We start from the raw sequence: 55,732 nt of genomic DNA on the forward strand, positions 1-55,732 counted from the left end.
ATGCAGACGTTGCGGTTGTTCGGGGTGATTCTGACTGGGGCGTTCTGTGCTCGGCAGATCATTCGCTTGAGCAGGGTTTGAGGCGCTTGGCTTGAGCCTTTGGGTGTTCATGAGATCGAGCGCCGCCCGCGCGGCGCATCGCGGATAAATCCGCTCCTACATTTGTTGCAACGTACCTATGTCTGATAGGCCATGGTTGTCAGCCTTGTTTGTACGACGCGGTTTCTCGGCGGGCACCAAGAGCGGACAACCATGGCCTGACAGGCCATGGCACGTTGCAACAAATGTAGGAGCGGATTTATCCGCGATGCGCCGCGCGGGCGGCGCTCGATCTCAAGGCCCCCACCAAACCCCAGACGAGCCGCAAAAATCCCCACTCACCCACGCAACGCCGCCTCGATCGCCGCCACATCGATCTTGCCCATGTTCATCATCGCCTCGAACGCGCGCTTGGCTGCGGCCCGGTCCGGGTTGCCCAGCGCCTCGATGAGAATCCGTGGGCAGATCTGCCAGGAAATCCCCCACTTGTCCTTGCACCAGCCGCACACGCTGGCTTCGCCACCATTACCGATGATGGCGTCCCACAAGCGGTCGGTTTCGGCCTGGTCCTCGGTGCTGACCTGAAACGAAAACGCCTCGCTGTGCTTGAACGTCGGGCCGCCATTGAGCCCCACGCAGGGGATGCCCATGACCGTGAACTCGACGGTGATCACATCGCCGGCCTTGCCCGAGGGGTAGTCGCTGGGCGCGGGGTGCGCGGCGATCACCCGGCTGTCGGGGAAGGTTTTGGCATAGAAGTTTGCCGCCTCTTCAGCGTCCTGGTTGAACCACAGGCAGATCGTGTTCTTGGCAGTCATGATCAAAGGCTCCAGGGATGAACAGTGAGCCTTTGAGTCTAGTGCCTGTGCCCGGGCAGGCGACGCCGAGGGCCTGCCCTTCGTCGCGTTCGCGGCGGCACATATTTCACGTTCGGAGAAGTACTACGATTTTCAGCGATTTATCCTACAGCCTAGCCACTTCACAGCATGCTTTGGCAGCCAGCATGATCCCTGACGTACTCAACAGGCGACTTTACGCAGGGAGAATCAGGTTTGTCCGAATTCGAAGCGAAGCTGCAACACCTTACCGCTGACCAGGTCGAGGCGTTGTACAGCGAATACATCAGCGGTGAAAAAATTGCCCTCTTGATCAAGCGTTACGACATCGACGTGGCGCCCAGCAGCCTGATCAAGACCTTCCCTCCCGTGCCCTGCCCCGCGCTGGCCTGCCCGTACTGCGAGGCCAGCCTGTTCGAACGGCGCAAGAGCAGGACGACCCACAGCTGGAACGAGAACCTGGCGTTCTGCAAGACCTGCGCGCACCGCCACTACTTCCCCGACCGCTCGCGCTGGCGCCGTGACTGCACCTGCCGGCCGTGCCTGGATGCGCGCGAAGCGGCGAGGCAGGCGCAGGCCGTCGACCAGCGCAAGCGGGTCAAGGCGCACTGGTCGCTGGCAAAACGCAAACCGCTGCTGCTGCACACCCTCTCGTTCACCCGCAAGCTGCAGTTGCTGGCCATGCTCGAAGTGCGCATGGACACCCAGCGCAATTGCCTGATGCCCGCAGATCAGGCTGGCCATGAGGCCCGGGTCAGCCCTTCGAAGGCCATGGACACCGAGATACTGCAGGTGCTGCACGAAGAATCGGTGCTGCTGGTCGACCCCGACTCGCCCCTGGATGCCTTCAGCAACGACCTGGCGCCCAAGGCGTGGCAGAAAAAGGTGCACTGGGTCGCCAATGTCAGCCTGGACGGCTATCAGCGCACGAACCTGGCGCAGCTGTACCGGGTGATGCACAAGGAGCTGTCGGCGGGCCCGCTGCCGCAGTGGCGGGTGCAGATCATCGCGCTGATCGAGGCGCTCTCGGCCGAGGAGGTCTACGCCCACCTCGCCACCCGCTGCACGGAACACGGGCTGCCCTTCGACACCCGGACAAAGGCCCTGGAGATGGCCGCCCAGTTGCTCATGGCGCACCCGGTGCGCCATGCGTGGCTGCTGGCCGACAGCGCCATACGCGGTGCGCTGACGTACATCACCCGCACCCACGTGACCAAGCGCCACGCCAGCAGCACGCTGGCCGCCAGCATGTTGTCGATGGGCGAACGGGCGCTGAGGCAGCAGTGGCAGTTCAACCTGCCGAACGAGGAAACGCTGGCGCCGCGCTCCAGCCTCAGCCAGCTGCTGTTCGACGTGCTGCTGCAGCAGGACGACCACGGCCTGGGGCGCAAGCTGGGTGACTACATCGCCGATCTGCCCCTTCACGCCGGCGCTTCGCGGCAGTGACGTTGCCCCGGGCAAGCCCACCGCGCCGAGCCGGGTGGGCGCTCGCCAAGCGAGGCGCTCTAGATCGCCACTTGCAACATTCTGCAGACAATTCCTGCCTCCGTCAGTGAACCTGCCTACAAAAATACGGTCTTTCGCTGACGGTCAATTCACCGACCAGTTCGCCGGCCCGTGCCATCACCGGGCCTATATTTCCTGTTGCAGCGAAGACCCAACATGCCTGAATCCCGCCCAGCCTCCCTCGCCCTCCCAGCCCTGCGCGGCACCTTGCTCGCCGCCCTGGTGGCCCTCGCCGCCCCCGTGCATGCCGAAGAGCCGGCCAGCGATGCGCGCTGGGTCAGTGACAGCCTGAGCACCTACGTGCGCAGTGGCCCGACCGACGGCCACCGCATCGTCGGCACGCTCAAGTCCGGGCAGAAACTCACCCTGGTCGGCAGCCAGGGCAACTACAGCCAGGTGCGTGGGCAGAACGGCGACCTGGTGTGGATCCTCACCAGCGACCTGCAGTCGGTGCCGGGCCAGGGCGATCGTCTGCCGCAGCTGGACGCTCAGGTGGCCGACCTTTCCGGGCAGTTGAAGAGCATCGATGACAGTTGGAAGAACCGCGTGCAGGGCATGCAGGAAACCCTGGATTCGCGCAAGCAGCTGATCGATGAGCTGCAAGCGCGCAACAAGGCGCTCAACGAGCAGCTCGACCAGAGCCAGTCGAGCCTGCGCGATACCCAGGCGCGGCTGGGCGATGAGAACAAGCAGGTGATGATGCGCTACATGGTGTATGGCGGCAGCATTGCCGGGGCGGGGTTGCTGGCCGGGTTGATCTTGCCGGCGCTGACCCGGGGGCGCAAGAAAAGCGATCGGTGGTTCTGAGGCGCGCAAAACCCGATAACTTGCGCGCCCCACTGTGGGAGCGGGCTTGCCCGCTCCACAGCCTCGCCTACTTGTTGCGCGCCTTGTTGTAGATGGTCAAGGCCTGGTCAGCCGAGGCCTGGCACTGGGCCATGTCGCCTTTTTCGCGAGCCGCCTTGGCCGTTTTCAGGTGCTCTTTGAAGTCATGGGCCATGCCGCCATGCAGCGCTTGGCCACTGGCCTTGTGGATGTCTTCCAGGTTCTTGATCTTCGCGTCGCAATTGCTGGCAGGGTCAGCATGGGCGGCAACACTCAGCACAGAAGCAATCACCAGCAGTGTCATGGATTTCATGAAGCGTCCTCCTGGGAAATCGGAAAGTTCATCGAGAAACAGGGGCTCGATGCAGCAAAAAGCATAGCTGCGCTTAGCCCGAATGCCCCTCATCAACCAGAAAGTCGATGAACACCCGCACCCGCAACGGCATATGCCGCGCCTGCGGGTAGATCAGCATGAACGGCCGTGAAGTCCCGCCATACTCGGCAAGCACCTCCACCAACTCGCCACTGTCCAGCGCATCCTGCACGGTGAAGCGGTACGCCTGCATCAACCCGCCGCCATAGCGCACCAGGGTCGCCGTGGCGAGGAAGTCGCCCTGGCAGGTGAATCCGCCCTGGGTCTCGATTTCCCACTCGCGCCCTTCGCGGCGAAAACTCCACGGCGGGCGACGGCCCGTGCTGGCCAGCTCGAACTGGATGCATTCGTGCTGGGAAAGGTCTTCGGGCACCTGCGGCGTGCCCATGCGGGCCAGGTAGCCGGGGGTTGCCACCACCACCAGTTCGGCATCCTCCAGGCGCCGTGCCACCAAGCGCGAGTCGGCCGGCTCGCGGCCGCGGATGGCCAGGTCGAAGTGTTCTTCGGCGAAGTCCACGTTGCGGTTGCTGACATGTACGTCCACCTGCACCTGCGGGTAGCGCGCTCGAAAACGCGGCAGCAGCGGCAGCAGGCGATGGTGGGCGTAGGGCGTCGGCGCGCTGATGCGCAAGCGCCCGCTGGGCGCGGCCTGGCCCCCGGTGACCTGGCGTTCCGCCTCCACCAGCTGCCCGAGCGCCTGGCGGCACTGCTGGTAGTACGCCTGCCCCGCGTCGGACAGGCGCATCTGCCGGGTGGTGCGCACGAACAAGCGCACCCCCAGGCGCTCCTCCAGGCGCGCCACGCTGCGGCTCACCGCCGCCGGGGTGACACCCGCCTCGCTGGCGGCGGCGGTGAAGCTGCCGTGGTCGGCGGCAAGGCAGAACAGCTCCAGGCTGCCCAGTTGAAGGTCATCGAAATGGCGGGTCATGGTGGCTCGATTGATTACACGGTGTATCGATTGAAATGCCATCCACCTCATTTTTCAAGCGCTGGTTGCGACCTAAAGTGGTCACCACACCGAGCCGACCGGCTCATCTACCGGAGTACGCCAGCATGACCCAGCCAAGAACCGTCATCATCACCGGGGCCTCGAGCGGCCTTGGCTTCGCCCTCGCCGAGGCGTTTCTCGAGCGTGGCGACAACGTGGTCGGCAACGCCCGCAGCCAGGCACGCCTGGACCAGGCAGCCGCCCGCCTCGGCCAGCCTCAACGTTTCATCGGCGTGGCCGGTGACATCGCCCAGGCCGACACCGCACAGCGGTTGTTTGCCGCAGCGCTGGAACGCTTCGGCGGCGTCGACATCCTGATCAACAACGCCGGGATCTTCATTCCCAAGCCCTTTACCGAGTACAGCGAGGAGGACGTCGACGCCTTGGTCGGCACCAACCTCAAAGGCTTCTTCTACCCATCCCAGGCGGCGGCACGGATCATGGCCGCGCAAGGGCACGGGCATATCATCGCCATCACCGCCTCGGTTGCCCTGCAGCCGGACACCCGCGTGCCGGCGCTGCTGCCGGTGCTGGTCAAGGGCGGCCTGAACCAGGCGGTCAAGGGCCTGGCCCTGGAGCTGGCGGCCAGCGGCGTGCAGGTCAACGCGGTGGCGCCCGGCATCATCGATACGCCGCTGCATGGCAGCAATGTCCAGGGCCTGGGCGCCTTGTCGCCCAGCGGCCGCACCGGCGCACCGCAGGATGTGGTGGACGCCGTGCTGTACCTGACCGACGCACGCTTCGTCAGCGGCGTCATCCTGCCGGTGGACGGCGGCAGCACCGCCGGTACCTGGCACTGAACAGAGGAGATTGCAGCCATGCCATATGTTCATATCCGCGTGACTGAAGAAGGTGTCAGCGCCGAGCACAAGCGCCAGTTGATCGAAGGCACGACGCGTCTGCTGCAGGAGGTGCTGGGCAAGCCGCCGGCGAGCACCTTCGTGGTGATCGAAGAAGTGCCGACCGATAACTGGGGGGTTGGCGGCGAGACCGTGACGGCCGTGAGGCTGCGAGAGCGGGGTTGAGAACTGGGGCCGCTTGCGGCCCAATCGCCGGCAAGCCGGCTCCCACAGGGGATCGCGCCAGCTTTCAGTCCTTGTGGGAGCCGGCTTGCCGGCGATGGGCTGCGCAGCAGCCCCCTTACTGGCGCAAGCGCTCCAGCGCCTCCAGCACATGCCCGGTGGCCTTCTCCACCTCCCCTTCCCTGCAAGCAATGCCCAGCTGCCGCCACAACCCCGGCCGCAACGGCCGGCGCAGCACCCGCCGGTCCAGCTCCGCCGCCTCGCCTTCCTGAGGCAGCAAGGTGGCGCCGTAACCGGCGCCCACCAGGCTCTTGATCGCATCGTTGTAGTTCAGCTCGATCCGCGCCTCGGGGTACAAGCCGGCGGCGGCGAACCATTCACCGATCACCCGCGACAGCTGGGTGCTGCCGTCATTGAGAATCAGCGCCCGCTGCCCCAGCCAGGCCGGGGTGACCTTGGCCGGCGGCTGCCAGTCGGCAGGCACGTAGGCCAGGATCGGGTCGCGCCGCCAGGGGGTGAGCCGCACGCCCTTGCCTGCCACTTGCGGCAAGGCCACCAGGCCGATGTCCAGGGCGCCTTCGCGCAGGCGCGCCAGCGACGCCTGGGAGGTCAGTACCTGCACTTGCACGTCGATGCCCGGGTGCGCCACCCGCAAGTGCTCCAGCGCCTTGGGCAGCAGGTGGGCAATGGCACCGGTCGAGGCGCCCAGGCGCACCCGGCCGGTAAGGCCCTGCACTTGCCGGCGCACTTCGTCCAGCGCCTGGTCGGCATCGGCCAGCAGGCGCCGGGCGCGGGCCAGCAGGGTGTCGCCGGTGGGCGTCGGGCGCACCTGGTTGCGGTTGCGGGTCAGCAACGGCGCCCCTACCCGCGCCTCGAGCTCGGCCACGTGCAGGCTGATGGTCGGGGGCGCCAGGTTGAGCTGGCGGGCGGCCTCGGCGAACGAGCCGAGGTCAGCGATGACGACCAGCGTGCGAAGGCGGTCGAGGCTGATTTCGCGCATGGGGGCAGGGTCCTGTTGGTTCAGAAAAGATGAACGTCAGCGTCATGATATTCAAATTTCCATTATCTGGGCGACAAGCGAGCATAGGCCATCTTCTTCGCACCGGACCCCGACCATGCACACCCCTGTAGTTTTCATCGATGGCGACCAAGGCACCACCGGCCTGCAGATCCACGCACGCCTGCACGGGCGTGACGACCTGCAGCTGCTGACCCTGCCCGAAGCCGAGCGCAAGGACCCGCAGCGGCGCAGCGACGCCATCAACAGCGCCGACATCGCCCTGCTCTGCCTGCCCGACGACGCTGCCCGCGACGCCGTGGCCGCGATCCGCAACCCTGCGGTGCGGGTGATCGATGCAAGCTCTGCGCACCGCACCACCCCAGGCTGGGTGTATGGCCTGCCGGAGCTCGATGCACAGCAAGCCGAGCGCATCGCCCAGGCCACCCGCGTCAGCAACCCCGGCTGCTACCCCACCGGCGCCATCGCCCTGTTGCGCCCGCTGGTCAACGCCGGCCTGCTGCCGGCCGACTACCCGCTGAGCATCCACGCCATCTCGGGTTACTCCGGCGGCGGCCGGGCGGCGGTCGAGCGCCATGAGCAGGGGGGCGGCGAAACGGCGCCGACCCTGCAGATGTATGGCCTGGAACTGGCCCACAAGCATGTGCCGGAAATCGAGCTGCACGCCGGGCTGTCGGCGCGCCCGGTGTTCCTGCCAGGGTATGCCGCCTACCGCCAGGGCATCGTGCTGAGCATCCCGCTGCAATTGCGCCTGCTGCCGGGCGTCAGCGCCGAGCAGCTGCAGGCCTGCCTGCAGCGTCACTACCAGGGTGCCCGCCATGTGCAGGTCATGCCCCTGCACCAGCACGGCGCGGCCACCGCCCTGGACCCCGAGGCCCTGAACGACAGCAACGACCTGCGCCTGGCGCTGTACGCCAACCCCGAGCACGGCCAGGTGCTGCTGACGGCGGTGTTCGACAACCTCGGCAAAGGCGCCTCGGGCGCGGCGGTGCAGAACCTCGACCTGATGCTCGCGGGCCTGCAGGCAAGAGGCTGACCCGGCAAAAAGGGTTTAGACTGTGCACCCCGCGCCACCCCGGCGCGGGGTGATCCACCTGCAGCCGGAGCCCGCCCCCCGATGTTCATCCTGAGCCGCCTCGACAGCGTGCCGCCCGAATCTTTCCAGAACCAGATCCGTGAGCTGGTGATCCACCACGTCGGCGACCTGAGCAGCGTCGCCATTCGTGCCGATAACCCGCTGTATCCGCTGTACCAGTACGGCGTCGGCATGGAGGTGCATCAGTACCTGCAGGCCATGGACGGCACCCGCGGGCTGGCCGTGCAGCTGACCCTGGCGCTGGATGCCGAAGCGCCGGACCAGCTGCTCGGCTTCGCCCTCACCCTGCCCGCCCAGGACAACCCCCAAGCCTGTGCCCTGGCCTTCCTTGCCGTGGTGCCCGAGCGCCGCCGCGAGGGTGTCGCCCGCGCCCTGCTGGGCGATGTGCAGGCACGCTTTGCCAGCGTCGAGCTGAATGCCTTTGCGCACCAGGTGCCGTGGTTCGAGGCCATGGGCATGCAGGTGGTGGCGGCCAGCGGGCCGCAGGTATTGATGAGCAGTACCGGGGTGGCCAGCGGGGCGTTGATCGGGCGCTTGGACATTGCGCCGATCTACCAGGCCCAGGAGGTGCATCAGATTCACACCTACCTGCTCAATCAGCAGGGTGAAGAGGCGATGATCGAGGCCGAGCAGCAGCGCGATGAGCGCCTGGATGAGTTGGCCGTGCAGGCGCGCGAGTGTGTGAGGCAGCGCAAGACCGTGCATTGAGCCGAGCGCCCTATCGCCGGCAAGCCGGCTCCCACAGGATGCTCACCGCCCTCGATGTGGGAGCCGGCTTGCCGGCGATAGGGCCACACTGGCCCGTCAGGCATGCACCCAGCGCCGATGCAGCCCACGCGCCAGGGCATCGAGCATGAACCCCAGCACGCCGATCAGCAGCACCATGGCCATCAGCTCCGAGTACGCCAGCCGGTCGCGGGTATCCAGGATGAAATACCCCAGCCCCGCACTCACCCCCAGCATCTCGCACGGCACCAGCACGATCCACAAGATGCCGATCGCCAGGCGCACCCCGGTCAGCACATGCCCGATCACCCCGGGCACGATCACCTTGCACAAGGTTTCCCAGCGCGTGGCGCTGAGGCTGCGGCTCAGTTGCAGCCAGCGCGGGTCGAGCTGGCGCACGCCAGCGGCGGTGTTGAGCAGGATCGGCCACAACGCCGCGAAGGCCAGCAGGAAGTAGATCGGCTGGTCGCCCACCCCCATCAGCATCACCACCACCGGCATCCACGACAGCGGCGAAATCATCCGCAGGAACTGGAATGCCGGGGTGGTCGCCGCTTCCAGGTGCCGGTAGCTGCCCACCAGCAAACCCAGTGGCACGCCGATCAGCAAGGCCAGCAGCAAGCCGATGAGGATGCGCTTGAGGCTGACCCAGACGTGCCCGTAGACCTCGCCCTGCCCCAGCAACTCGACCAGGCTGGCCAGGGTGGCCTGGGGCGAGAAGCGCGCCGACAGCCCGTCGGCCTCGCCGAATACCGCCACCCCAGCCCACCACAGCAGCAACAAACCCAGCAGGCCGGCCAAACCCAGGCCGGCATGTACGACGTGCTTGCGCATCAGACCACGAACTCCTCGCTGCGCTCGAAGTTGTCGGCAATGCCGAACACCGACGGCCCGCCGACGGCGGCGATGGCGTTGCGCACGAAGCGGTCATCGACCAGGTCGCGTGCGGTCTGCGCAGGGTCCAGTGCGGCCAGGAAGCCGTTGTCGCCTTCGATCAGGGTGTGCTTCAGGCGCTTGACCAGCTCCTCGGTGTAGCTGGGGAACGGGTACGGCTGGAAGTCGATGCGCTTCTCGTCCCATTGCTGGTGGCGGATGGCGCCGCTGGCGATGTAGCCGGCGCGGTCCTCGGCAGCCGGCGCCAGCACCTTGGCCAGCACCGCCGGGTCGTGCGGGGTGTACTTGTTGGGGCCGGCCTTGGACAGCAGCGCGGCGGCTTCGGCGCGGTGATCGCGCGTCCAGTGCTGGGCCTTGACGATGGCGTTGACCACTTTTTGCGACCACTCGGGGCGGTTGTTCAGGTCATGCTCGTGCATGAACACCACGCAGCAGGCATGGTTGCGCCACACATCGCCAGTAAAGCGCTGCACGCGGCCGACCTTGAGGTTCTCGGCCAGGGCGTTGAACGGCTCGGCGACGATGTAGCCGGCAATGCGCTTGCTGGCCAGGGCCGGCGGCATGTCCGAGGGCGGCAGCACCAGCAGGTTGACCTCGTTGGCCGCCAACTGCGCGTTGGCGGGCTTGGACACCGGCGTCAGGCCGTTGTCGTTGAGCATCTGCTGCAGCACCACGTTGTGGATCGAATACCAGAACGGGATGGCCACGGTCTTGCCGCCCAGCTGCTTCATGTCGGTTATGTCCGGCGCCACGGTCAGCCCTGAGCCGCCGACGTGGTTCCACGCCACCACCTTGGCCGGCACCTTGCTGCCATAACGCGCCCACACGGTCATCGGCGACAGCAGGTGAATGACGTTGACCTGCCCGGAGATGAACGCCTCGATCACCTGCGCCCAGCTGCGCAGCAGTACCGGGCGCTCGGCCTTGATGCCTTCTGCCTCGAACAGGCCATTGTTGTGCGCCACCAGCAATGGCGTTGCATCGGTGATCGGCAGGTAGCCGATGCGCACCGGCGCGTCAGGCTCGGCGGCGGCGCGCGCCTGCAGGCTCGACAGCAGCGGCACGGCACCGGCGGCGGTGAGCATGGCGCTGAGCTTGAGAAAATCACGACGCGAGGTGGTGGAACAGCAGTCATCCATGCACATGGACAGGCTCCGAAGGCAACGAGGTAGGGGAAGGTTCGGCTGTGCGGCTGGCCCGCCGTAGGGTTTTCAGAATCTCGATGCGCAGCGCGCCCAGCTCCTCGACCCGCTGCGCACGCGGCTGCGGCAGGTCGATGGGCCATTGGCCGAGGATGTGCGCTGGGTGGTCACCCAGTAGCAGCACCCGGTCGGACAACAGCAGGGCTTCGTCGATATCGTGGGTGATCAGCACCGCGGCCGTGTTGTGCGTGGCGATCAGTTGCAGCAGCAGTTGCTGCATGTCGGCGCGGGTCACTTCGTCCAGCGCGCCGAACGGCTCGTCGAGCAGCAGCACTTCAGGCTGGCGCGCCAGGCAGCGGGCCAGCGCGGTGCGCTGGGCCATGCCGCCGGACAGCTGCGCCGGGTACTGGTTGCGCGCATGGGCCAGGCCCACGGCGCTGATCGCATGGTCGATGCGCGCGCGGCGCTCGGCCGCGGCGAGCTTGGGCTGGCGGGCGAAGTCCAGGCCGAAGGCGACGTTCTTTTCCAGGTTCAGCCAGGGCAGCAGGCTGGGGTCCTGGAAGGCCACCGCCAGGCGCGGGTGCGGGCCTTGCAGGGCTTCACCGTGCAGGGTCACGCTGCCGCTGCGCGGCTGCTGCAAACCTGCCAGCACCCGCAGCAGGCTGGACTTGCCGACCCCGCTGGGGCCAAGGATGGTGACCACCTCCCCGGGCGCCAGTTGCAGGTCGAAGCGCGCCAGCACCTCCTGCCAGCCGCCCTCGCGCGGGTAGCCCAGGCTGATGTCGCGGGCTTGGAGTAACGCGTGGCTCATGCGGCAGTCGCCTGGCGGTGCAGTTCGGCGCGCAGTTGCACCAGGCTCGGGGTGACGATCGGCACGAACGCCGACTCGCGCCAGCGGCGCGCAAAGCCTGCGCCGAATTCATCGAGGTAGGCCTTGCCGCCACTGGCCTGCAGCTCCAGTTGCACCGCGTCGGCGGCGCTTTCGGCGAGGGTGATGCGCAGCTTGAACAGCGCCGCCGGCTGGCTTTGGAAGCGCCCGTCGAGCAGGCCCTGCTTGAGCTCGGCCACGGTGTTTTCCAGGCGCTCTTTCAGGACCTGGCGGTGCTCTTCGAGGAACGACAGGCGCCCGTGCAGGTGCGCGTGCACTTCGTCCAGCGAACGGCGCGCCAGGCCGATGGCCATGCCGCACTGCAGTGCGAGGAACGCCGGGCGCACCTTGGGCAGGAATTCGCGGGCGTTTTCATGCAGCAGCCAGTCGCGGCTCAAGGCCACCTGATGGAACGCCAGGGCTGCGGTGTTGCTCGACTGCAGGCCCATCAGTTGCAGGTCGTCGGAGCGCTCAAGGCCTGCGCTTTGCGAGGGGATCGCCAGCACGAACGGCGCACCGCCGGCGTCATCCTCGATGGCCGCGGCCACCACGAAGCCGCTCTTGCGCAGGTTGGTCACCCAGTGCAGGCGGCCTTCCAGGGCCCAGCCGTCGGCCTCGGGGCGTGCGCGCACTTGCAGCGCCTCGATGCCGGAGAGGAACTTCATGGCATTGGACAACCCGGTTGCACCGGCCAGCTCGCCGGTCAGCAGGCCCGGCAGCAAGCGCTCGCGCAGGGCCTGGTTGGGGCTTTGCAGCAGGTACTCGATAAAGGCGCGCTGGCCCCAGCAGACGAAGGCGCTGGCCAGCGAGCGGCTGGCGATGGCCGCGATGGCTTCGACGGCGTCGGTCACCGCACCGCCACTGCCACCCAGCGCCGGGTCGACGCCGACGCGCAGCAACTGCGACTCGGCAATCTGCGCCAGCACCTGCTGGGGGTCGCACTGGCCCTGGTCGATGGCCTCGGCATTGGCATCCAGCCACTTGGCAAATGCAGCATCAAGCATATCCCTACTCCTTTTGGTAACGCAGGCGCCACGGCGCCTTGCGCGGTTTATGCAGAAGGCTGCCAGCGGTACTTGCTCAGCTCGTCGTTGAGCGGCGTCTGGGCGAACACATTAGCAAAGTTGCACAAGGTTGCGAGGCTCACGCCGAGAATCACTTCCAGGGCGTTGCCCTCGGTGAAACCGGCCTCGCGGAAGGCGTTATAGGTGGCTTCGCTGACGTTGCCGCGGGTGGCGATGACTTCGCGGGCGAACTCGGCCAGGGTCTCGTAGCGCGCATCGGGCAGCTCGCCACGGGCGCGCAGGGCATCGACCACGTCCTGTGGCAGCTTGGCCTTGTTCAGCGCCACGGCGGTGTGGCCGGCCACGCAGAAGTCGCAACCGTGCTGGGTGGCGGCAATCAGCTGGACCACTTCGCGCTCGGCCAGCGTCAGCTCGGCCTTGCCATTCAACGCCGACACGGTGACGTAGGTTTCCAGCGCAGCCGGAGCGTTGGCCAGCACGCCCAGCAGGTTGGGGATGAAGCCGGAATTCTTCTGGGCGTTCTCGAGGAACGGGCGGGCCGCTTCCGGGGCGCTCTGCAGAGTGTGTAGAGTAATGCGCGAGGACATGGAGTGGTCTCCTTCGGTGTGTGTGCATACAGTCTGTTGGTTATAAGAAATACCCTCCATATTCGTCAGTCGCCTTTCCTTGCTCCTGAGTCTTTACATTAGATGATTTCGTCCAGCCCACTTGTCGATTGGTTATTAGAGGGCCTAGAGCTCGATGCCAGCCTGTTCCACGTCGGCCGCTACTGCGGCGGCTGGCATGCCAGCACCCAGGGCATGGGCCGGGCCAGTTTTCACCTGGTGGTGCAGGGGCATTGCTGGCTGCATGTCGATGGCCAGGCCGAGGCCGAGCGGCTGGAGGCCGGGGACGCGGTGTTTCTGCTGCGCGACATGGGCTATCGGCTGTCCAGCGACCAGGACCCGCTGAGCGCCTGCGCCCAGCCGCGCCAGGTGATGCAGGCGCTCGATAGCCAGGCGGCGGACGGCGTGGGGCTGGTGTGCGGGTTCTTTCACTTTCGCCCGGGGTTGTCGTCGTTGATCGTCGAGGGGCTGGCCGACCGCATTCTGTTGCGCGCCGATGAGCCTGCCGGGCACGCGGCGCGGGCGCTGTTCCAGTTGATCCTGGACGAATGCCAGCGCCTGCCGGCGCCTTCGCAGACCTTGCTGGAGCGGCTGACGCACTTGTTGTTCCTGTATGTGCTGCGCCAGCAGGTGCATGCCGGGCGTTCCCTGGGCGGTTTGGTGGCGCTGGCCCGGCAGCCGGCATTTGCCGGGTTGCTGGAGCGGCTGATCGAGGAGCCCGGGCAGGCCTGGACGCTGGAGAGCATGGCGGCGGTCACGGGGTTGTCGCGCTCGGCGTTTTTCAAGCGCTTCAACGAACTGGCCGGGCAGTCGCCGGGGCAGGTGCTGCTGGCGCTGCGCATGCGCCATGCCTGCCAGTTGCTGCAGGCGGGCAACACCGTGGAGCAGGTGGGCGCGCAGGTGGGGTATCAGTCGGTGGCGGCGTTTACCCGGGCGTTTGCCAAGGCGGTGGGGGTGCAACCGGGGGCGTATCGGCGCCAGCACGAGGGGCGCTGAAGGTCTGCTGCCTGTGAGGGCCCTATCGCCGGCAAGCCGGCTCCCACAGGTACTTCGCAGATTTGCGGGGCTGCGCAGGTCAAGCCTGGCTCGCCGGGATACGCCGCTCGCCCATCCACTCACCGACCTGCCGGCCAAACTCCGCCGGGGCCTTGCGCCCAACGCGGCGGGCCAGGTCGAGGATGGTCTGCTGGGCCAGGGCGTCTTCCATGCGCTTCTGCGCGCCCTGCATCACCGCGTGGATCGCGCAGGTGCCCTCGGTTGCCCAGCCCGGCGCCGAACCCTCGAACAGCGAGCAGCGTTCGCGAATCTCGCGGCAGTCGAAGATTTTCTTCGGCCCGTCGATGGCGTTGACGATGTCCAGCACGGTGATTTCGTCCGACGGCCGGGCCAGGCGAAAGCCGCCGCGCACGCCTTCGGTGGCCACCACCAGCTTGGCGCGCGCCAGCTTGGTGAACACCTTGGCCAGGTATTCCTGGGGCACGCCTTGCAGCTCGGCAAGATCACGCACGCTGGACTCGCGCGTGTCACCGCGCTCGTCCACGAGGTAGAGCAGGCAATGGATGCCGTATTCGACGCCAGCACTGTAAAGCGACATTTCAATCTCCGACCAACTTTGTCGCAAATCATACGCCGCTCGCGCCGGGTCGCCAACCTCGCCGTGCTGCAACCGCGGGCGGTTACCGGCGCAGCGCCTTGACCTGGGCTTGCTTGCCGTCCGTTTCGCGCAGGTATTCCTGCAGCGAGTCGTCCATCGCCTGCAGCCAGCGGGTGTGGTGGGGCACCGCCTGGGTGCCGGTGATCACCGAGCGGTAGGACTTGTCGCGATAACCCATGATGTCGTGCTTCTTGTCCTGCTTCCATTGCAGGAAGATGCGATTGACCGCGTCGATGTCGAAGCTTGGGTAGTCGGTCTGCTCGATCAGGTGGCGGATGTAGCGGCCCTGGAATTCATACATCGAGGCCGTGGTCTGCAGGCCCTCCTCGTCCTCGCGCCAGCGCTCGCTGTCGGCTTGCATGGCCGCCTTGGCCGGTAGCTCGATGCGCCCGAGCATGTAGTCGCGGGCGAACCAGGCCTGGGCGTCGAACAGGTTGAAGCTGTACCACAGGTCCTGCATGCCCAGGTACAGCAACTGCGGGTTGCGCTCCCAGACCACGCCCTGGTACAGGCCCGCAGGCCACAGGCGGTTGTTGGTCTTGAGGGTCAGCTCATCGGGCAGGAACGGGAAGTGATGCTGGTACCCGGTGCACAGGATGATGGCGTCCACGCGCTTGTGCGAGCCATCGGCGAAGTACGCCAGGTCATTCTCCACCCGCACCAGCTGCGGGCGCTCTTCCCAGCCTTTGGGCCATTTGTAGCCCATCGGCTGGGTGCGAAACGCCGTGGTGATCGAGCGCGCACCGTACTTGTAGCACTGCGAGCCGATGTCTTCGGCCGAGTAGCTGCTGCCAACGATGAGCAGGTCCTGGCCCTTGAATTCCACCGCTTCGCGAAAATCGTGGGCGTGCAGGATGCGCCCGGTGAAGCGCTCGAAGCCTGCGAACTCCGGCACGTGCGGCGTAGAGAAGTGGCCGCTGGCGACCACCACGTAATCGAACACCTGCTCGATGCTGGCCCCTGTGCCGTAGTCGTGGGCGCTGACGGTGAACGTGCGCGTCGGCTCATCGAAGCTGACGTGCTTGACCACGGTGTTGAAGCGGATGAAATCGCGCACCCCAGCTTTCTGCACACGGCCTTGGATGTAGTCCCACAGCACCTCGCGCGGCGGATACGAGGAAATCGGCCGGCCGAAATGTTCATCGAAGCTGTAGTCGGCGAACTCCAGGCACTCCTTGGGGCCGTTGGACCACAAGTAGCGGTACATGCTGCCGTGCACCGGCTCGCCATGCTGGTCGAGCCCGGTGCGCCAGGTGTAGTTCCACATGCCGCCCCAGTCGGCCTGCTTTTCGAAGCAGACGATGTGCGGCATGGGGGCGCCCTGGGCATGGGCGGACTGGAAGGCACGCAGTTGCGCAAGGCCGGACGGGCCGGCACCGATGATAGCTACACGAAGAGTCATAAAGATTCCTGAACAGTTGAACGCTGAAAAAGATGCAAAGGCTCCCCAACCCCAAACGGCAAATGGCCGGGGGTGGTGGAATTCAGGCGTTACGGCGCAGGTGGAGGGACGGGGCGTTTGCGCATCTGGCTGAGCAGGATGTTGGCGGGCGGAATCGACAACACGTGGAACAGGCTGGAAAGCGGAGAGAGGGGCATGGGGGTGGGCCCGTATCCATCAGCACAGGGTGCGTAATGGGGGCCTGATGGGCGCAAGATACGTGTGATCTCGTACATGGGGGCTGAAATGGCCTCTTTTCTTTGTGGTTTCCTTTTTATCTATAACGGATGGGGGGGGGTGAGATCAAGGCTTGCGCCCCGCCGCCCTGCCCGCCTGCGAAGCAGAAATTGCCTACAGCCCACCGATCAGTTGCCTGCACGGTACGAAGAAAAAACTTGCAAAGAGAAACTGCGACCAATAGAGTCGTAGTTATTCGAGAGACACCTGCCGTGTGATCGAAGCCTTCTTCATTCCCTGTACGACATCTGCGGAGCAGCTGCATGAAATCCAACATCCTGATCATCGGTGCCGGTTTCGCCGGCGTATGGAGCGCCCTGAGTGCCGCGCGCCTGCTCGACCAGGCCCAGCGCGACGACCTGAGCATCAGCGTGCTCGCGCCACAGCCGGAGCTGCACATTCGCCCCCGCCTCTACGAAGCCAACGCGCACACCTTGAAGGCCCCCGTGGGCGAGCTGTTCGAGGCCGTTGGCGTGCGTTTCATCAGCGGCAGCGCCGAGGCCATCGACGCCGACGCCCGCAGCGTGCGCTACACCGACAGCCACGGCCAGCCACAGCAAATCAGCTATGACCGGCTGATCCTGGCCGCCGGCAGCCAGGTTGCACGCCCGGCTGTCCCGGGGCTTGCCGAGCACACCTTCGATGTCGACCAGATGGCCTCGGCCGTGCGCCTTGAGCGGCACCTGGCGAGCCTGGCCGCCCTGCCCGACTCGCCTGCACGCAACACCGTGGTGGTGTGTGGCGGTGGCTTCACCGGCATCGAAACCGCCACTGAAATGCCTGCACGCCTGCGCGCCGTGTTTGGGAACAGCGCTGTGCGGGTGTTGCTGGTCGACCGTGGCGCCAGTGTTGGCGCGGCCTTGGGCGCAGGGATCAAGCCATCGATCGTCGCCGCCTCCAAGCATGCAGGCGTCGAGTGGCTGACCGGCAGGTCGGTGGTTGCGGTCGATGCCGGTGGCGTCACCCTGGACAATGGCGACTACATCGCCAGCAAGACCGTGATCTGGACCGTCGGCGTCAAAGCCAGCCCGCTGACTGCGCAGGTTGCCGGCGAGCGCGACGCGTTCGGCCGGCTCAAGGTCGATGACCACCTCAAGGTGGTGGGCCAGCCGCATATCTACGCCACCGGCGATACCGCCTGGGCGGCCGTGGACGAGGTCGGCAACCACGCCCTGATGACCTGCCAGCACGCCATCCCCATGGGCCGCCACAGTGGCAACAACGCCATGGCCGACCTGCTTGGCGTGCAGCCGGTGGTGTACCGCCAGCCCAAGTACGTCACCTGCCTGGACCTCGGTGACTGGGGCGCGGCCTACAGTGAAGGCTGGGAGCGCGAGCTGAAACTGCATGGCCAGGAAGGCAAGGACCTCAAGCGCCAGATCAACACCGTCTGGATTTACCCGCCAGCCGCCGACCGCGCCGTGGCGCTGGCAGCGGCAGACCCGCAGATCGCCATCGTTTAAGCGCAATATCCTGGCATATCCGTCAAGTAATGACGGATATGCCTTTTTTTGTCCTTTTATTGAATAACTGGTCAATCATGATGGCCATATGGCATCATCTAAATCAAAAAGCATGCACGAGGGTGAGACACACACTTAAATCCGCAGCGCATCGAGAGCCCGGCATCCCCCGCTGACCCGGCCTCCCGCCCATGCTCTTGACGCCCTGCACGCCAACGTCAAGGAGCAATTCCATGCAACTCCGGAATATGAAGATCGGCATTCGCGCTGCCAGCGTATTCGCCCTGTTGGGCGTACTGGTCCTGTCCATGGGCCTTATCGCACTGTATGAAACCCGCCAGATGGACAAGGCCACCGACGAAATCCGCATCACCTGGATCCCGGCCGTGGTCGCCCTCAGTGAAATCGGCAGCAACCTCGGCCGCGCCCGTGCGGTCACCCTGCGCGCCGCGCTGGATGACAACGCCAGCGAACGGGCACGCAGCATCGAGATGCTCAACGGCATCAAGGCCCAGCTCGAAGAGGGCCTTAAAGCCTACGAAGACACCATCATCGCCGCCGATGACCGCGCCCTGTTCGACGCCTTCAACAGCGCCCGGCAGCAGTACTTCGGCCTGCAGGCCAAGGTGCTGCAGGACCTTGCCGCCGGCCGCGAGGCCGAGGCCAGGCACCAGATCACCGGCCCGCTGTCGCAGCACGCCGACAGCATGATGAAGGCCATGAGCGCACTGATCGCCTACAACGGCAAAGGCGCCGAAGGGGCGTCCGAGCGCAGCAGCCATGTGGCCGAACAGGCCTTTGTCGCCGTCATCGGCTCGCTGCTGGTGATCATGCTCGCCCTGGCCAGCATCGCCATCCTGCTCACCCGCAGCATCGTGGTGCCGCTGGCCGACGCGGTGGCCGTGGCCGAACGGGTGGCCACCGGCGACCTGACCCAGGACATCCAGGTCAGCGGCCGCGACGAACCGGCCATGCTGTTGCGCGCGCTGAGCCGCATGCAGGCCAGCCTGCGTGACACCATCCGCAAGATCGCCGCCTCCTCCGACCAGCTGGCCTCGGCCTCCGAAGAGCTGCACACGGTCACCGAAGACACCAGCCGCGGCCTGCACCAGCAAAGCGCGGAAATCGACCAGGCAGCCACTGCCGTCAACCAGATGACCGCTGCCGTGGAAGAGGTGGCGAACAACGCGGTCAGCACCGCCGACGCCTCCCAGGGCGCCGACCGCACCACCCGTGACGGGCGTGACCAGGTCAACCAGGCACTGGCTTCGCTGCAGCACCTGGTCACGGATGTGACCGGCACCTCTGCCGAAATCGAACAGCTGGCCAGCAACGCCAACGAGATCAGCCGCGTGCTCGATGTGATCGGCGCCATTGCCGGGCAGACCAACCTGCTGGCCTTGAACGCCGCCATCGAGGCGGCGCGGGCCGGCGAAGCGGGCCGTGGCTTTGCCGTGGTGGCCGATGAAGTGCGCGCCCTCGCCCACCGTACCCAACAGTCGACGGCGGAGATCGAGCAGATGATCGCCGGGATCCAGAACGGTACCGAGCGGGCGGTGACGGCCATGCACAGCAGCCAGGGGCGCGCCACCGGCACGCTGGAAGTGGCCGAGGGTGCCGGGCAGGCGCTGGAGGTGATTGCCGAGGCGATCGCCTCGATCAACCAGCGCAACCTGGTGATTGCCAGTGCCTCGGAGCAGCAGGCGCAGGTGGCGCGGGAGGTGGATCGCAACCTGGTCAACATTCGCGACCTGGCGATGCAGACGTCGGCGGGGGCCAATCAGACCAGTGCGGCGGCGCAGGACTTGTCGCGCCTGGCGGTGGACCTGAATGGGATGGTGGCGCAGTTCAAGGTCTGAGCTGAAACAGCTGGGGCCGCCTTGCGGCCCCCTTTCACGCATCACTCGTTGACACTGACCGCCCGCACCAGCTTCTCGGCAGCCTTGCCCCGGGTAGCCAGGCAGTAGTACAGCGGCACCGTCACCACCAAGCCGAACAGCCACGACAGGTCAGCCCCTTCGACGATGTTCGAATACGGCCCCACGTACAGCGACGTATTGGCAAACGGCAGCTGCACCAGGATCCCGCAGGCATAGGCGATGATCGCGTGATGGTTGAAGCGCCCATAAATGCCGCCATCGGCGCTGAAGATCGAAGCGATGTCGTACTGCCCCTTCTTGATCAGGTAGAAGTCGATCAGGTTGATCGACGCCCATGGCACCAGCACCAGCAGCAGCGCCAGGATCAGCCCGATGAACTGGCCGATGAAGCCCGCCGAGGCATTCAGCGCGACCATGCCGCACGCCAGCAGAATCACCGATGCCAGGATCACCCGCACCTTGATGCTCGGCGTCCACTGGGCGACGAAGGTCTGGATGGCGGTGACGATCGACAGCACCGCGCCATACAGGTTGAGGGCGTTGTGGCTGATGATGTTGAGCAGGAACAGCACCATCAAAATCGGCCCCAGCCAGCCGGTGGCCTGCTTGACCGCATCCATCGCGTCGGTGCCCTGCGGCACGCACAGCACCGCCACGGCACCGAAGCTGAAGCACAGGATGGTGCCCAGGGTGGCGCCAAAGTAAGTCGCCCAGAACGGCCTGGCGATGCCCACTTCCTTGGGCAGGTAGCGCGAATAGTCGGAGGTGTAGGGCGAGAAGCTGATCTGCCAGATGGTGCCCAGCGACACCGTGGCGATGAAGCCCGACAGGTTGAACGCGCCGCGGCTGAAGAAGTCGGCCGGCAGTGGCTGCACGAACATCATGATGAAGCCGGCCAGCAATGCCGAGCCCATCACCCAGGTGCCGATGCGGTTGAGGATATGAATGAAGCGGTAGCCGATCACGCCGATGGCCGTGGCGCTCAGGGCACCGATGACGATGGCGCCCGGCATCGGCACGCTGGGCGCGATGCCATGGATGGTCTTGCCCGCCAGAACGATGTTGGAAATGAAGAAGCCGACATAGATCAGCGCGGTGAAGAACACGATCAGCAGCGCGCCATACCGGCCGAACTGGCCCCGGCTCTGCACCATCTGCGGAATGCCCAGCTGCGGTCCCTGCGCAGAGGCCAGGGCGATGACCACGCCCCCCAGAAGGTGACCCAGCACGATGGCGATCAGGCCCCACAACAGGTTCAGGTGGAACACCTGCACCACCATGGCGCCGGTGACGATGGGCAGTGGCGCGATGTTGGTACTGAACCAGAGGGTGAACAGGTCGCGCGCCTTCCCATGGCGCTCGGCAGGTGGAACGTAATCGACCGTGTGATTCTCGACAAACTGGTGTTGCGATGACGGTTGGGACATGGTTTTCAGCTCGAAAGGTCGTTTTTATCTTTGTAAGGAAACCGCATCTAGGCGGCCTCTCAGCTGCGGACCATATTATGGTATTCCAAACTTTTGACAACACTGCTGCGGTCTATAAATCGCCAACTGATCCGGTTCAGCAACCACGGCCAAGGCCCTTCGCTTTGGTCAAAGCCCCTGTTCATGCGGCTTTGCGCCATTCATCGTGAATTTTCGCGTTGGCGAAATTCCGCTTGCAAATCGAGTATTACGGTATACCATCAGACACATCAACGATAAAAACCGCGGACCACCGCAGCCCTTTCGAGGTACTCGCCATGATCGACGCAACCGTCTACAAGAACGTCCTGGGCTCCTTCCCGTCCGGCGTCACCGTCATCACTACCCTGGACGACGACGGCTCGATCGTCGGCCTCACTGCCAGCGCCTTCTCTTCCCTGTCGATGGACCCGCCGCTGGTACTGTTCTGCCCCAACTACAGCTCCGACTCCTACCCGGTGCTGATCAAGCACAAGCGTTTCGCCATCCACCTGCTCTCTGGCGAACAGCAGGCCGAAGCCTATGCCTTCGCGAAAAAGGGCAAGGACAAGGCCAGCGGCATCGCCTGGACCTTGAGCGCACTGGGCAACCCCATCCTGGCCGGCGCCACCGCCGTGATCGAATGCGAGCTGTGGCGCGAATACGAAGGTGGCGACCACGCCATCATGGTCGGCAAGGTGCACAACCTGATCGTCCCCGAGCAGGCGCCACGGCCGATGGTGTACTGCCGCGGCAAGATGGCCAGCCTGCCCGCCTTTGCCTGATACGCCCAGCTTTATTACTGACGCCTGGCGCGCCAGGCGAGACTTCCAAGCTTTGAGGAAAGCCCCATGAAATTTTCGTTGTTCGTGCACATGGAACGTTGGGATGAACAGGTCAGCCACAGCCAGCTGTTCGAAGACCTGACCGAACTGACCCTGATGGCCGAGAACGGCGGTTTCAGCACCGTGTGGATTGGCGAACACCACGCCATGGAATACACCATTTCGCCAAGCCCGATGCCCCTGCTGGCCTACCTGGCCGCGCGCACCGAGACCATCCGCCTGGGCGCCGGCACCATCATCGCGCCGTTCTGGAACCCGATCCGGGTGGCCGGCGAATGCGCCCTGCTCGACGTCATCAGCAACGGCCGCATGGAAGTGGGCCTGGCCCGCGGCGCCTACCAGTTCGAGTTCGACCGCATGGCCAATGGCATGCCGGCCACCGACGGCGGCAAGGCCCTGCGCGAGATGGTCCCGGCGGTGCGCCAGCTGTGGCAAGGCGACTACGCCCACGAAGGCGAAGTCTACAACTTCCCGACCTCCACCAGCGTGCCCAAGCCGGTGCAAAAAGGCATGCCGCCGATGTGGATCGCCGCCCGCGACCCGGATTCGCACAACTTCGCGGTGAAGAACGGCTGCAACGTGATGGTCACCCCGCTGATGAAAGGCGACGAAGAAGTGCTGGACCTGAAGAACAAGTTCCAGGCCGCGCTGGACAACAACCCCGAGGTGCCGCGCCCGCAACTGATGGTGCTGCGCCACACCCACGTGCACAGCCCGGCCGACCCGGACGGCTGGAAGATCGGTGCCCAGGCCATTTCGCGCTTCTACCGCACCTTCGATGCCTGGTTCGGCAACAAGACCACCCCGGTCAACGGCTTCCTGGAGCCGAGCCCGGAGTCGAAGTTCGCCGAGGTGCCGGCCTTCGCCCTGGAGAACATCCGCAAGAACACCATGATCGGCACCCCCGAAGAGATCATCGCGCGCATCAAGTACTACCAGGAACTGGGCGTCGATGAGTTCAGCTTCTGGTGCGACAACAGCCTGCCCCACGCCGAGAAGAAGAAGTCGCTGGAGCTGTTCATCAAGGAAGTGGTGCCGGCGTTCGCCTGAATTCCCATTGCCTGAACCTGTTGCGGGACAAGCCCGCTCCCGGCGGCCCGCGTGGCCCTCGCGAGCGGGCGTTTTTTTGGGGCTCGTCGGGGTGGATTCGGCGCCAAGCAGATCGAGCGCCGCCCGCGCGGCGCTGGATCTCAAGAGCGACACATCTCTCAAGCCCTGCACTCCCCACCTTTCGTCCCCCTCCCAAGAGAAATTTCAGCCCCCCTCTTGCACAACAAATATTATGGTATACCATCAGACAACAAGAGCTGATAACCCTCACCAGGAGCCCTCCATGAGTTTCGAAATCCGCAAGATCGTCACCTACTCCGAAGAGACCCGCATCGAAGGCGGCAAGGCCACCGACAAGCCGGTGACCATGGTCGGCCTGGCCGTCGTGATCAAGAATCCATGGGCCGGTCGCGGTTTCGTTGAAGATCTGAAGCCGGAAATCCGCGCCAACTGCTCCGAGCTCGGTGCCCTGATGGTCGAGCGCCTGACCGCCGCCATCGGCGGTGCCGACAAGATCGAAGCCTATGGCAAGGCAGCCGTGGTCGGCGCCGATGGCGAAATCGAGCACGCCTCCGCCGTGATCCACACCCTGCGTTTCGGCAACCACTACCGCGAAGCCGTGCAGGCCAAGAGCTACCTGAGCTTCACCAACAAGCGCGGCGGCCCGGGCACCTCGATCCAGATCCCGATGATGCAGAAGGACGACGAAGGCCTGCGCTCGCACTACATCACCCTGGAAATGCAGATCGAAGACGCCCCGCGTGCCGACGAAATCGTCGTGGTACTGGGCGCTGCCGACGGCGGCCGCCTGCACCCGCGCATCGGCAACCGCTACATCGACCTGGAAGAACTGGCGGCCGAAAAGGCCAACGCTCAATAACAACAACCAAGACGGGCCGGGGCGTTGCGTGCAAGCGCCACGCCCGACCTTCAAGGAGCGCCCTCCATGATTCAGCCTGTCGCTGAACATACACCGGCCGGCACCAGTTACCTGGTCCAGGGCCAGGGCCAACCCGTGGTGCTGATCCACGGCGTGGGCCTGAACAAGGAAATGTGGGGCGGGCAGTTCGTGGGCCTGGCCAACGACTACCGCGTCATCGCCTACGACATGCTCGGCCACGGCCACAGCGCCTTGCCAGCAGCCGACATCGGCCTGGAAGGCTACGCCGCGCAACTGGCCGAACTGCTCGACCACCTGCAGATCGCCCAGGCCACCGTGATCGGCTTCTCCATGGGCGGCCTGGTGGCACGCGCCTTTGCCCTGCACTACCCACAGCGCCTGGCTGCGCTGGTGGTGCTCAACAGCGTGTTCAACCGCACGCCAGAGCAGAGCGCCGGGGTGATCGCCCGCGCCGCGCAAGCGGCCGAACAGGGCCCCGACGCCAACGTCGACGCCGCCCTGGACCGCTGGTTCAGCCGTGAATACAAGGCGGCCAACCCCGCGCAGGTCGCCGCGATCCGCCAGGTGCTGGCAAGCAACGACCCGCAGGGCTACCACACCACCTATTCGCTGTTCGCCACCCAGGACATGTACCGCGCAGGCGACCTGGGCAGCATCCAAGTGCCGACGCTGATCGCCACCGGCGAACTCGACGCCGGCTCCACCCCGGCCATGACCCGCCAGCTTGCCGCCAGCATTCCCGGCGCGCAGAGCGTGGTGCTGGCCGAGCAACGGCATATGATGCCGGTAGAGGCACCACGGGAAGTCAACAAGATGCTGCTGGACTTCCTCAGCCAAGCCCGCACCCTCACCGAATCCGCCAAGGGGATTGTTGCATGACCCTCGTTCGTTTCCAGATGTGCATCGACGGCCAATGGCTCGATGCCCACAGCGGCAAGACCTTCGACAGCCTCAACCCGGCTACCGCCCAGGCCTGGGCGCAACTGCCCGACGCCGACGAAACCGACGTCGAGCTGGCCGTGCAGGCCGCCCAGCGCGCCTTCGACAGCCCGGCCTGGCGCAGCATCACCGCCACCGCGCGCGGCAAGCTGCTGCGCCGCCTGGGTGACCTGATCGCCGAGAACAAGGAACACCTGGCCCAGCTCGAAAGCCGGGACAACGGCAAGCTGATCCGCGAAACCCGCGGCCAGGTCGGCTACCTGCCGGAGTTCTTCCACTACACCGCAGGCCTTGCCGACAAGCTCGAAGGCGGCACCCTGCCGCTGGACAAGCCCGACCTGTTCGCCTACACGGTGCACGAACCGATCGGCGTGGTGGCCGGGATCATCCCCTGGAACAGCCCGCTGTACCTGACCGCGATCAAGCTGGCCCCGGCCCTGGCGGCGGGCAATACCATCGTGCTCAAGCCGTCCGAGCATGCCTCGGCGACCATCCTCGAGCTGGCGCGCCTGGCCCATGAAGCCGGTTTCCCGCCGGGTGTGGTCAACGTGGTCACCGGCTACGGCCCAAGCACCGGCGCGGCCCTGACCCGCCACCCGCTGGTGCGCAAGATCGCCTTCACCGGCGGCGCCGCCACCGCCCGCCACGTGGTGCGCAGCAGCGCCGAGAACTTCGCCAAGCTGTCGCTGGAGCTGGGCGGCAAGTCGCCGAACATCATCTTCGCCGACGCCGACCTTGACAGCGCCATCAACGGCGCCGTGGCCGGCATCTATGCCGCCTCCGGGCAGAGCTGCGTGGCCGGCTCGCGCCTGCTGGTGCAAGACGAGATCTTCGACGAGTTCGTCGCCCGCCTGATCGAGCGCGCCAAGCGCATCCGCATCGGCAACCCGCAGGACGACGCCAGCGAAATGGGGCCGATGGCCACCGCCCAGCAACTGGCCGTGGTCGAAGGCCTGGTGGCGGCGGCCAAGGCCGAAGGCGCCAAGCTGCACCTGGGCGGCAAACGTGCCGAGGTCGAAGGGGATGGCTGGTTCTACGAGCCGACCCTGTTCGAGTGCGACAGCAACTCGATGACCATCATGCAGGAAGAAGTGTTCGGCCCGGTCGCGGCGGTGATCCGCTTCAAGACCGAGGAGCAGGCCCTGGCCATGGCCAACGATTCGCAGTTCGGCCTGGCGGCCGGCATCTGGACCCGCGACCTGGGCCGTGCCCACCGCCTGGCCCGTGATGTGCGTTCGGGGATCATCTGGGTCAACACCTACCGCGCAGTGTCGGCCATGGCGCCGATCGGCGGCTTCAAGAACAGCGGCTACGGCCGTGAAAGCGGCATCGATTCGGTGCTGGCCTATACCGAGCTGAAGACCGTGTGGATCAACCTGTCCACCGCGCCGATGCCCGACCCGTTCGTGATGCGTTGAGAGGTAGCACAAGATGATCGAACCCGGCATCTACAAAGACGTGATGGGCTCCTTCCCGTCCGGCGTCACGGTGGTCACCACCCTGGACGCCGACGGCGGCATCGTCGGCATCACCGCCAGCGCCTTCAGCGCGCTGTCGATCGAGCCGGCGCTGGTGCTGTTCTGCCCCAACTACGCCTCCGACACCTACCCGATCCTGCGTGACAGCAAACAGTTCGCCATCCACTTGCTGTCCGCCGACCAGACCGCCGAGGCCTATGCCTTCGCCGGCAAGGGCAAGGACAAGGCCAAGGGCATCGACTGGCACCTGAGCGAGCTGGGCAACCCGCTGCTGGCCAAGGCCACGGCGATCATCGAGTGCGAACTGTGGCGCGAGTACGACGGCGGTGACCACGCGATCATTGTCGGCGCGGTGAAAAACCTGGTGCTGCCGGCCGACCCGGCGACGCCGATGGTCTACCACAAGGGCAAGCTGGGCGCCCTGCCGCCCTTGGGCTGATGCTGAGAGGGGCTGCTTTGCAGCCCAATCGCCGGCAAGCCGGCTCCTACAGTTTTTTTGTGGGAGCCGGCTTGCCGGCGATTGGGCCGCGCAGCGGCCCCGTGCCACCCCCTTTCCAGGGGCCGCGCTACCCCTCACCACTCGGTTGCGGCCCCTGTTTTTATTCGGAGCGATGCCATGAGCAACGAAAAGTACGAAAAAGGCCTGAAGATCCGCACCCAGGTGCTGGGCGAGGACTACGTCAACCGCTCCATGCAGAACGCCGACGACTTCACCAAGCCCTTGCAGGAGCTGGTCACCGAGTACTGCTGGGGCCACGTCTGGGGCCGCGAAGGCTTGTCGCTCAAAGAGCGCAGCATGATAAACTTGGCAATGATTTCCGCGCTCAACAGGCCCCACGAGCTCAAATTGCACATTCGCGGCGCATTGCGTAATGGCCTGAGCCGTGAACAGATTCGCGAGATCCTGCTCCAGGTCGGTATTTATTGCGGCGTGCCCGCGGCGGTGGACAGTTTCCGCCTGGCCCGCGAAGCGTTCGCCGAAGCCGATACGGAGTCAACCCGTTAACAACGGGCTGTTCGAACCACTGCAAGGAGTGCCCAGGTTCGGGGTGCTCCGTGATGTTGGCGCAACAGCCTCATAAAGAGCGCACCTGATGAAACGCCAGCCACTCGACGACAGCTTCAAGGTCAACCGCAACCCCGTTACCCTGCGTGAAATCGTGCTCGACAAGCTGCGGGGCGCGATCATGAACTTCCACCTGCTGCCGGGCGACCGCCTGGTCGAGCGCGACCTCTGCGACCGCCTCGGCGTCAGCCGCACCTCGGTGCGCGAAGCCCTGCGCCACCTGGAGTCCGAAGGGCTGGTGGAGTTCGCCGACGCCAAGGGCCCGCGCGTGGCCATCATCACCCTGGAAGATGCCCGCGACATCTACGAGCTGCGCTGCGTGCTCGAAGGTTTGATCGTGCAGCTGTTCACCCTCAACGCCAAGGCCAAGGACATCCGCGCCCTGGAGCGGGCGCTTGAGGTCAACCGCGAGGCGCTCGAGGAAGGCGAGCTGCAACAGGTGCTGGACTCGGTGCAGGGCTTCTACGACGTGCTTCTGGAAGGCTCCGGCAACCAGGTGGCGGCGCAGCAGCTGCGCCAGTTGCAGGCACGCATCAGCTACCTGCGCGCCACCTCGGTGTCGCAGGAAAACCGCCGCGGCGCCAGCAACCGTGAAATGGAAAAGATCGTCGAGGCGATCAAGAGCGGCGACCCGCTGGCCGCCCACCAGGCCTCGGTCGATCACGTGCGCGCCGCCGCCAAGGTGGCCCTGGACTACCTGCGCCAGAAGCAGGACGACAACGCCAAGGTGCGCGAAATCGTCGAGCCCCTGGTCCTCAAAGAACCACGCATAGGCCGCTGAACATGCCCACCGCCCCGCGCTACTGTCCGCACTGCACCACGGAACTGGCCCGGGGCGTTCCCACTGGCGACACCCACGAGCGCCTGCACTGCCCCGGCTGCGGCTACATCCACTACATCAACCCGAAGATCATCGCCGGCTGCATCATCGAGCGCGAGGGCAAGTACCTGCTGTGCCAGCGCGCCATCCCGCCGCGCCCCGGCACCTGGACCTTGCCGGCTGGGTTCATGGAAGCGGGTGAAACCACCGAACAGGCGGCCCTGCGCGAGGTGTGGGAAGAAAGCGGCGTGCGCGGCGAAATCGTCTCGCCGTATTCGATCTTCAGCGTGCCGACCATCTCCGAGGTGTACATCATCTTCCGCGCCATCGCCACCGAAGAGACCGGGCAGTACGGGCCGGAAACCCTGGCCTACAAGTTCTTCGCGCCCGATGAGATCCCTTGGGACGAGATCTACTACCCGGCGATCCGGCAGATCCTCGAGCGCTACATTCTCGAGCGCCAGGCGGGGGTGTATGGCATCTACATGGGCAACGACGATACCGGCAAGGTGCATTTCATCCGCTGAGCCTGGGATGGCCCTATCGCCGGCAAGCCGGCTCCCACAGGTAACCCACTGCCCTCAGGCCTGTGCATCACCTGTGGGAGCCGGCTTGCCGGCGATAAGGCCAGGCACAATCCCCTCGCCAATTCGCCATTCTCAGTGCACCCTTGTCATCCCGGTCTAAAGGAATGGCAAAACACATGGCGAAATGGCTAGAGGGCGGCGGGCAGATGGCCGAGCGCATCCGCCAGCACGATTGGAGCAGCACCCCCCTTGGCCCCCTGGAGGCCTGGCCCGACGCACTGAAACTTTCGGTCGCCCTGTGCCTGGGCTCGCGCTTCCCCCAGGCGGTGCTCTGGGGCCCCGAGCTGATTACCCTGTACAACGACGCCTTCACCCCGATCCTGGGCCGCAAGCCGCTGGCCCTGGGCCGCCCGTTCAGCGACGTGTGGCAGGAAGCCTGGGGCGAAATCGCCGAGATGGCCGCGCGCGCCATGGCCGGCGAAGCGGTGTACATCGAAGACTTCCCGCTGGTCATCGACCGCAACGGCGGCCCCGAACGCGCCTACTTCACCTTCTGCTACAGCCCGATACGGGGCGTCGACGGCCGCGTGCTGGGCATGCTCGACACGGTTACCGAAACCACCACCAACGTGGTCAACAGCCAGCGCCTGAGCTTTCTCGACAGCCTGAGCCGCGAAGTGGCCAACGCCACCGACCCCGAGCGGATCATGGCCATTACCACGGCCATGCTGGTGGAGCACCTGCAGCTGTCCAGCTGCGCCTATGCGGTGATGGACGCCGACCAGGATGGCTTCAACATCTGCGGCGATGCGGTGGCGCCTGGCTCGCCCCGGCTGATCGGGCAGTACCGCCTGGCCGATTTCGGCCGCCTGGCCGTCAGCCGCCTGCGCGCGGGCGAGGCGCTGGTGATCAACGACAACCTCAGCGAGCTGCCCCACGAAGAAGCCGCGACCTTCCAGGCCATCGGCATTACCGCGACCATCTGCATGCCGCTGATCAAGGATGGGCGCCTGACCGCGCTGATGGCCATCCACGACAAGGCGCCGCGGGTGTGGACTGGCTACGAGCTGCGCATGATCCGCGAAGTGACCGAGCGCTGCTGGTCGCATATCCAGCGGGTGCAGGCCCATGCCGAGGTGCGCGAGGCGATGGCGGCCCTGGAAGTGCTCAATGCCACCCTGGAGCAGCGCGTCGAAGAGCGCACGACCCAGCTGCTGCACACCGAAGCCGTGCTGCGCCAGGCGCAGAAGCTCGAAGCCATCGGCCAGTTGACCGGCGGCGTGGCCCATGACTTCAACAACCTGCTGACCATCATCCGTTCGTCGCTGCACTTTCTGCAGCGCCCCGGCCTCGACGAAGGCCGCCGCGAGCGTTACCTCAAGACCATGGCCGACAGCGTCGACCGCGGCGCCAAGCTGACCGGCCAGTTGCTCGCCTTCGCCCGCAAGCAGGCCTTGAGCCCGCAAGTGTTCGAGGCCGGGCCGCGCCTGCAGGCCATGGCCGACATGCTCGACACCGCCACCGGTGCGAGGATCCAGGTAGAGCTGCAGCTGCCCACGCAGCCTTGCCATATCCGCGCCGACCTCGGCCAGCTCGAAACCTCGGTGATCAACCTGATGCTCAATGGCCGCGATGCCATGGCCGGCGAAGGCACCTTGCGCCTGCGCCTGCAGGCCGGCCAGCGCATGCCTGGCCTGCGCGGGCAGCCCGCGCCAGGCGGGGTATTTGCCGCCATTTCGGTGACCGACACCGGCGTCGGTATCGCCGCCGGGCTGCTGGAACGCATCTTCGATCCGTTCTTCACCACCAAGGCGCCTGGTGAGGGCACCGGCCTGGGCCTGTCCCAGGTGTTCGGCTTCGCCAAGCAGTCCGGCGGCGACATCGAGGTGGCCAGCGTCGAGGGCCAGGGCACCACCTTCACCCTGTACCTGCCGCAAGAGGCGCCGCCTGCCGCAGCCGAGGCTACCGCTGCGCTACCCGCCGCGCCCCATGCGGCGGGTGCACGGCGGCGGATACTGGTGGTGGAGGACAACCCCGACCTGGGCACCTTCACCACGCACATCCTGCAAGATCACGGCTACCAGGTCAGCTGGGCGCACTCGGCCGAAGACGCCCTGGCCCAGTTGGCCGGCCCGGCGGGCGAATTCGATGCGGTGTTTTCCGACGTGGTGATGCCGGGCATGGGCGGCCTGGCACTGGCCCGCGAACTGCGCCGCCAGCGGCCGCAGCTGCCGGTGATCCTGACCTCGGGTTACAGCGAGGCGATCGCCGAGGGCGGCCACGACGGCTTTGCCTTCCTGGCCAAACCCTATTCGGCGGAGCAGGTGTGCCAGATGCTGGCCAAGGTGCTGGGTAGGTGAACGATTGCCGTGGCTTCAGCGCATTTGCCCGATGATCAACCCCGTGGCCACCAGTATCATCGCCAACCCCGACACCCTGCCCACCAGCTTCGCCGCCCCCGGCCGGGTGCTGAGCACCGCCTTGGCGCCATAGCCCACCAGCGAATAGATCACCAGCGAGCTGCACAGGTGCACCAGCCCCAGCAACAGGATCTGCACCGGCACCGGCCAGCTGGATTGCGGGTCGGTGAACTGCGGCAGCAAGGCCAGGAACAGCAAGAACACCTTGGGGTTGAGCCCGCTGACGCAAAAGCCCTTGAAGGCCCAGCGCGACCCCGTTTCCCCGGCACCGCCCTGCCCCGCCTCGGGCAATGCCGGGCTCAGCAGCAGGTTGCCGCCCAGCCACAGCAGGTAGGTGCTGCCGGCCAGGGTCAGCAAGGTCAACGCCAGCGGGTGCCCGGCCAGCAGGCTGCCGACCCCCGCCGCCACCACCAGGGTGGCCAGAAAATGCCCCGACAGCATCCCCGCCACCGCCGGCATCACCCAGCGCCCGCGCATGCCCGCCGAGATGGCATAGGCCCAGTCGGCGCCGGGGGTAATCACGAACAACAAGGACACGGCCCAGAACGCCGTCAGCACACTGATCGCCACTTCACGTCTTCCTTCACAAGGTTTGCGGTTGCTGGAAAGCGTAAAGATTTCGCCTGAGGATTTTCTTCCGTATATTTCCCCGAAACCTCTATTTACTGGAAGATTCTCCCCAATGGACCGCACAGACCGGAAGATCCTTGCCGAGCTGCAAAAAGATGGTCGCCTGTCGGTGACCGAGTTGGCCGACCGCGTGGGCCTGAGCCTGTCGCCGTGCCACCGGCGGCTCAAGGCGCTGGAAGAGAGCGGCGCCATCCTCGGCTACCACGCCCGCCTGGCGCCGAGCGCGCTGGGGCTCAATTTCGCCGCGTTAGTGTTCGTCACCCTGCGCGAAGTGACCCGCCAGCCGGTGGCGGACTTCGAAGCGGCCGTCAGCGCAGTACCGCAGATCGTCGAGGCGCAGCGGCTGTTTGGCGACCCGGATTACCTGCTGCATGTGGTGGCCAAGGACTTGCCGGCGTTTCAGAAGCTGTATGACGAGCAGTTGACCAGCATTCCCAATGTGAAGCGGCTGAGTTCGACGCTGGTGATGAAAGAGGTAATTCAGGACCGCATGCTGCCGATGTAGGCTTTTCGACCGGTCCCAACAGTTGTGAGGAGCGAGCTGTCATTTGGGGCAAGACCGTGGCTCCGGCATCTCTAGTGGGGCCTTGATCGGGTACTCAGGGCTGCCATAGGCGTAACAGGAGGTAGTGACTTGTACTTCATCACAGGGCAGGAAGTGAACTGTGAGGCCGCAAACTTTTTGGCCGTTATAATCTGGCACTGGAACTAGTTTGCTGTGCTGACGTTTTTGGGCTCTCGCAGCATCTCGCCAAGCAAAGTATTTTTCGCGATCCGCAAACCCCGGAAAACCTGCAGAACTCCACACTCCTGTTTCCCATTCTATCTGCACATTCATGCCTGGATACCACTGCTCAGGGGCGATGAAACAACAGCCCCCACCGCCCCCTTGGTATGCCCCGATGATGTCGATACCCGAGCGCCCATCCACACTGAACCTATTGATCGCCCAATGGGTGTGGTTAATCGCTTCGATAGTGCTGGCCTGCACATGCGAAACAGTCCAAACGATAGAGGCGAGCAACAGCGCTGCACGCCCAGTGAGCGTCATCACTGCATCGGCTTCGCACATCGTTTGATCTGAGGCAGGTACTGTGGAGCAAGCGTGCCTCTTGTTCATTTCTGGCATGACTTCGACTCCGGCATCTCTAGTGGGGCCTTGATCGGGTACTCAGGGCTGCCATAGGCGTAACAGGAGGTAGTGACTTGTACTTCATCACAGGGCAGGAAGTGAACTGTGAGGCCGCAAACTTTTTGGCCTTTATAATCTGGCACTGGAACTAGTTTGCTGTGCTGACGGCTTTGGGCTTCACCTGCATCTCTCCAAGCAAAGTATTTTTGCTCGTCTGCAAAACCAGGGAAGCCTTCCCAGCCCCATACCCCGGTTTCCCAATCGATTTGCACTGCCATATCGGGCTGCCAAATCTCAGGGCAATGTAGCAACAGCCCCCACCGCCCCCTTGGTATGCCCCAATGATGTCGATACCCGAACGCCCATCCACACTGAACCTATTGATCGCCCAATGGGTGTGGTTTATCGCTTCGATTGTGCTGGCCTGCAGATACGAAACAGTCAAAACATTGGTGGTCAAAAGCAGTGCTGTCAGCCAGGTTAGCCTCACGCTTGCATTAGCTTTGACCATCGTGGCCTCCCCTTGCCTCGGCATAGTGCGCGGCCCACATATCGGCGATATCCCGTTGGATTCGTGCAGCGCGTTCCGCGTCCAGCGGATTCAGGTTGATATCGACACGGGCTATGGATGCATCGCTATCAATCGCTTCGACCGGCACTGTCATCAGTGCCAAATCCCTGCGATTGGCATCACCGAAAAACACCATGCGCTCAGTGAAATAGCTGCCAAGTGGTTCGCGACCGCCCGCAATGGCCATGTTCAAGTAGGTGTCGTTGAGCGATGCATGGAGGAACCAGGCGCGCGAATCGTGAACATGGTCGTCGAACAATGCCCGCAGCAGCCCTGCAGGCTGATCACGGTTGCGCGCTTCGTCCACCTCGCCTCGCAGAGATTCCGTGGTGTGGTTCTGCTGGCCTGCGGGTGGTGGGAACAATTGGCTGACCTTGGCTCTGCCACCCGCTTTCATCCGCTTGTGCTCGGCAAGGCATTGCTCAAGTGACGAGCTGCTCAGCCAATAGATGATCAAGGCCGGTCGATAAACCTTGTTTGCGCGCCTGAAAAAGAGCAGGTAGGGGTCACTCTCCAGGTTGCGGTAGATTCGGCCGAACTCCTGGGCGGCTTCACGGAGTTGAGTCTTGGACTTGTCGGGGTCGTAGGGCGGGATGCCCGGCTCCAAGGGTAACTTCGGAGCCCCACGGCGTTCGCGGTCTTGCTGGAGGGCACGGCGATTCATGACTTGTGCTTGTTTATTGTCACGGTCGACTTTGCCACGTGCACGCGCCTCCGGGGTCGCGTGCTCATCCGTTGCGCGGAGATAGAAATCAGTGTCTTTCAGGCTTTCGAAGGCGTAACGGTCGATACGCCAGGCGGTTAGCCAATCCATCTGGGTGCGCAAGGCATCTTCAAGGGATATATTCGCGGGCGCTGGTTGGTAACCCTCACTTCGCTCGGACGATGAAGACTCCGACTGCGACATCAATCCAAAAGTTAATCGACGCCATGCATTGAATCGGTTAATTAGCCCACCTGAAACGGCGAACTCATCTACTGTTTCCTGGGCCATTTCTTTCCACTTCTCAGAATAAGAGCCTCTGGGCAGTGAGTCTTTGGGGACTTTTAGCGGTGCTCCTGATATGTAGGCGTCTCCATACATGTCTTGTAAGGCGACCTGCGATAACAGCAAACCGTCTCCTCTAAAATTGTCTTTACTCCATGACTTCCCTTGATCCCCAGGTACATACCCTCCTCCCTGATCACTATGCACCCCCGGGTAAATCACCTCGACACTATTATCCGGATAAGTCCCATCCTCCCGTCGAATCGACTCCAGCGGAAAACTCAGCCGCTGCTCATGGCTGGCGACGATATGCAGACACCGCTTGACCAATGCCCCACGGGGCAGCTCCTGGCTACCATCCCCCCACCCCATATGCCCATTGGCGACCGGTACCAGATCGGCCAGGCCAACCGATACAACGGTATCCAGCAAGCCCAGGTAATCCACACTGACCGGCAGCCTGGAACCTTCGATCGACAGTGCCGGCGCCGCCTCATCGGCCACCAACAGCTCGTTCAACCAGCTGACGAAAGCCCGAGCCGCCGCGGCGCCCCGGGAGAAGCCGTAGACATACAGCTTGATGCCCACCAGCTTGGGATGTCCCGGCGATGGCTGCGCCAGCGCAAGGCGTAAGGGCTGCTCTATCGCCTTGAGCTGCTCGCGGAACACCTTGCGCCGGTAGCTGCGCCCCAGGATCCATTCGGTCCCGCGCCAGGTCCCCATGGCTTCGACCGCTGCCATCAGCTGGGCATTGTCCAGCCTGGGCAGATTCAACGAGCGGCGCAGGGCATCGATGACCATCAGCAGCGCCCAGTTGATCCGACGCTCCCCGCCCCGCGCAAACGCCAAGCCAGCCGTGTTGTAGTCCAGATCGCCAACTTCTGGGAATGGCGTCCCCACTCCAGGCATGTAGTACTTGTAGTACTGGCCATAGCCAATACCCGAGGCATCGGTCAGCCCACTTGCCAGGGGATTGTGCGCGGTGCCCCCAGCGTGACCGGCGCCAATGGTGGCGCGAAACAGTCGAGCGATATTGGTGGGATGCGCCACTGTCGACTCGTACAGATCATGATTGAGGTTGTTGCCGGTGCCGTCGAAGAACAAGCTGATATGCAAGGTCTTGCAACATGGGGGCATGACTCGAAAGCCCGCAGCCAGCGACAAGTCATCCTGCAGCTTACGCTCCAGTTCGGTTTGCTGGCGCAGGTTCTGATTCACCTGCCGAGCACTTGGAGATAGGCGCCCTTCAAGCGGGAACGAGGGTGGGAAACAGACGGGGGACTTGCTTATTTTGGGCATGACGGTGGCTCCGGCAGTTGGAGAGGTGCTTTGACCGGGTAGTCAGGGCTGCCATAGGCATGGCAGGAAGTAGTGAGCTGTACTTCATCGCAGGGCAGGAAATGCACTGTAATGCCGCAAACTTCTTGGCCGCTGTAATCTGGGACTGGAACCCGTTTGCTATGTCGTCGTTTTTGCGCTCGAGCAGCGTCTCGCCAAGCCAAATACTTTTCTTCGTCCGCAAAACCTGGGAAACCTGCTGAACTCCAAACACCAGTCTCCCAGTCGACACGCACCGTCATACCTGGGTACCAGTGCTCAGGGACGATATAGCAACACCCTCCGCCCCCTCCTTGATAAGCCCCAATGATGTCGATACCCGAACGCCCATCCACACTGAAGCGGTTGATCGCCCAGTGGGTGTGATTTATGGCTTCGATGGTGCTGGCGTGACTCGTTTGACCTAACAATGTGCCGGCGAAACTGGTCAGGAAAAGGATTGAGCAGGCGACAGGCCGGCAATCATGAAATAGCGGCAAGTTGAACATCGTGGCGCTCCACACCGGGAAGTCAGGCACCATGACGCACGTTGCCGATGTGAGCTAGACGCTGGGAAAAATAGAGAACCGTCCTACATTGACGGTGCTGTAGGCCTACAAAAAGATCGTACAAACAGCAGCTCTGACATGACTTTCAATAGCGCTACGAGATCAACTAAGACTGTATTGAGGGCAGTTTCTATTCGATAGAACACTTTACCGATCAAGCGCCGACAAGCCGTTTTCTCATGGCAGGGCCTCAACAGACACCCATTTCCCCTGCCCCGCAATCGCGCACCTCGCACCATCCCGGCACATTCGTTTGGATCCATTCCCACCCCAACCGCCCAACCCCGGGCCTTGCCGCCCGATGGCCCGCTCCTTGCAACCACTCGTCCCTTAAGCTTTTGTCAGCCTTAGCTTTTTTAACGTTTATGGGCACATATTTACTTATTTCTCCTAACCCCCGCACCCCGCATCATCGCTCCAACAAGAACGCGTCGCCCATCGCCGGCACGTACCCGGGCAGCCCTCGTTGCCCAACCTTGCCTTGGAGTCAGTCATGACCAGTGCAGCCAACTCGGCACCCCTCATAGAAAAACACACGATCGGCTACGTGCCCCCGCAAGACCGCCATGGAAAGGTAAGGGATCTGTTCACACTGTGGTTCGGCGGCAATATCGCGCCGCTACCCATCGTCACCGGCGCGCTGGGCGTGCAGCTGTTTCACCTGAACCTGGTGTGGGGCATCGTCGCCATCCTGGTCGGCCACCTGGTCGGCGGGGTGCTGATGGCCTTGCACTCGGCCCAGGGCCCGCAGATGGGCATCCCGCAGATGATCCAGAGCCGCGCCCAGTTCGGCTCGCTCGGCGCGCTGCTGGTGGTGGTGATCGCCGGGGTGATGTACATCGGCTTCTTCGCCTCCAACATCGTGCTGGCCGGCAAGTCGCTGCATGGCGTGGTCGATTCGGTGCCGGTACCGGTCGGTATCGTCGTCGGCGCGCTGGGCTCGGGGATCATCGGCATCATCGGCTACCGCTTCATCCACGTGCTCAACCGCATCGGCACCTGGGTGCTGGGCATCGGGATCGTGGTCGGCTTCGGCTACATCTTCAGCCACGTGCAAAGTGACGACTTCCTCACCCGCGGCGGCTTCAACCTGGCCGGCTGGCTGGCCACCGTGTCGCTGGCGGCGCTGTGGCAGATCGCCTTCGCCCCCTATGTGTCGGACTACTCGCGCTACCTGCCGGCCGACGTGAAGGTCTCCTCGACCTTCTGGACCACCTACCTGGGCTCGGCCCTGGGTTCGAGCCTGTCGTTCATCTTCGGCGCCGTGGCGGTGCTGGCGATCCCGGCCGGCATGGACACCATGGACGCGGTCAAGCTGGCCACTGGCACCCTCGGCCCGATCATGCTGGTGCTGTTCCTGCTCAGCGTGATCAGCCACAACGCCCTCAACCTGTATGGCGCGGTGCTGTCGATCATCACCCTGATCCAGACCTTCGCCTACCGCTGGATCCCCACCGCCAAGAGCCGTGCGGTGCTGTCGCTGGTGGTGCTGGCGGGCTGCTGCGTGGTGGCGGTGTGCGCCTCGGCGGACTTCATCGGCCACTTCGTCGACATGGTGCTGGTGCTGCTGGTGGTGCTGGTGCCGTGGACGGCGATCAACCTGATCGACTTCTACGTGATCCACAAGGGCGACTACGACATCCAGTCGATCTTCAAGGTCGACGGCGGTATCTACGGCCGCTACAACCCGCAGGCGCTGATCGCCTACGCGGTGGGCATCGTGGTGCAGATCCCGTTCATGAACACGCCGCTGTACGTAGGGCCGATTTCCGCGCACATCAACGGCGCCGACCTGTCCTGGTTGGTGGGCCTGGTGATCACCTCGCCGCTGTACTGGTGGCTGGCCAGCCGCGACAGTGCCTATCGTCGCCGGCAGATGAGTGCCAAGATGGCGGCAGCCTAAGCCGTTGGGCCGCCAGGTGCATGCCTCGAGCATCGGGCCGTGGTCGAGACCCTCGGCATGCACCTGACAACCCTGCGAGGTATGCCCCATGAAGATCGCCAGTTTCGATGTCGACGCGCAAAACGGTTTCACCGCCAACGCCCCACAGGAACTGCCGGTACCAGAAGGCAACGAAATCGCGCCCGATCTCAATGCCATGGCCCAGCGCGCCGAACTGCGCCTGGGCAGCAAGGACGCCCACCCGGCCAACGCCGCGTGGGTGGTCGCGCAAGCGGGGCAGATGCTGCAACCGTTGGGCCTGGCCAACGCCGACCTGACCTGGGTCAGCCACTGCGTGCCCGGCACGCCCGGCTTCGAACTGCTGCCCGGCCTGCCCGCCCCCATCGACTATGACTTCTTCGTGTGGAAAGGCGTCGAGCCCGACCTGCACCCCTATGGCGCCTGCTACCACGACCTCGCCGAGCGCCGCTCGACGGGCGTGATCGAGTTTCTCAAGGTGCAGCAGGTGGGCGCGGTGATCGTCGGCGGCCTGGCCCTGGACTACTGCGTCAAGACCACCGCCCGCCAATTGCGCCAGGCCGGTTTCCAGGTGCTGCTGTACCTGCCGGCCTGCCGCGCCCTGACCCAGGAAGGCGCCATCGCCGCGTGCGGCGCCCTGGCCGCCGAGGGCGTGATCCTGTGTGGCGACGAGGCCGCGCTCGATCACCAGGTCGCGCAATTCAGGCAAGCCCACCCCTGAGCCCCACCTGTTAGCCAAGCGGCATTTACGACGCAACACGTCCAGCTGCCAATACTTTCGTGCACCCCGTCCGGTAATACCAAAGTACTGGGAGCAACCCGAATGCCACCAGCGTCGGAAGTGAACACAGCCTTTCTGTGTGCATTTCACGAGGTGCAAGATCATGGCTAACGACCAAGGCAAAGGCGGACAACAAGGCACCAGCAATCCTCAGCAGACCCCGGAGCACGTCACCAACGACCCAGGCCAGAAAGGTGGCCAGATGCCGGACGATCAATGGAAAAACGATCAGCAGCGCTCCGGTGGCGGCGCGCAACGTGGCGCAACGGGAGGCCATGGCGCCGGCAGCAAGTCGGAGGGTGAACGTGAGCAAGGCATGGACACGCCGGAGCTCGATGAGGACGACGACAGCGGCAAAAGCGACGAAAACCGTTGATTGCAGCTGGCCAGGGCAAGGGACTGCCCTGCTACACCTGGCACAGTTCGACGAACCGCGCCGCGGCCCGCGAAGGGGTCGCGGCATGCGGCAAGAGGATCGAGAAGTGCCTGACCAACGGCTCGGGCGCAATGTGCAACATCCGCAGCGCACCATCCTCGTGCCTGATCGACATCGCCGACACGAAGCCGATGCCCATCCCCGCCCTTACCGCTTCTTTCACCCCTTCCACCCCGGCGATCTCCAGCGCCACGCGCATCGCCACGCCGTGGCGGGCGAACGCCCGCTCGATGATCTGCCTCACCCCCGAACCGCTCTCGCGCAGCACCAGCGGGTAGCTGCCGAGTGCCTCAAGGGTCTGTTGCTCGTTCACCAGCAGCGGATGGCCGCTGGGCACGATGGCGACGATCTCATCCTCGCGCCAGGGCGTCACCCCCGTACCTAAAGGCAACTCCTGCCCGGGCGGGCCTTCGATCAGGGCGATATCGACGCTGCCCAGGTTGGCGACGATCTCCGCCGTGTTGCCGTGGGTGGTGCTGACCAGGATGTCCGGGTAGCGGGCATGGAAGTCGGCGATCAGGTACGGCAGCAGGTAACTGGCCGGGGTGGTGCTGGCACCGATGCGCAAGGTGCCGCGCTCCAGGCCGCGCATGGCCTCGCGCAGGGCCTGAGCCTGGCGGAAGGTGTCGCGCAGGCGCTCGGCATGGGCCAGCAACTGCTCACCGGCCGCCGTCAGGCGCACGCCGCGGCCGGCGCGCTGGTACAGCGGCTCGCCGAAGGCTTCCTGCAGCAGCTTGAGCTGGCCCGACACAGCCGGCTGCGACAGATGCAGGGCCTGGGCCGCATGGCTGATGTTGCCGTGCTCGGCAACGGTAGCGAAGGTTATCAGCTGTTCCGGGGTCATGTTTTAAAAGTATCAGCTAAACGGATATTTCACATCCTAAATTACGATTTTTTATAAGCTTATAACCGGATTAACGTAGGCCATATCGAAACATGTCCCGGAGGACTCACATGGCCACGGTTCCGTCCAACCCCGCGTTTGCGCCCACCCTCTCCACCCGAGGGCAGCTCAACGGCATCCTGTTCGTCGCGTTGTTCGCCATCGCCGTCACCCAGCTGGCGTCGTTGCCGGCCATCGCCAACCTGGGCATCAGCCCGCTGATCGTCGGCATCGTCGCCGGCGCCTTCTACGGCAACGTGCTGCGTGATGGCGTGCCGGCCAGCTGGGCGGCGGGCATCAACTTCTCGGCGCGCAAACTGCTGCGCATCGCCGTGGCCTTCTTCGGCCTGCGGGTGAGCCTGCAGGAAATCGCCGAAGTGGGCTGGTCGGGCCTGACGGTGTCGCTTCTGGTGGTCGCCAGCACCCTTCTGATCGGCCTGTGGGTCGGCATGAAACTGTTCAAGCTGGACCGCGACACCGCCCTGCTGACCGCTGCCGGCAGCGCCATCTGCGGCGCCGCCGCGGTGCTGGCCTTCGAATCGGCGCTGCGCAGCGCGCCGCACAAGAGCGCCATGGCGGTGGGCAGCGTGGTGCTGTTCGGCACCCTGTCGATGTTCATCTTCCCACTGGCGATCAACGCCGGCTGGCTGCCGCTGGACACCGTCAGCGCCGGCCTGTTCCTCGGCGGCACCGTGCACGAAGTGGCCCAGGTGGTGGGCGCGGCCAGCAACATCAGCCCCGAAGCCACGCACATCGCCACCATCGTCAAGATGACCCGGGTAATGCTGCTGGTGCCGGTGCTGCTGGTGGTGGGGGTGTGGATCAGCCGTGCGCGCCAGCCAGGCCAAGGCCAGGGCAAAGGCCGCATCGCCCTGCCCTGGTTCGCCTTCGGCTTCCTCGGCCTGGTGCTGGTGAACTCGCTGCAGATCCTGCCGGGCAACGTCACCGGGGTGATCAACAGCCTCGACACCTTCGCCCTGACCATGGCCATGACCGCCCTGGGCATGGAGACGCGCTACAGCCAGATCCGCCAGGCAGGGCCGCGTGCACTGGCCACCGGGGCGATCCTCAACCTCTGGCTGCTGGGCGGCGGGCTGGCGATTACGCTGGGTGTGCAAAAGCTCTTCGCATGACTTATGGTGGTGACAGAGAAGGATGTTTTACCTGCACAGGAAAGACTTAGATGCCCCAACGCCATGTCATCAATGCATCCGTCAGCCCCAAAGGCAGCCTGGAGACGCTGTCGCAACGTGAAGTCCAGCAACTGAGCGAAGTCGGTACCGGTAGCCTCTACACCCTGTTCCGCCAATGCGCCCTGGCCATCCTCAACACCGGCGCGCATGTCGACAATGCCAAGACCATCCTCGAAGCCTACAAGGACTTCGAGGTGCGCATCCACCAACAAGACCGCGGCGTGCGCCTGGAGCTGCTGAATGCTCCGGCGGACGCCTTCGTCGATGGCGAAATGATCGCCAGCACCCGCGAAATGCTGTTCAGCGCCCTGCGCGACATCGTCTACACCGAAAGCGAGCTGGCCAGCCAGCGCATCGACCTGGAAAGCTCCCAGGGCATCACCGACTACGTCTTCCACCTGCTGCGCAACGCCCGCACCCTGCGCCCGGGCGTTGAGCCGAAGATGGTGGTGTGCTGGGGCGGCCACTCGATCAGCACCGAGGAATACCAGTACACCAAGAAGGTCGGCCACGAACTGGGCCTGCGCAAGCTGGACATCTGCACCGGCTGCGGCCCGGGCGTGATGAAGGGCCCGATGAAGGGCGCAACCATCGCCCACGCCAAGCAGCGCATGCACGGCAGCCGCTACCTGGGCCTGACCGAACCGGGCATCATCGCCGCCGAGGCGCCCAACCCGATCGTCAACGAACTGGTGATCCTGCCGGACATCGAGAAGCGCCTGGAAGCCTTCGTGCGTGTCGGCCACGGCATCATCATCTTCCCCGGCGGCGCCGGCACCGCCGAGGAATTCCTCTACCTGCTGGGCATCCTCATGCACCCGGACAACCGTGACCTGCCCTTCCCGGTGGTGCTCACCGGGCCGCGCAGCGCCGAGCCGTTCCTGCTGCAGCTGCATGCCTTCGTCGGCGCCACCCTGGGCGAGGCTGCCCAGCGCCACTACCAGATCATCATCGACGACCCGGCCGAAGTGGCCCGGCAGATGGTCGAGGGGCTCAAGGAGGTCAAGCAGTTCCGCCGCGAGCGCAACGACGCCTTCCACTTCAACTGGCTGCTGAAGATCGACGAGGGCTTCCAGCACCCGTTCGACCCGACCCACGCCAACATGGCCGAACTGGCATTGCGCCGCGAACTGCCGCCGCATGAACTGGCGGCCAACCTGCGCCGGGCGTTTTCCGGGATTGTCGCGGGCAATGTCAAGGACAAGGGTATCCGCCTGATCGAGGAACACGGGCCGTACCAGATCCGCGGTGACAGTGCGGTGCTGGAGCCGCTTGGGCGCCTGTTGCAGGCGTTTGTCGACCAGCACCGGATGAAGTTGCCCGGTGGCGCTGCGTATGTGCCTTGCTATCAGGTCGTGACCTGAGTCTTGAGGGCTGCCTTGCAGCCCTATCGCCGGCAAGCCGGCTCCCACATTGAAAGCTGCGCTGTACCTGTGGGAGCCGGCTTGCCGGCGATGAGGCCAACCCGCTAGCGGCCCGAACTCACCATCGTGCGGTCCACCAGCCGAATGCTGTCACGCCCCCCGCGCTTGGACTGATACAGCGCCACATCCCCCTGCTCGATCAACGCCGCCAGGCTCGCCGGCGGCTGGTCGAACACATTGGCACCGATACTCAAGGTAACCGCCTGCGGCGTCGGCACGGCCTGCTCGGCAAAGGCCTGGAACGCCTGGCGCAACTGCCCGCCCAGCGCCACCACCTGCTCGGTGCTGGCATCGCTGAGCAAGATGACGAACTCATCCCCGCCCAGCCGCGCCGCCAGCGAGCGTTCCGGCAGCACCGCGCGGATCATCTCGGCCAGCGCCACCAGCAGCCGGTCGCCGGCGGCATGGCCATGCAGGTCGTTGACCAGCTTGAAGTTGTCGATATCGATCAGCAGCAGCGCCCCAGGCCGGGCCGCGCTGACTTCCTTGCACAGGTGCGTGGCCCGTACTTCCAGGGCGCGGCGGTTGTACAGCGCGGTCAAGGGGTCGCGTGCAGCCAGGCGAGCGATACGTTCCTCGCGCCGGTAACGCACGGTACCGGTCATCGACAAGGCGATCAGCATGATCGCCATCGCCCCTTCGACCAGGGAAATCTGGATGATCAAGCCGCCAAAGGTCGCCAGGTCGATCAGGGTGCCGGGGGTGATCGCGATGACCGCCTTGGCCACATAGAACAGGCCATGGATCAGCAGCACATAGCGCAACTGCACCGCGCCCACGCTCAACGACTTGCCGTGCGGGCGCAGCAGGAAGCTGGCCTGGAGCGTCAGCAGCGCCACCAGGAGCGAGTTGACCATCAGCATGACCTTGGACCACTGCGGCCCCGCCGGCAGCAGCAGCAAGGCGAACCACACCGGCACGATCAGCAGCCAGGCCCGTGACAAGCGCGCCTGGGTAAAGCGCAACACGCCCATCAGGAAAAACCCGTGTGCCACCACCAGCAAGCCGTTGGCGAACCAGATGCCGATCAGCAACAGGCCGATGCCGCGCAGCAGGGCCAGGGTCGAACCGACGGTAATGGTGGCGAACCCTGCGCTCCAGAACAGCAGCGAGGGTTCGCGGACACTGCGCCATTCGATCGCCAGGTACAGGGCAGCGGCGGCTGCCAGGGCGATGGTGATGGTCAGCATCGTGGGTGGGTCGAGCGCCATGAAGGGTTTGGCCTATCTGGTTAACGTGGAAAACGCCAGATTGTATTCCTTTGCCATGACTTTTCAGAGAGGTGAAACGCTTCAAAGTACCCGTTTGATCAATGGCTCCAGGCGGCTGTAGCGCAAGCGTCGAAGGAACTTGCGCACTTCCTTGGGATGCTCGGCCTTCACCCCCAGGTCGTGGGCCGAGGCGATCTGCGGTGCATGCCGGCGGATGCCCTCGAGCTCCTCGGCGCGCGGCGCCAGCCACTGGCCCTCTGGGTCATCGATCAGCAGGCCGTTTTCCAGGTCCAGGTTGAAGCCACGGGGGTTGAGGTTGTTGCCGGTGAGCAGCGAATAACGCTGGTCGACCCATATCCCCTTGGCATGGAAGGTGTGGCCCGGGTCGTTCCAGATGCGCACCACCAGCTGCCCGCTGGTGATGGCCGCGTGGCGGCGACGGGCGAAGGCGCGCAAGTTGTCCTCATAGAGGTACGGCAACGCGCCGCTGGCACTGAACGGCTCGCCCGGGGCGATATAGAAGTCGTTGGCGGTACGGTCGCCGACGATCAGTTCGACCTGCACGCCGCGATCCAGGGCGTGGTCCAGCTCGCGCATCACCACCCGCGGCGGGTTGAAGTACGGCGTGCTGATGACCATCTGCGTACGCGCCGCCGCCAGCAGCGCACAGACGGCCCGGTTGAGCGGGTTGCCGCGGCCCACGCCCAGCAGTGGCACCACCCGCAGGCCCTGCCCTGGCACAGGCGCCGGGGCGTCATAGGCCATGCGCCGCAGGCGTGCGCGCAGCCGGCGGATGTCGCCACGCAGGTTGCGCGTGGAAGGTGGCTCGGGCAGGTCCAGGCGCGGCGTGGCGGTGTCGTGCAGCAGGCGCTGCACCAGGCCGACCATGGCATCGGCCAGCGGCGCGCTGTGGAACAGGTGGTAGCGGTCCAGGCGGTAGCGGTCGAAGCGGTGCAGGTAGACGTTGTTGAGGCTCGCGCCGGTGTAGATCACGCAGTCGTCGATGACGCTGCCTTTAAGGTGCAGCACGCCGAACAGCTCGCGGGTTTGCACCGGCACCCCGTGGATCGCCACGTCCAGCCCGCGCAATTGGCGCTGGGCCTGGTACCAGGCGGCGTTGCCCGGCTGGCGCCCGGCGCCCAAGAGGCCACGGCGGGCGCGGAACCAGTCGACCACCACGACGATTTCCAGCTGCGGCCGGGCGGCCTTGGCCTGGTACAGGGCATCGAGCACTTCCTGCCCGGCCTCGTCTTCCTGCAGGTACAGCGCGACGATGACGATGCGCCGGGTCGCGGCGGCAATCCGCTCGAGCAGGCATGTGCGGTAGGCCGCGGCGTCGGGCAGCACCTGGATCGCGTCCGGGGCGATGGCGAAGCCTGGCAGCGCCGCCAGCATGGAATCGGGGTTCACGTAGGGTCACCTTCTGTCTGCAATCAGGTCCATTCCTGGCCGCTGCCTGCGGGGTGTAAGATCGACCCGGCAACGACCCATAACAACAAGAAACATGCGAGGCCTGTTTTCCCACTGCCCCTGACGAATTCAGCCTCAGCTTGCACAGGAAGATCGCAATGGTCCACCCCGCTTCTGCCATCCTAACGCCTTCGCGCACCAAGACCTTCGGTTTTCTGGTTTTGCCCAATTTCACCACCATCGGCCTGGCCTCGGCGGTCGAGACCCTGCGCATGGCCAACCTGGCCGCCCGGCGCACCTTGTACCGCACCGTGCTGCTGTCCACCAGCCAGGCGCCGGTGATGGCCAGCAATGGCATGCGCATCTTGCCCGACCACGGCATCGCCGACGCCCCGGCGCTGGATGCCTTGTTCGTGGTGGGCGCCAACCCGATCGACCGCAGCCGCGGCACCCGGCCACTGACCGACTGGCTGCGCCAGCTGGCCCGCCAGCAGGTGCCGCTGGGCGGTATCTGCACCGGCAGCTACCTGCTGGCCAAGGCCGACCTGCTCAAGGGCTACCGCTGCACCATCCACTGGGAGGACATCCAGGCGTTGCAGGAGCACTTTCCCGGCATCGTCATCTCCAGCCAGCTGTTCGAACTGGACCGCGACCGCTACACCTGCTCCGGCGGCGTGGCGGCCATGGACATGATGCTGCAGCTGGTGGCCCGCGAGGCCGGCGGCCAGGACATCGCCGCCAAGGCCGCCGAGCTGCTGCTGTGCGACCGCATGCGTGGCGAGCGCGAGCGCCAGCGGGTGCCGCTGCGCACCTTGCTGGGCAGCGCCCAGCCGAAGTTGAGCCAGGTGGTGGCGATCATGGAGGCCAACCTGGAGGAGCCTTTGGGGCTCGAAGAGCTGGCCAGCCTCAACGAAGTGACCGTGCGCCAGCTGGAGCGCCTGTTCCACAAGTACCTGCAGCGCACGCCCAGCCAGTACTACCTGGAGCTGCGCCTTTCGCGGGCGCGGGAGCTGCTGCTGCGCAGCGATGTGCAGGTGCGCGAGGTGGCGCTGGCGTGCGGGTTCAGCTCGCCGGCGCACTTTTCCAAGAGTTACAGCCGGTTCTTCGGCTTGTCGCCTCTGGGGGAGCGGCGCCAGGCGTCCTTGCACTGATTGCGCGGGCCCTATCGCCGGCAAGCCGGCCCCCACACCGATCGGGTCAACCCTGAAGATCGATGTGGGAGCCGGCTTGCCGGCGATGGGGCCAGTACTGGCTCAGTCCTTCAATGCCCCATGCGCCGTCTCCCGGCACATCAACATCGCCACCAGCGCCACCAGGGCCGCCGCCAGCAGGTACCCCGCCGGCGCCAGCTTGCTGCCGGTGGCCTGGATCAGCCAGGTGGCGATGAACGGCGCCGTGCCGCCAAACAAGGCATTGGCCAGGTTGAAGCTCAAGGCGAAGCCGCTGAAACGCACCCGGGTCGGGAAGATCTCCGCCAGCAGGCACGGCAAGGTGCCGTCGTTCATCGCCAGCATCGCGCCGAACAGGATCTGGATGGCCAGGATCACCAGCAGCGGCTGCCCATCGAGCAACTTGAACAGCGGCACGGTCAGCCCCAGGAACAGTAGCGAGGCGATCACCAGCATGGTCTTGCGCCCGAACTGGTCCGACAGCCGCCCCATCAGGAAGATCAGGCCGATATAGGTGGCCAGCGACACCGTCGAGGCAATGAACGAGTCGCGCTCGCTCATGCCCATTTCGGTCGACAGGTAGGTGGGCATGTAGCTGAGCAGCAGGTAGAAGGCCACGGCATTGAGGCAGGTGACGCCAATGCCGATGCCCAGGCTGCGGCGGTGCCGGGCCAGCAGTTCGCGGATTGGTGCCGGGGTCATGCACGCCTTGCTTTCCAGGCGCTGCTCCATCTCCAGGAACTTCGGCGTGTCCTGCAGGCTCATGCGGATGTAGCGCCCGACCAGGCCGAACGGCGCGGCCAACAGGAACGGCAGGCGCCAGCCCCAGCTGTGCAGGTCTTCGCTGCTGAGCAGTTCATGCAGCACGGCGACGAACGCCGCGCCGAACAACAGCCCCGCCGCCGTGCTCGCCGGCACGATGCTGGTGTACAGGCCACGCCGCCCGGGCGGCGCGTATTCGGCGAGAAACGCCGAGGCGCCAGCATACTCGCCCGAGGCGGAAAAGCCCTGCACCAGGCGGATCAGCAACAACAGGCACGGGGCCCACAGGCCGATCTGCGCATGGCCAGGCAACAGGCCGATGCAGAAGGTCGAGATCGACATGATCAGGATCGACAGCGACAGCGCGTTGCGCCGGCCATGGCGGTCGCCGAAGTGGCCCCAGACCACGCCGCCCAGGGGGCGGACCAGAAATGACAGGGCGAACACCGCGAACGTCGCCAGAAGGCCGGTGGTCTTGTCGGTTTGCGGGAAGAAGGTGGCGGCGATGATGGTGGCGAGGTAGCCGTAGGCGGCGTAGTCGAACCATTCGACGAAGTTGCCCATGAAGCTGGCCCGGGCGGCCTTGCGCAAGGCCTGGCGTTCGGCGCTCGGGGTGGCGCCTTCGAGGGTGGGAGCGTTAAGGGTGGTGCTGGACATGACGGGTACCCTCTGATTGTTCTAATTGGAGGCAGGGTCTGGTGGTCATTCGGTGGTTTCTTGTTATGTCTGTGCCGGCCTCGCACAACGAGACCGGCACCGCACCGCGGCTTATTTGCGGATGATGTTGTGCTCCGGGCCATACGGGAACTGGGTGATGTTCTCGGCGCCCGTCTCGTTGACGATGAGGATGTCGTGCTCGCGGTAGCCGCCCGCCCCCGGCCGCCCTTCGGGCAGCATGATCATCGGCTCGATCGACACCACCATGCCCGGCTCCAGCACCGTGTCGATGTCCTCGCGCAGCTCCAGCCCCGCCTCGCGGCCGTAGTAGTGGCTGAGGGTGCCGAACGAGTGGCCGTAGCCGAAGGTGCGGTACTGCAGCAGGTCGTGGCGCAGGAAGATCTCGTTCAGCTCGCGGGCGATGTCGCTGCAGCGCATGCCCGGGCGCACCAGCTTGAGCCCCGCCTCGTGCACCTCGACGTTGGCCTGCCACAGGCGCAGGTGGTCGTCCGGGCAGTGGTCGAGGAACAGCGTGCGCTCAAGGGCGGTGTAGTAGCCGGCGATCATCGGGAAGCAGTTGAGGCTGAGGATGTCGCCCTTGTTGACCTTGCGGCTGGTGACCGGGTTGTGCGCGCCGTCGGTGTTGAGGCCGGACTGGAACCAGGTCCAGGTGTCCATCAGTTCGCCGTCGGGGAAGCTGCGGGCGATTTCACGGACCATCGCCTGGGTGGCATGCAACGCCACCTCGTACTCCGGCACCTGGTCACGCAGCGCCTCGACCACCGCCGCGCCGCCGATATCGGCAACGCGGGCGCCGTGGCGGATCAACGCCTGCTCCTCGGCAGATTTGATCATGCGCATGCGCATGCACGGCGCGCCGATGTCCAGCAGCTCGGCCCGTGGGTAGCAGGCCGCGAGCTTGCTGTGGTTCTGCAGGTTCAGGTGGTCGAATTCGACGCCGATGCGCGAGGCCAGCGGCAGTGCCTGCTGGATGGCGACGAAGTAGTTGTCGCGCTGCCAGTCGGTGTAGACGATGTTGTCGGTACCGACCGTGCGCCGCCAGGGCTGGCCACCGTCGATGTTGGCGCTGATCGAGACCACCTTGTCCTGGGTCACCACCAGGGCGTAGGGGCGGCCGAACGAGCAGTAGAGGAAGTCGCTGTAGTAGTTGACGTTGTGGTAGGAGGTGAAGATCGCCGCTTCGATGTCCTGCTCGGCCATGTAGGCCCGCAGGCGGGCATGGCGGGCGGCGTATTCCTGTGCGGAAAAGGTCGGCTTGACCTTGTCGCCGTTGCGGATCTTCAGGGTCTGGGGCATTTGCATGGTCGGTGTTCCTTGTCGTTGTGAGCACGCTGTTCAGGCCGGCCGCCTGGGAAGCATTGCAACAGAACCAACGAGGACGCTTTTGTATCTATCCGACCTGGAATTGGCGCGATGGCACCGAAGGCGGGGCAGCTGCGCTGCCCAATCGCCGGCAAGCCGGCTCCCACAGGGACCGCACCATGGTCAATGTGGGAGCCGGCTTGCCGGCGATTGGGCTGCAAGGCAGCCCTGATGCACAGTTACTTCAGATCAAACCGATCCAGCTCCATCACTTTCACCCAAGCCGCCACGAAGTCCCTGACGAACTTGTCCTGGCCATCGCTGCTGCCATACACCTCGCTCAACGCCCGCAACTGCGCATGCGAGCCAAACACCAGGTCGACCCGGCTGCCCGTCCATTTCACCTGCCCGGTCTTGCGGTCACGGCCTTCGAAGGTTTCGTTGTCGGCCGAGGTCGGCTTCCACTCCACGCCCATGTCCAGCAGGTTGCGGAAGAAGTCGTTGCTCAGGGTGCCTGGCCTGTCGGTGAACACGCCGTGCTTGCTGCCGCCATGGTTGGCGCCCAGCACGCGCAGGCCACCGATCAGTGCGGTCAGCTCGGGTGCGGTCAGGGTCAGCAACTGCGCCTTGTCCAGCAGCAGCTTCTCGGCCTTGACGCTGTAGCGGGCCTTGCTGAAGTTGCGGAAACCATCGGCCAGCGGCTCCAGCACAGCGAACGACTCGACATCGGTCTGCGCCTGGGAGGCATCCACACGGCCCGGGCGGAAGCCCACGCTGCCAGTGAAGCCGGCCTCCTTGGCGGCCTTTTCCACGGCGGCGGTACCGGCCAGCACGATCAAATCGGCCAGGGACACCTTGTTGCCACCCTCGGCGCGGATTTCCTCCAACTTCGTTAGCACCTTGTCCGTGCCCTGGTTGGCCGCCCAACCTTTCTGCGGCTCCAGGCGCAGGCGTCCGCCATTGGCACCACCGCGCTTGTCAGAGCCACGGAAGGTCGAGGCTGCGGCCCAGGCGGTGGACACCAGCTCGCCAACGGAGAGCCCCGAAGCCAGGACCTTGGCCTTGAGTGCGGCAATGTCCTGCTCGCCCAGCGCTGGCTGGTCGGCCTTGGGCAGGGGGTCTTGCCAAAGCAGTTCCTCGTTGGGCATTTCCGGCCCCAGGTAGCGCGCCAGCGGGCCCATGTCGCGGTGGATCAGCTTGTACCAGGCACGGGCGAAGGCGTCGGCCAGCTGCTCGGGGTTGTCCTTGAAGCGCCGGGCGATCGGCTCGTAGATCGGGTCGAAGCGCAGCGCCAGGTCGGAGGTGAGCATGGACGGCGCATGCTTCTTGGCCGGGTCATGGGCATCCGGCACGGTGCCGGCGCCCTTGCCCTCCTTCGGCCGCCACTGGTTGGCGCCGGCCGGGCTCTTGGTCAGTTCCCACTCGAAGTTGAACAGGTTGTTGAGGTACTCGTTGCTCCATTTCGTCGGGGTCGAGGTCCAGGTCACTTCCAGGCCGCTGGTGATGGTGTCGCCACCCTTGCCGGTGCCGAACTTGTTGGCCCAGCCCAGGCCCTGCTGCTCCAGGCCCGCCGCTTCCGGCTCGGCGCCGACGTTATCGGCGGGGCCGGCGCCGTGGGTCTTGCCGAAGGCGTGGCCACCGGCGATCAGCGCCACGGTCTCTTCGTCGTTCATGGCCATGCGGCCGAAGGTTTCGCGGATGTCCTTGCCCGAGGCCACCGGGTCGGGGTTGCCTTCCGGGCCTTCGGGGTTCACGTAGATCAGCCCCATCTGCACGGCGGCCAGTGGGTTTTCCAGGTTGCGCTCGGCCTGCAGGTCACGGCTCTGTTCTTCGCCGTGCTTGGCAGGTTCGGCCACCAGGTCACCCTGGCCGGGGGCTTCGGTCGGGCCCTGGTCCTTGCCATAGCGGGTGTCGCCGCCCAGCCAGACCTTTTCCGAACCCCAGTACACGTCTTCGTCCGGTTCCCACACGTCGGCGCGCCCGCCGGAGAAGCCGAAGGTCTTGAAGCCCATGGATTCCAGGGCGACGTTGCCGGTGAGCACGATCAGGTCGGCCCAGGAGATCTTGTTGCCGTACTTCTGCTTGATCGGCCACAGCAGGCGCCGGGCCTTGTCCAGGCTGACGTTGTCGGGCCAGCTGTTGAGCGGGGCGAAGCGCTGCTGGCCGGAGCCGGCGCCGCCGCGGCCGTCGCCGATGCGATAGGTGCCGGCGCTGTGCCAGGCCATGCGGATGAACAGCGGGCCGTAGTGGCCGAAGTCGGCCGGCCACCAGTCCTGGGAGTCGGTCATCAGGGCGGTGAGGTCGCGCTTCAGGGCCTGGAAGTCGAGGCTCTTGAAGGCCTTGGCGTAGTCGAAGTCCGGGTCGGGACTGGACTTGGCAGAATGCTGGTGGAGGATTCTCAGGTTGAGCTGGTCAGGCCACCAGTCACGGTTGGTGGTGCCGCCACCTGCGGTTTGATGGAACGGGCATTTCGATTCGTTCGACATCTGCGGTTACCTTTGGGTCGGTTATCCAGATTTCCGGTCTATGCCAGGTGTTCTTTCCAGCCGAGCACATGGGCTCATGCCTACCCCTTATCAGGTCTGGTCGGTCACGTTCCGACACGGGGGCGCACGCACTTGCTGCGGGGCCAGGGGAAAGACTAGTCGAGCTTGGGCAGACTTCTAATAGAGTGGCTATTGGGGGGCGATAGGCTGGCTCTACGGCTGCCACGATCCATTGCCGGGAGCAGATGCCTAGGGAACTACCACCACTGTCCCGCTTTCTTACATTCTGAGTGGTACTTTCCTTTGGGCTTCACGCTACTGGAGAACACGACATGCGCCGCATAATCCTCGCCCCTGCCCTGCTGCTGTTGTTGCCTGCCGGTGTTGCCCTGGCCGGCGTCGATGCAGGCGACGTCGCCACCTCAGCGGGCGTTTCCGCCTCGCTGTATTCGACCTTCAAGGATCACAAACTGATCATCCCGGCCCGAGACGACCTTTCCGCGTTCGTCGCCAGCAACGGTGCCATCCGTGGCGCCTACGTGGAATCGGCGCTGGAACAAGTGCGCAAGCAGCACCCTGGCCTGCAGGCCAGCGACGAAGAATTGGCCAAGGCCATCCTCTCCCAGGAAGACCCGGTGGCCAATCACTAGGGCCCACTCGCGGGCGAGCCTATGCCTGCTGCATGCGCAGGCGCCGGGCTCGCCCGCGAAGGGCCGCCATCTTCTACACGGTATTGCCCCACACGGCTGTAGCCAGGAACCCGGCTCGGCCGTTCACGTAAAACAAGGAAGACTACATGCCATTGCTCCGCCCTCCCCACGCCATCGCCATGGCGCTGTTGCTCGCCTGTAGCCAGGCAAATGCCGCCGACGCCTCCCCCGAAGCCTTGCTCAAGCAGGCCCAAGGTGAGCAGCCGGCCTACCTGGACACCCTCAAGGCGCTGGTCTCGGTGGATACCGGCACCGGCACCGAGCCTGGCCTGACCCAGGTCAGCGCCGAGCTGGTCAAGCGCCTCAAGGCCCTGGGCGCCGAGGTGCAGACCCACCCTGCCACGCCTTCGGTGGGCGACAACATCGTCGGCACCTTCAAGGGCACGGGCAGCAAGGACTTCCTGCTGATGGTGCACTACGACACGGTGTTCGTCCCCGGCACCGTGGCCAAGCGCCCCTTCCGGGTCGACGGCCCGCGCGCCTATGGCCCGGGGGTTGCCGACGCCAAGGGCGGGGTGGCGATGATCCTGCACGCGGTGAAGCTATTGCAGGACCAACAATTCAAGGGTTACCGCACCCTGACCGTGCTGTTCAACCCGGACGAGGAAATGGGCTCGGCGGGCTCCCGGCAGATCATTGCCGAGTTGGCCCGCAAGCATGACTACGTGTTCTCCTACGAGCCACCTGACAAGGACGCGGTCACCGTCGCCACCAATGGCATCAACCGCCTCAAGCTCGAGGTCAAGGGCCGCGCCTCCCACGCCGGCTCCGCGCCCGAGGAAGGCCGCAACGCCCTGACCGAACTGGCCCACCAGATTCTCCAGCTCAAGGACCTGGGCGATGCGAGCAAAGGCACCACGGTGAACTGGACCCTGGCCAAGGCGGGTGAAAAGGCCAATATCATCCCGGCATTGGCCACGGCCGAAGCCGACATGCGCTATTCGGACCTAAGCGAAACCGAGCGGGTGCAGGCCGATGCCCAGCGCATCGTGAAGACGCCGCTGGTGGCCGATACCCAGGCCACGGTCACCGTGGAAAAGGGCCGCCCGCCCCTGGCGCGCAACGAGGCCTCGACCAAGCTCGCGCAAACGGCGCAGCAGCTGTATGGCGAGGTTGGCCACAAGATCGAGCCGATCGCCATGCGCTTCGGCACCGATGCCGGCTATGCCTATGTGCCGGGCAGCGACAAGCCGGCGGTGCTGGAAACCATGGGCGTGGTAGGGGCTGGGTTGCATGGTGATGATGAGTACATCGAACTGGCCAGCATTGCGCCGCGGCTGTATCTGACGGTGGCGATGATTCAGCACCTGGCCAAATGATGCAGTGCCTGGGTGGGCCCTATCGCCGGCAAGCCGGCTCCCACAAATGTAGCCCGCGATAGGGCCCTTCAGCCCCACCCGTCCATGCGCATCGTTGCCCGCACCAGGCGCTGCTCTTCCTGCTCGATCTCGCGCAGGCTGTCGCGAATGCCGTTGATGTGCTCGCGCGCCGCGCGCTGCGCCTGCTCGGGCAACTGCTCCATCACCGCGTGATATAAGCGGGCATGCTGGCGATCGATCTGGCGCTTCTGCGGTGGCCGGCAATACAGGTTGTTCACCGACGCGAACACCGTGCTCAAGGTCAGGTCGCTGAGCGACTGCAAGGTGTGCACCAGCACCGGGTTGTGCGAGGCCTCGCTGATCGCCCGGTGGAACGCGTGGTCGCGCCGGGCATGCTCGCGTGGGTCCAGCGCCTCGCCTGCGGCATGGGCCGCGAGCATGTCTTCGTAGCGCCGGCGGATCAGTAGCCGGTCCACGTCGGTGGCGCGCAACGCTGCCAGGCGCGCCGATTCGGCTTCGAGCAAGGCGCGCACTTCGAGCAGGTCGAACAGCGTGCGCGGTTGCGAGCTGAACAGGTGCATCAGCGGCGTGGCGCCCGGCTGCCCGGTCAGGTCGGCGACGAACGAACCGCGCCCTTGCTCGGTGTCGATGATGCCGCGCCCGCGCAGGATGCGCAGGCCCTCGCGCAACGCCGAGCGCGAGCAGCCGAGTTTGTCCACCAGGCGCCGCTCCGATGGCAATGCCTGGCCCACCTTCAGCACGCCTTCGACGATCAGCCGTTCGACCCGTTCGGCCACCTGGTCCGCGACCTTGGCTTTGCCTTGCGCACCCATCAGCACTCTCCAACTGGTAGGACCACTGCTGCAATGCCTCCCAATGTAGCCGTTCAATGCCGCGAATGAATAGCGTCATATCGAGAAACTGGTAGGACCAGTTACCAATCCTCTCGACCTGGCAGCTAACCCCGGCGCAGGCTGCAAGCAGAGGCAAACAACAACAAGAATCGAGTGAGCCCATGAACATTCTGTACGACGAACGCGTCGACGGTGCGTTGCCGGCCGTGGACCTGCCGAGTTTGCTGCAGGCGCTGCGTGATGCCCTGCCAGATCTTGAAATTCTGCACCGCGCAGAAGACCTCAAGCCCTACGAGTGCGATGGCCTCTCCGCCTACCGCACAGTGCCAATGCTGGTGGTGCTGCCCGAGCGCCTGGAGCAGGTGCAGACGCTGCTCAAGCTCTGCCACCAGCGCGGCGTGCCGGTGGTGGCCCGTGGCGCCGGCACCGGGCTGTCCGGCGGTGCACTGCCACTGGCCAAAGGCATCCTGCTGGTGATGGCGCGCTTCAACCGCATTCTCGAGGTCAACCCCCAAGGCCGTTTCGCCCGGGTGCAGCCGGGTGTGCGCAACCTGGCGATTTCCCAGGCCGCCGCGCCCTTTGGCCTGTACTACGCACCCGACCCCTCCTCGCAGATCGCCTGCTCGATCGGCGGCAACGTCGCTGAAAACGCGGGCGGCGTGCACTGCCTGAAGTACGGCCTGACCGTGCACAACCTGCTCAAGGTCGAGATCCTCAGCGTCGAAGGCGAACGCCTGACCCTGGGCAGCGACGCCCTCGACAGCCCGGGCTTCGACCTGCTGGCACTGTTCACCGGCTCCGAGGGCATGCTCGGCATCGTCACCGAAGTGACCGTGAAACTGCTGCCCAAGCCCCAG

General features: G+C 65.0%; 52 protein-coding genes and 2 pseudogenes (1 of these 54 cut by a window edge). 30 read left to right on the plus strand and 24 right to left on the minus strand.

What is annotated here, in order from left to right; translation table 11 throughout:
- Positions 1-377: 377 nt before the first annotated feature.
- Entirely contained in the window at positions 378-857 is a 480-nt protein-coding gene (locus L6D75_RS07845; RefSeq protein WP_236193475.1) for a VOC family protein, read from the minus strand.
- Positions 858-1,091: 234 nt separating this feature from the next.
- On the opposite strand from L6D75_RS07845, the gene L6D75_RS07850 reads away from it, so the two are divergent.
- Positions 1,092-2,321 (plus strand): hypothetical protein, encoded by a 1,230-nt coding sequence (locus L6D75_RS07850; protein WP_176514896.1) that lies wholly within the window; start codon positions 1,092-1,094, stop codon positions 2,319-2,321.
- Between the two features lie 216 nt (positions 2,322-2,537).
- Entirely contained in the window at positions 2,538-3,188 is a 651-nt protein-coding gene (locus tag L6D75_RS07855; RefSeq protein WP_176514898.1) for a TIGR04211 family SH3 domain-containing protein, read from the plus strand.
- A 67-nt stretch (positions 3,189-3,255) separates the two neighbouring features.
- Here L6D75_RS07855 and L6D75_RS07860 read toward each other — a convergent pair whose 3' ends face one another.
- Both L6D75_RS07860 and L6D75_RS07865 read right to left on the minus strand, forming a co-directional pair.
- Complete coding sequence (locus L6D75_RS07860) at positions 3,256-3,519, minus strand: hypothetical protein (protein ID WP_176514900.1); 264 nt, start codon at positions 3,517-3,519, stop codon at positions 3,256-3,258.
- Between the two features lie 73 nt (positions 3,520-3,592).
- The gene (locus L6D75_RS07865; protein ID WP_176514902.1) at positions 3,593-4,507 is read right to left on the minus strand and encodes a LysR family transcriptional regulator; all 915 of its coding nucleotides are present in this window, start codon (positions 4,505-4,507) and stop codon (positions 3,593-3,595) included.
- A 125-nt stretch (positions 4,508-4,632) separates the two neighbouring features.
- On the opposite strand from L6D75_RS07865, the gene L6D75_RS07870 reads away from it, so the two are divergent.
- A complete protein-coding gene (locus L6D75_RS07870) occupies positions 4,633-5,367 on the plus strand; it encodes an SDR family NAD(P)-dependent oxidoreductase (RefSeq protein WP_176514904.1) in 735 nt (244 codons plus the stop codon).
- 18 nt (positions 5,368-5,385) lie between these two features.
- Positions 5,386-5,592 carry a tautomerase family protein gene (locus tag L6D75_RS07875; protein ID WP_176514906.1) on the plus strand — a complete coding sequence of 69 codons (207 nt, stop codon included), beginning with the start codon at positions 5,386-5,388 and terminating at the stop codon, positions 5,590-5,592.
- 115 nt (positions 5,593-5,707) lie between these two features.
- On the opposite strand, the gene L6D75_RS07880 is transcribed toward L6D75_RS07875, so the two are convergent.
- On the minus strand, positions 5,708-6,589 hold the full coding sequence (locus L6D75_RS07880) for a LysR family transcriptional regulator (protein WP_176514908.1): 882 nt from the start codon (positions 6,587-6,589) through the stop codon (positions 5,708-5,710).
- Positions 6,590-6,704: 115 nt separating this feature from the next.
- Here L6D75_RS07880 and argC point away from each other — a divergent pair, with 115 nt between their 5' ends.
- Together argC and L6D75_RS07890 are read left to right on the plus strand one after the other, a co-directional pair.
- Positions 6,705-7,643, plus strand: coding sequence for an N-acetyl-gamma-glutamyl-phosphate reductase (argC, locus tag L6D75_RS07885; protein WP_176514910.1), 939 nt, complete (start codon positions 6,705-6,707; stop codon positions 7,641-7,643).
- An 81-nt stretch (positions 7,644-7,724) separates the two neighbouring features.
- Positions 7,725-8,411 (plus strand): GNAT family N-acetyltransferase, encoded by a 687-nt coding sequence (locus L6D75_RS07890; RefSeq protein WP_176514912.1) that lies wholly within the window; start codon positions 7,725-7,727, stop codon positions 8,409-8,411.
- Positions 8,412-8,507: 96 nt separating this feature from the next.
- Here the strand turns inward: L6D75_RS07890 and L6D75_RS07895 are convergent, their stop codons facing one another.
- From L6D75_RS07895 to L6D75_RS07915, 5 genes are read right to left on the minus strand one after another with little or no spacing between them, the layout of a single operon-like run.
- Entirely contained in the window at positions 8,508-9,263 is a 756-nt protein-coding gene (locus L6D75_RS07895; RefSeq protein WP_176514914.1) for an ABC transporter permease, read from the minus strand.
- Positions 9,263-10,468: an ABC transporter substrate-binding protein gene (locus L6D75_RS07900; RefSeq protein ID WP_176514916.1), complete on the minus strand. Its 1,206-nt coding sequence runs from the start codon at positions 10,466-10,468 to the stop codon at positions 9,263-9,265. The genes L6D75_RS07895 and L6D75_RS07900 overlap by 1 nt, the downstream gene beginning before the upstream one ends.
- Positions 10,455-11,276 carry an ABC transporter ATP-binding protein gene (locus L6D75_RS07905; RefSeq protein WP_176514918.1) on the minus strand — a complete coding sequence of 274 codons (822 nt, stop codon included), beginning with the start codon at positions 11,274-11,276 and terminating at the stop codon, positions 10,455-10,457. The genes L6D75_RS07900 and L6D75_RS07905 overlap by 14 nt, the downstream gene beginning before the upstream one ends.
- On the minus strand, positions 11,273-12,337 hold the full coding sequence (locus L6D75_RS07910) for an acyl-CoA dehydrogenase family protein (protein ID WP_176514919.1): 1,065 nt from the start codon (positions 12,335-12,337) through the stop codon (positions 11,273-11,275). Before L6D75_RS07910 ends, L6D75_RS07905 begins: the two co-directional genes overlap by 4 nt.
- A 47-nt stretch (positions 12,338-12,384) precedes the next feature.
- A complete protein-coding gene (locus L6D75_RS07915) occupies positions 12,385-12,945 on the minus strand; it encodes a carboxymuconolactone decarboxylase family protein (RefSeq protein WP_176514921.1) in 561 nt (186 codons plus the stop codon).
- A 102-nt stretch (positions 12,946-13,047) separates the two neighbouring features.
- On the opposite strand from L6D75_RS07915, the gene L6D75_RS07920 reads away from it, so the two are divergent.
- Positions 13,048-13,959 carry an AraC family transcriptional regulator gene (locus tag L6D75_RS07920; RefSeq protein WP_176514923.1) on the plus strand — a complete coding sequence of 304 codons (912 nt, stop codon included), beginning with the start codon at positions 13,048-13,050 and terminating at the stop codon, positions 13,957-13,959.
- A 79-nt stretch (positions 13,960-14,038) separates the two neighbouring features.
- On the opposite strand, the gene L6D75_RS07925 is transcribed toward L6D75_RS07920, so the two are convergent.
- Together L6D75_RS07925 and L6D75_RS07930 are read right to left on the minus strand one after the other, a co-directional pair.
- Positions 14,039-14,557, minus strand: a complete 519-nt coding sequence (locus tag L6D75_RS07925; protein WP_176514925.1) for an RrF2 family transcriptional regulator — start codon at positions 14,555-14,557, stop codon at positions 14,039-14,041.
- 82 nt (positions 14,558-14,639) lie between these two features.
- The gene (locus L6D75_RS07930) at positions 14,640-16,019 is read right to left on the minus strand and encodes an NAD(P)-binding domain-containing protein (RefSeq protein ID WP_176514927.1); all 1,380 of its coding nucleotides are present in this window, start codon (positions 16,017-16,019) and stop codon (positions 14,640-14,642) included.
- Positions 16,020-16,558: 539 nt separating this feature from the next.
- Between L6D75_RS07930 and L6D75_RS07935 the strand changes: the two genes are divergently transcribed.
- From L6D75_RS07935 to L6D75_RS27440, 3 genes and pseudogenes are all read left to right on the plus strand, one after another.
- Positions 16,559-17,758: an NAD(P)/FAD-dependent oxidoreductase gene (locus L6D75_RS07935; RefSeq protein WP_176514929.1), complete on the plus strand. Its 1,200-nt coding sequence runs from the start codon at positions 16,559-16,561 to the stop codon at positions 17,756-17,758.
- Between the two features lie 248 nt (positions 17,759-18,006).
- Positions 18,007-18,762: pseudogene (locus L6D75_RS27435) on the plus strand (MCP four helix bundle domain-containing protein); the annotation flags it as partial.
- A complete protein-coding gene (locus tag L6D75_RS27440) occupies positions 18,754-19,617 on the plus strand; it encodes a methyl-accepting chemotaxis protein (protein WP_371871962.1) in 864 nt (287 codons plus the stop codon). The pseudogene L6D75_RS27435 and the gene L6D75_RS27440, both read left to right, overlap by 9 nt.
- A 41-nt stretch (positions 19,618-19,658) precedes the next feature.
- Here the strand turns inward: L6D75_RS27440 and L6D75_RS07945 are convergent, their stop codons facing one another.
- On the minus strand, positions 19,659-21,065 hold the full coding sequence (locus L6D75_RS07945) for a purine-cytosine permease family protein (protein ID WP_176514933.1): 1,407 nt from the start codon (positions 21,063-21,065) through the stop codon (positions 19,659-19,661).
- A gap of 317 nt (positions 21,066-21,382) precedes the next feature.
- Between L6D75_RS07945 and L6D75_RS07950 the strand changes: the two genes are divergently transcribed.
- The 10 genes from L6D75_RS07950 to L6D75_RS07995 all read left to right on the plus strand — a co-directional run bounded on the left by L6D75_RS07950 (position 21,383) and on the right by L6D75_RS07995 (position 31,069).
- Positions 21,383-21,868 (plus strand): flavin reductase family protein, encoded by a 486-nt coding sequence (locus L6D75_RS07950; protein ID WP_176514935.1) that lies wholly within the window; start codon positions 21,383-21,385, stop codon positions 21,866-21,868.
- Between the two features lie 66 nt (positions 21,869-21,934).
- The gene (locus L6D75_RS07955) at positions 21,935-22,978 is read left to right on the plus strand and encodes an LLM class flavin-dependent oxidoreductase (RefSeq protein ID WP_176514937.1); all 1,044 of its coding nucleotides are present in this window, start codon (positions 21,935-21,937) and stop codon (positions 22,976-22,978) included.
- A 283-nt stretch (positions 22,979-23,261) separates the two neighbouring features.
- Complete coding sequence (locus L6D75_RS07960) at positions 23,262-23,858, plus strand: amino acid synthesis family protein (RefSeq protein WP_003256068.1); 597 nt, start codon at positions 23,262-23,264, stop codon at positions 23,856-23,858.
- Positions 23,859-23,924: 66 nt separating this feature from the next.
- Entirely contained in the window at positions 23,925-24,758 is an 834-nt protein-coding gene (locus L6D75_RS07965; RefSeq protein WP_176514939.1) for an alpha/beta fold hydrolase, read from the plus strand.
- A complete protein-coding gene (locus tag L6D75_RS07970) occupies positions 24,755-26,236 on the plus strand; it encodes an aldehyde dehydrogenase (RefSeq protein WP_176514941.1) in 1,482 nt (493 codons plus the stop codon). Before L6D75_RS07965 ends, L6D75_RS07970 begins: the two co-directional genes overlap by 4 nt.
- Before the next feature lie 13 nt (positions 26,237-26,249).
- A complete protein-coding gene (locus L6D75_RS07975; protein WP_176514943.1) occupies positions 26,250-26,735 on the plus strand; it encodes a flavin reductase family protein in 486 nt (161 codons plus the stop codon).
- A gap of 177 nt (positions 26,736-26,912) precedes the next feature.
- Positions 26,913-27,302 (plus strand): carboxymuconolactone decarboxylase family protein, encoded by a 390-nt coding sequence (locus tag L6D75_RS07980; protein ID WP_176514945.1) that lies wholly within the window; start codon positions 26,913-26,915, stop codon positions 27,300-27,302.
- 88 nt (positions 27,303-27,390) lie between these two features.
- Positions 27,391-28,143 carry a GntR family transcriptional regulator gene (locus tag L6D75_RS07985; protein WP_176514947.1) on the plus strand — a complete coding sequence of 251 codons (753 nt, stop codon included), beginning with the start codon at positions 27,391-27,393 and terminating at the stop codon, positions 28,141-28,143.
- Between the two features lie 2 nt (positions 28,144-28,145).
- Entirely contained in the window at positions 28,146-28,709 is a 564-nt protein-coding gene (locus L6D75_RS07990) for an NUDIX hydrolase (RefSeq protein ID WP_176514949.1), read from the plus strand.
- A 176-nt stretch (positions 28,710-28,885) separates the two neighbouring features.
- A complete protein-coding gene (locus tag L6D75_RS07995; RefSeq protein ID WP_176514951.1) occupies positions 28,886-31,069 on the plus strand; it encodes a GAF domain-containing hybrid sensor histidine kinase/response regulator in 2,184 nt (727 codons plus the stop codon).
- 15 nt (positions 31,070-31,084) lie between these two features.
- Here the strand turns inward: L6D75_RS07995 and L6D75_RS08000 are convergent, their stop codons facing one another.
- Entirely contained in the window at positions 31,085-31,699 is a 615-nt protein-coding gene (locus L6D75_RS08000) for a LysE family translocator (RefSeq protein WP_176514953.1), read from the minus strand.
- A 112-nt stretch (positions 31,700-31,811) separates the two neighbouring features.
- Here L6D75_RS08000 and L6D75_RS08005 point away from each other — a divergent pair, with 112 nt between their 5' ends.
- Positions 31,812-32,264 (plus strand): Lrp/AsnC family transcriptional regulator, encoded by a 453-nt coding sequence (locus L6D75_RS08005; RefSeq protein WP_176514955.1) that lies wholly within the window; start codon positions 31,812-31,814, stop codon positions 32,262-32,264.
- A gap of 39 nt (positions 32,265-32,303) precedes the next feature.
- Here the strand turns inward: L6D75_RS08005 and L6D75_RS08010 are convergent, their stop codons facing one another.
- The 4 genes and pseudogenes from L6D75_RS08010 to L6D75_RS08025 all read right to left on the minus strand — a co-directional run bounded on the left by L6D75_RS08010 (position 32,304) and on the right by L6D75_RS08025 (position 36,276).
- Entirely contained in the window at positions 32,304-32,810 is a 507-nt protein-coding gene (locus L6D75_RS08010) for a Tli1a family immunity protein (RefSeq protein WP_236193504.1), read from the minus strand.
- A gap of 65 nt (positions 32,811-32,875) precedes the next feature.
- Positions 32,876-33,402, minus strand: a pseudogene (locus tag L6D75_RS08015) (DUF3304 domain-containing protein).
- Positions 33,389-35,749, minus strand: a complete 2,361-nt coding sequence (locus L6D75_RS08020) for a T6SS phospholipase effector Tle1-like catalytic domain-containing protein (protein WP_176514957.1) — start codon at positions 35,747-35,749, stop codon at positions 33,389-33,391. The pseudogene L6D75_RS08015 and the gene L6D75_RS08020 overlap by 14 nt, the downstream one beginning before the upstream one ends.
- Positions 35,737-36,276: a Tli1a family immunity protein gene (locus tag L6D75_RS08025; RefSeq protein ID WP_176514959.1), complete on the minus strand. Its 540-nt coding sequence runs from the start codon at positions 36,274-36,276 to the stop codon at positions 35,737-35,739. Before L6D75_RS08025 ends, L6D75_RS08020 begins: the two co-directional genes overlap by 13 nt.
- A 553-nt stretch (positions 36,277-36,829) precedes the next feature.
- Here L6D75_RS08025 and L6D75_RS08030 point away from each other — a divergent pair.
- From L6D75_RS08030 to L6D75_RS08040, 3 genes are all read left to right on the plus strand, one after another.
- Positions 36,830-38,239: a purine-cytosine permease family protein gene (locus tag L6D75_RS08030; RefSeq protein WP_176514961.1), complete on the plus strand. Its 1,410-nt coding sequence runs from the start codon at positions 36,830-36,832 to the stop codon at positions 38,237-38,239.
- A gap of 88 nt (positions 38,240-38,327) precedes the next feature.
- Positions 38,328-38,978, plus strand: coding sequence for an isochorismatase family protein (locus L6D75_RS08035; protein ID WP_176514963.1), 651 nt, complete (start codon positions 38,328-38,330; stop codon positions 38,976-38,978).
- Between the two features lie 163 nt (positions 38,979-39,141).
- Positions 39,142-39,414, plus strand: coding sequence for a stress-induced protein (locus tag L6D75_RS08040; RefSeq protein WP_176514966.1), 273 nt, complete (start codon positions 39,142-39,144; stop codon positions 39,412-39,414).
- Positions 39,415-39,445: 31 nt separating this feature from the next.
- Here L6D75_RS08040 and L6D75_RS08045 read toward each other — a convergent pair whose 3' ends face one another.
- Positions 39,446-40,318, minus strand: coding sequence for a LysR family transcriptional regulator (locus L6D75_RS08045; RefSeq protein WP_176514969.1), 873 nt, complete (start codon positions 40,316-40,318; stop codon positions 39,446-39,448).
- A gap of 110 nt (positions 40,319-40,428) precedes the next feature.
- Between L6D75_RS08045 and L6D75_RS08050 the strand changes: the two genes are divergently transcribed.
- Positions 40,429-41,490 carry a YeiH family protein gene (locus L6D75_RS08050; protein WP_176514970.1) on the plus strand — a complete coding sequence of 354 codons (1,062 nt, stop codon included), beginning with the start codon at positions 40,429-40,431 and terminating at the stop codon, positions 41,488-41,490.
- 50 nt (positions 41,491-41,540) lie between these two features.
- Positions 41,541-42,914: a nucleotide 5'-monophosphate nucleosidase PpnN gene (ppnN, locus tag L6D75_RS08055; protein WP_176514972.1), complete on the plus strand. Its 1,374-nt coding sequence runs from the start codon at positions 41,541-41,543 to the stop codon at positions 42,912-42,914.
- Between the two features lie 104 nt (positions 42,915-43,018).
- On the opposite strand, the gene L6D75_RS08060 is transcribed toward ppnN, so the two are convergent.
- Both L6D75_RS08060 and pssA read right to left on the minus strand, forming a co-directional pair.
- On the minus strand, positions 43,019-44,185 hold the full coding sequence (locus L6D75_RS08060; protein WP_176514974.1) for a GGDEF domain-containing protein: 1,167 nt from the start codon (positions 44,183-44,185) through the stop codon (positions 43,019-43,021).
- An 81-nt stretch (positions 44,186-44,266) separates the two neighbouring features.
- Positions 44,267-45,580 (minus strand): CDP-diacylglycerol--serine O-phosphatidyltransferase, encoded by a 1,314-nt coding sequence (pssA, locus tag L6D75_RS08065; protein WP_176515001.1) that lies wholly within the window; start codon positions 45,578-45,580, stop codon positions 44,267-44,269.
- A gap of 173 nt (positions 45,581-45,753) precedes the next feature.
- Between pssA and L6D75_RS08070 the strand changes: the two genes are divergently transcribed.
- Positions 45,754-46,746: a GlxA family transcriptional regulator gene (locus L6D75_RS08070; RefSeq protein ID WP_176514976.1), complete on the plus strand. Its 993-nt coding sequence runs from the start codon at positions 45,754-45,756 to the stop codon at positions 46,744-46,746.
- A gap of 102 nt (positions 46,747-46,848) precedes the next feature.
- On the opposite strand, the gene L6D75_RS08075 is transcribed toward L6D75_RS08070, so the two are convergent.
- The 3 genes from L6D75_RS08075 to katG form a co-directional block, all read right to left on the minus strand.
- Positions 46,849-48,183: an MFS transporter gene (locus L6D75_RS08075; protein WP_176514978.1), complete on the minus strand. Its 1,335-nt coding sequence runs from the start codon at positions 48,181-48,183 to the stop codon at positions 46,849-46,851.
- A 111-nt stretch (positions 48,184-48,294) separates the two neighbouring features.
- Positions 48,295-49,506, minus strand: a complete 1,212-nt coding sequence (locus tag L6D75_RS08080; RefSeq protein WP_176514980.1) for a M24 family metallopeptidase — start codon at positions 49,504-49,506, stop codon at positions 48,295-48,297.
- A gap of 239 nt (positions 49,507-49,745) precedes the next feature.
- Entirely contained in the window at positions 49,746-51,992 is a 2,247-nt protein-coding gene (gene katG / locus L6D75_RS08085) for a catalase/peroxidase HPI (protein WP_176514981.1), read from the minus strand.
- 332 nt (positions 51,993-52,324) lie between these two features.
- Here katG and L6D75_RS08090 point away from each other — a divergent pair, with 332 nt between their 5' ends.
- Positions 52,325-52,642, plus strand: a complete 318-nt coding sequence (locus L6D75_RS08090) for a DUF2388 domain-containing protein (RefSeq protein WP_176514983.1) — start codon at positions 52,325-52,327, stop codon at positions 52,640-52,642.
- A 146-nt stretch (positions 52,643-52,788) separates the two neighbouring features.
- On the plus strand, positions 52,789-54,021 hold the full coding sequence (locus L6D75_RS08095) for a M20/M25/M40 family metallo-hydrolase (RefSeq protein ID WP_176514985.1): 1,233 nt from the start codon (positions 52,789-52,791) through the stop codon (positions 54,019-54,021).
- A gap of 68 nt (positions 54,022-54,089) precedes the next feature.
- Here L6D75_RS08095 and glcC read toward each other — a convergent pair whose 3' ends face one another.
- A complete protein-coding gene (glcC, locus tag L6D75_RS08100; RefSeq protein ID WP_176514987.1) occupies positions 54,090-54,854 on the minus strand; it encodes a transcriptional regulator GlcC in 765 nt (254 codons plus the stop codon).
- Positions 54,855-55,036: 182 nt separating this feature from the next.
- On the opposite strand from glcC, the gene glcD reads away from it, so the two are divergent.
- Positions 55,037-55,732 carry the 5' end (the start) of a glycolate oxidase subunit GlcD gene (gene glcD, locus L6D75_RS08105; protein WP_176514989.1) on the plus strand. 804 nt of this gene lie beyond the right edge of the window, so 696 of the gene's 1,500 nt are visible here — the first part of the coding sequence; its start codon is at positions 55,037-55,039; its stop codon lies off the right edge, out of view.

It is taken from the genome of Pseudomonas faucium (assembly GCF_021602585.1).
GTDB classification, from domain to species: domain Bacteria; phylum Pseudomonadota; class Gammaproteobacteria; order Pseudomonadales; family Pseudomonadaceae; genus Aquipseudomonas; species Aquipseudomonas faucium.

Bases quoted from the DNA above. Each gene is read 5' to 3' on its own strand.
- L6D75_RS07845 (WP_236193475.1), bottom strand. From the start codon at position 857: ATGACTGCCAAGAACACGATCTGCCTGTGGTTCAACCAGGACGCTGAA.
- L6D75_RS07855 (WP_176514898.1), top strand. From the start codon at position 2,538: ATGCCTGAATCCCGCCCAGCCTCCCTCGCCCTCCCAGCCCTGCGCGGC.
- L6D75_RS07860 (WP_176514900.1), bottom strand. From the start codon at position 3,519: ATGAAATCCATGACACTGCTGGTGATTGCTTCTGTGCTGAGTGTTGCC.
- L6D75_RS07865 (WP_176514902.1), bottom strand. From the start codon at position 4,507: ATGACCCGCCATTTCGATGACCTTCAACTGGGCAGCCTGGAGCTGTTC.
- L6D75_RS07870 (WP_176514904.1), top strand. From the start codon at position 4,633: ATGACCCAGCCAAGAACCGTCATCATCACCGGGGCCTCGAGCGGCCTT.
- L6D75_RS07875 (WP_176514906.1), top strand. From the start codon at position 5,386: ATGCCATATGTTCATATCCGCGTGACTGAAGAAGGTGTCAGCGCCGAG.
- L6D75_RS07880 (WP_176514908.1), bottom strand. From the start codon at position 6,589: ATGCGCGAAATCAGCCTCGACCGCCTTCGCACGCTGGTCGTCATCGCT.
- argC (WP_176514910.1), top strand. From the start codon at position 6,705: ATGCACACCCCTGTAGTTTTCATCGATGGCGACCAAGGCACCACCGGC.
- L6D75_RS07890 (WP_176514912.1), top strand. From the start codon at position 7,725: ATGTTCATCCTGAGCCGCCTCGACAGCGTGCCGCCCGAATCTTTCCAG.
- L6D75_RS07895 (WP_176514914.1), bottom strand. From the start codon at position 9,263: ATGCGCAAGCACGTCGTACATGCCGGCCTGGGTTTGGCCGGCCTGCTG.
- L6D75_RS07900 (WP_176514916.1), bottom strand. From the start codon at position 10,468: ATGTGCATGGATGACTGCTGTTCCACCACCTCGCGTCGTGATTTTCTC.
- L6D75_RS07905 (WP_176514918.1), bottom strand. From the start codon at position 11,276: ATGAGCCACGCGTTACTCCAAGCCCGCGACATCAGCCTGGGCTACCCG.
- L6D75_RS07910 (WP_176514919.1), bottom strand. From the start codon at position 12,337: ATGCTTGATGCTGCATTTGCCAAGTGGCTGGATGCCAATGCCGAGGCC.
- L6D75_RS07915 (WP_176514921.1), bottom strand. From the start codon at position 12,945: ATGTCCTCGCGCATTACTCTACACACTCTGCAGAGCGCCCCGGAAGCG.
- L6D75_RS07920 (WP_176514923.1), top strand. From the start codon at position 13,048: ATGATTTCGTCCAGCCCACTTGTCGATTGGTTATTAGAGGGCCTAGAG.
- L6D75_RS07925 (WP_176514925.1), bottom strand. From the start codon at position 14,557: ATGTCGCTTTACAGTGCTGGCGTCGAATACGGCATCCATTGCCTGCTC.
- L6D75_RS07930 (WP_176514927.1), bottom strand. From the start codon at position 16,019: ATGACTCTTCGTGTAGCTATCATCGGTGCCGGCCCGTCCGGCCTTGCG.
- L6D75_RS07935 (WP_176514929.1), top strand. From the start codon at position 16,559: ATGAAATCCAACATCCTGATCATCGGTGCCGGTTTCGCCGGCGTATGG.
- L6D75_RS27440 (WP_371871962.1), top strand. From the start codon at position 18,754: ATGCAGGCCAGCCTGCGTGACACCATCCGCAAGATCGCCGCCTCCTCC.
- L6D75_RS07945 (WP_176514933.1), bottom strand. From the start codon at position 21,065: ATGTCCCAACCGTCATCGCAACACCAGTTTGTCGAGAATCACACGGTC.
- L6D75_RS07950 (WP_176514935.1), top strand. From the start codon at position 21,383: ATGATCGACGCAACCGTCTACAAGAACGTCCTGGGCTCCTTCCCGTCC.
- L6D75_RS07955 (WP_176514937.1), top strand. From the start codon at position 21,935: ATGAAATTTTCGTTGTTCGTGCACATGGAACGTTGGGATGAACAGGTC.
- L6D75_RS07960 (WP_003256068.1), top strand. From the start codon at position 23,262: ATGAGTTTCGAAATCCGCAAGATCGTCACCTACTCCGAAGAGACCCGC.
- L6D75_RS07965 (WP_176514939.1), top strand. From the start codon at position 23,925: ATGATTCAGCCTGTCGCTGAACATACACCGGCCGGCACCAGTTACCTG.
- L6D75_RS07970 (WP_176514941.1), top strand. From the start codon at position 24,755: ATGACCCTCGTTCGTTTCCAGATGTGCATCGACGGCCAATGGCTCGAT.
- L6D75_RS07975 (WP_176514943.1), top strand. From the start codon at position 26,250: ATGATCGAACCCGGCATCTACAAAGACGTGATGGGCTCCTTCCCGTCC.
- L6D75_RS07980 (WP_176514945.1), top strand. From the start codon at position 26,913: ATGAGCAACGAAAAGTACGAAAAAGGCCTGAAGATCCGCACCCAGGTG.
- L6D75_RS07985 (WP_176514947.1), top strand. From the start codon at position 27,391: ATGAAACGCCAGCCACTCGACGACAGCTTCAAGGTCAACCGCAACCCC.
- L6D75_RS07990 (WP_176514949.1), top strand. From the start codon at position 28,146: ATGCCCACCGCCCCGCGCTACTGTCCGCACTGCACCACGGAACTGGCC.
- L6D75_RS07995 (WP_176514951.1), top strand. From the start codon at position 28,886: ATGGCGAAATGGCTAGAGGGCGGCGGGCAGATGGCCGAGCGCATCCGC.
- L6D75_RS08005 (WP_176514955.1), top strand. From the start codon at position 31,812: ATGGACCGCACAGACCGGAAGATCCTTGCCGAGCTGCAAAAAGATGGT.
- L6D75_RS08010 (WP_236193504.1), bottom strand. From the start codon at position 32,810: ATGACGCTCACTGGGCGTGCAGCGCTGTTGCTCGCCTCTATCGTTTGG.
- L6D75_RS08020 (WP_176514957.1), bottom strand. From the start codon at position 35,749: ATGCCCAAAATAAGCAAGTCCCCCGTCTGTTTCCCACCCTCGTTCCCG.
- L6D75_RS08025 (WP_176514959.1), bottom strand. From the start codon at position 36,276: ATGTTCAACTTGCCGCTATTTCATGATTGCCGGCCTGTCGCCTGCTCA.
- L6D75_RS08030 (WP_176514961.1), top strand. From the start codon at position 36,830: ATGACCAGTGCAGCCAACTCGGCACCCCTCATAGAAAAACACACGATC.
- L6D75_RS08035 (WP_176514963.1), top strand. From the start codon at position 38,328: ATGAAGATCGCCAGTTTCGATGTCGACGCGCAAAACGGTTTCACCGCC.
- L6D75_RS08040 (WP_176514966.1), top strand. From the start codon at position 39,142: ATGGCTAACGACCAAGGCAAAGGCGGACAACAAGGCACCAGCAATCCT.
- L6D75_RS08045 (WP_176514969.1), bottom strand. From the start codon at position 40,318: ATGACCCCGGAACAGCTGATAACCTTCGCTACCGTTGCCGAGCACGGC.
- L6D75_RS08050 (WP_176514970.1), top strand. From the start codon at position 40,429: ATGGCCACGGTTCCGTCCAACCCCGCGTTTGCGCCCACCCTCTCCACC.
- ppnN (WP_176514972.1), top strand. From the start codon at position 41,541: ATGCCCCAACGCCATGTCATCAATGCATCCGTCAGCCCCAAAGGCAGC.
- L6D75_RS08060 (WP_176514974.1), bottom strand. From the start codon at position 44,185: ATGGCGCTCGACCCACCCACGATGCTGACCATCACCATCGCCCTGGCA.
- pssA (WP_176515001.1), bottom strand. From the start codon at position 45,580: ATGCTGGCGGCGCTGCCAGGCTTCGCCATCGCCCCGGACGCGATCCAG.
- L6D75_RS08070 (WP_176514976.1), top strand. From the start codon at position 45,754: ATGGTCCACCCCGCTTCTGCCATCCTAACGCCTTCGCGCACCAAGACC.
- L6D75_RS08075 (WP_176514978.1), bottom strand. From the start codon at position 48,183: ATGTCCAGCACCACCCTTAACGCTCCCACCCTCGAAGGCGCCACCCCG.
- L6D75_RS08080 (WP_176514980.1), bottom strand. From the start codon at position 49,506: ATGCAAATGCCCCAGACCCTGAAGATCCGCAACGGCGACAAGGTCAAG.
- katG (WP_176514981.1), bottom strand. From the start codon at position 51,992: ATGTCGAACGAATCGAAATGCCCGTTCCATCAAACCGCAGGTGGCGGC.
- L6D75_RS08090 (WP_176514983.1), top strand. From the start codon at position 52,325: ATGCGCCGCATAATCCTCGCCCCTGCCCTGCTGCTGTTGTTGCCTGCC.
- L6D75_RS08095 (WP_176514985.1), top strand. From the start codon at position 52,789: ATGCCATTGCTCCGCCCTCCCCACGCCATCGCCATGGCGCTGTTGCTC.
- glcC (WP_176514987.1), bottom strand. From the start codon at position 54,854: ATGGGTGCGCAAGGCAAAGCCAAGGTCGCGGACCAGGTGGCCGAACGG.